Source organism: Pseudoalteromonas sp. SG43-3 (genome assembly GCF_014164385.1).
GTDB lineage: Bacteria > Pseudomonadota > Gammaproteobacteria > Enterobacterales > Alteromonadaceae > Pseudoalteromonas > Pseudoalteromonas distincta.
In genome coordinates, this window is record NZ_JACJFC010000027.1 from 1 (window position 1) to 49718 (window position 49718).

Below are 49718 nucleotides of genomic sequence, written 5' to 3' on the forward strand. Positions count from 1 at the left end.
CGTGGTTAATCACAGGGCACAAAAAAGCCGCTCACTTTAATTAAAGTGAGCGGCTTTTTTAATGCCTATTAAATAGTGTTAATAGGCATTTTACGAAAGCTTATAAACTTTCTATTTTAGTTTTTTGCTCAAGTAGCTTAGTTTTAGCATCGCTAAACTCAGCCAGTTTTGCATTTTCTTTAGCAAGTACCGCTTCAGGTGCGTTATTAACAAACTTTTCGTTAGCGAGTTTGTTTTGCACTTGTGCTAGGCCTTTTTCTGCTTTTTCGAGTTGCTTATTAATACGTGAAAGCTCGGCTTCTACATCAATTAAGCCCGCCATTGGGATCATGATCTCAAGGTTGCCAACATAAGACGTTGCACATGCAGGTGCGTCGTCTTTGTTTTCAAGCATTGTAAACTCTTCAATTTTTGCAAGTGATGCTAAAAATGATTTGTTTTCTTCAATACGGCGCACGTCGTCGCTTGATGCATTAGCAAGTAATATGCTAAGCGGTTTACTTGGGCTAATATCCATTTCACCACGAATATTACGAATAGCTAAAATGAATTGTTTAACCCACTCTAAGTCGTCCATCGCTTTAGCATCAACGCTTGCTTCATTATATACAGGGAACGGCTGAACCATAATGCTGGTGTTTGTTGTTTCAAGGCCTGCAAGAGGTGCAACACGTTGCCAAATAGTTTCAGTGATGTACGGCATCATTGGGTGCATTAAACGCAGTAAGCTTTCAAGTACGGTAATAAGTGTATTACGTGTACCACGTTGCTGTGCTTCATTACCTTTAAATAATACCGGCTTAGTTAGCTCTAAGTACCAATCACAGAACTGGTTCCAAGTGAATTCGTAAAGCGTGTTAGCAGCTAAGTCAAAACGATAGTTATCAAGGTGTTCAGTGTATGTTTTAACTGTTGACTCAAATTGACCTAAAATCCAGCGGTCAGCTAATGAAAGCTCTTTTTGTGCATCGTTTGCAAAACCACAGTCTTGCTCTTCTGTATTCATTAATACGTAACGGCTCGCGTTCCATAATTTATTACAGAAGTTACGGTAACCTTCAAGGCGGTTCATGTCCCAGTTAATATCACGACCGGTAGATGCCATTGCAGCAAGTGTAAAGCGAAGGGCGTCGGTGCCGTGTGCCTCAATACCGCCTGCAAATACTTTACGCGTATCTTTTTCAATTTTAGCGGCAAGTTTTGGCTGCATCATGTTACCAGTACGTTTTTGTACTAGGTCTTCAAGTTCAATGCCGTCAATCATGTCTAGTGGGTCAAGTACGTTACCTTTTGACTTAGACATTTTATCGCCATTGTCATCACGTATTAAGCCCGTTACATATACGGTTTTAAACGGAACTTGTGGTTTGCCATTTTCGTCTTTTATAAAGTGCAGCGTCATCATAATCATACGCGCAACCCAGAAGAAAATAATATCAAAACCAGTTACCAGCACATCAGACGGGTGGAAGGTTTTTAAATCATCGGTATTTTCTGGCCAACCTTGTGTAGAGAACGTCCAAAGTGCTGACGAGAACCACGTATCAAGTACGTCTTCGTCTTGGCTTAGTGTTACGTTATCTGCAATGTTGTTTTCGCGGCGAACTTCGGCTTCGTCGCGACCAACAAATACATTGCCTTCACTGTCGTACCAAGCTGGGATACGGTGACCCCACCAAAGCTGGCGTGAAATACACCAATCTTGTACGTCGTTCATCCACGAGAAGTACATGTTTTCGTATTGCTTAGGTACAAATTGAATGTCGCCGTTTTTAACAGCGTCTTTTGCAGGTTCAGCAAGTGGTGCAACACGTACATACCATTGGTCGGTAAGCAGTGGCTCGATTACCACGCCAGAGCGGTCACCGTAAGGTACCGTTAACGCATGGTCTTCGATTTTTTCAAGTAAACCAAGTTCTTCAAATTCTGCGATAATCGCTTTACGTGCAGCAAAGCGATCAAGCCCGTGCAAGCGCCCTGGAATTGGCGCGTCAAACTCAAGCTCTTTACCGTCAAAGGTGTATGTTTCACCTTGAGTAAGGATAGCGGCGTCTTTATCGAAAATGTTGATCATCGGCATTTGATGACGCTTGCCCACTTCGTTATCGTTAAAGTCGTGAGCTGGGGTGATTTTTACACAACCTGTGCCTTTGTCTTTATCAGCGTGTTCATCTGCAACAATGGTGATACGACGATTTACGATAGGTAATAAAATCTCTTTACCAATTAAATCTGTGTAGCGCTCATCATCAGGATTTACTGCAACACCTGAGTCACCCAACATGGTTTCAGGACGTGTTGTTGCTACTACTATGTAGTCTTTTCCGTCTTGTGTTGTAACGCCATCAGCTAATGGGTAACGTAAGTTCCACATGTGGCCTTGCTTGTCTTTGTTTTCAACTTCAAGATCAGAAATAGCCGTGTGTAATTTTGGATCCCAGTTTACTAGGCGCTTGCCTCGGTAAATTAGGTTTTCTTTATGGAGGCGTACAAACACTTCTTTAACAGCTTCAGATAAACCATCATCCATGGTAAAGCGTTCACGATCCCAATCAACCGATGCGCCAAGGCGACGAAGCTGCTTAGTGATAGTACCGCCAGATTCTTTTTTCCATTCCCAGATTTTATTAATAAAATCTTCGCGGCCTAAATCGTGGCGTGTTTTGCCTTCTTCGGCATGCAGTTTACGCTCAACCAACATTTGCGTTGCAATACCTGCGTGGTCAGTACCTACTTGCCATAATGTGTTGTTACCTTGCATACGTTTAAAACGCGTTAGGGTATCCATTATTGTATCTTGGAAGGCGTGGCCCATGTGTAAGCTACCAGTGACATTTGGCGGCGGAATCATAATTGAATATGGTACGCCTTTGCCAGATGGCTTAAAGTAGCCTTTTTGTTCCCAGTCTTGATATAGAGACTGTTCAATATCTTGCGGATTGTAGGTTTTATCCATTACACAGAACCTTAAATAAGTACTTAAATTAGTTGGTTAGTTTGCCTGATTGGCTAGCTATTAATATCTTGCGTGGTGAGATTGGCACCGAGTTGGCGTAGCTTTTTAAAACGCTCGCGGGCTGCCTGTTTAGCAGCTGCTTCTACGGGTACAAAATCAAAAACTTGGTTAAACCGACGAATGTAATCCGGTAACTGAGTAGCCAAGTTAATTAAAACTTTACGATTGCCAACAGGTGGCGTAATACCAATTTCTACAGGTGCGCCGCCTTTAGGGCCTTCACCTTGTAAATTATGTGGCACAAAACTATCTGGATCGAATGCCCAAATTATTTCATCAATGGCACAGGCTGCTTCATTATCGTTAACACAAATAAACACACGCTGCCCATTTCGATACTGATCGGCCGCAATTTGAGCAGCCAAAGCAAAATGATCGTCAGCCTTAGCTGTTAACTCATCTTGTTGCTTTAGAACGAAAAATTTAGCGTTCATGTTCATTGTATCGGGGTTTCCCATGACATTGAATGTATACCAAATTGATATACATAAATTAAGAGGCAGATTTTGCCATATAACGGGGTTTGCTTCAATTAATACACAAATAAATAAGGCGCCAAATGGCGCCTTATAAATAGCTAAATAGATTATTAATCGTGCGTAGCTTCGCTTACACCCGCTCGATTTAATAAATACTGAGTAAGCATAGGAACAGGACGGCCCGTTGCGCCTTTTTTAGCGCCACTGCGCCACGCTGTACCGGCAACATCTAAATGTGCCCAATTATACTTTTTAGTAAATTTAGATAAGAAACATGCCGCAGTAATAGTACCCGCAGAGCGTCCACCTAAGTTCGTAAAGTCAGCAAATGGGCTTTCTAGTTGATCTTGATAGTCATCCCATAACGGTAACTGCCATGCACGGTCGCCACTTTGCTCAGACGCTTTTAATAAATCGTGCGCAAGTGGGTTATGGTTTGATAGTAAACCAGTAGCATGCGCGCCAAGGGCTACAATACACGCGCCAGTTAGCGTTGCTACGTCAATAACCGTATCTGGATTAAAGCGTTCAACATATGTTAGTGCGTCACATAATACTAAGCGGCCTTCAGCGTCGGTGTTTAATACTTCAACTGTTTGCCCTGACATTGTTGTTAAAATATCACCTGGACGATACGCATTTGAGCCAGGCATGTTTTCACAACCCGCTAAAACACCAATAACGTTAATCGGCAATTGCATTTGTGCAAGTGCACGCATTGCGCCAATAACGCCTGCTGCTCCGCCCATGTCGTATTTCATTTCGTCCATGCCTTCGCCTGGTTTTAATGAAATACCGCCTGAATCAAACGTTAGACCTTTACCAACAAGTACAATAGGGGCTTGGTCATCAGCGGCGCCTTTGTAGTTAATAATCGACATAATCGATTCGTTATCACTACCTCGGCCAACAGCTAGGTAAGAATTCATACCAAGTTCTGCCATTTGCTTTTCGTCAATAAGATCAACAGTGATGTTGTCAAAATCAGTTGCCAGCTCTTGTGCTTGTTCACCTAAGTACACAGGATTACAAATATTTGGTGGCATATTAGCTACGTCTTTACATAGCTTACTACCTGCTGCAATGGCTAAACCATGCTCAATAGCGCTTTCGCCAATAGTTAGTTCGCGTCGTGTTGGTACGTTAAACACCATTTTACGCAGTGGACGGCGAGGGTCTACTTTTTTACTTTTCAGTTGGTTGAACGTATATAAGCAGTCTTGCGTTGTCTCAACTGCCTGACGTACTTTCCAGTAGGTGTCGCGACCTTTAACGTGTTGCTCTGTTAAAAAGCAGACTGCTTCCATAGAGCCCGTTTCGTTTAAGGTATTAATAGTTTTAGAAATGATTTGTTTATATTGCTTATCATCAAGCTCACGCTCTTTACCACAACCAACAAGCAATATGCGCTCGCTTAATACATTAGGTACATGATGCAATAATAAAACTTGGCCTGGCTTACCTTCTAAATCGCCACGGCGAAGTAAATTAGAGATATAACCATCACTAATTTTATCGAGTTGTTCACCAATGGGGGATAACCTACGTGGCTCGTAAACGCCAACCACAATACATGCGCTGCGCTGTTTTTCTGGGCTACCACTTTTTACGTTAAATTCCATTGTTACTCCTGGTTTTGAGTCGTTTAAGTTACTAAGTTGGGGCTAAAAAAGTATTTTCTAGTCTTATCTACGTAACTTATGTAAGGATAATTCTTATTTTAGCTGATTTTGTTAGACTCTTACTGTGTAATTGAACTTTATATGCTTAAGGGCTACTAATGCAACATTATATCGTGCACTTAGGTAGGATAATTAATTTTGATGGCTTATAATAATAGCCTATTTGCCGGTATTAATTGGGTAAAATAGCTATTTAACTATTCAATTCTCACTATCGTAGTGAAATTCCATGTTTAACAGGGGCGAGCATTGCTAATTTTCCGTTATTTGACCGCTGAGGTTTTAAAATCGCAGGTCGCCGTATTTTTAACTTTGATGACAATATTTTTGTCACAAAAGTTAGTTGGTATTTTAGGTGATGCCTCTGAGGGCAGCATTCCTGCTAAATTAGTGCTATCGATGATTGCACTAAAACTTCCACAACTAGCCTCGCTAATACTTCCGCTGAGTATATTTTTAGGCATTATTTTAGCCTACAGCCGTATTTACGCCGATAGCGAAATGACCGTACTTAAAGCCTGTGGCGTAAGTGAATGGTATGTTGTGCGCGTAACACTTATATCAAGTGTAGGGCTTGCTATATTAGCCGCAGCACTGACTATGTATATAGCGCCGTGGGCAAGCGAGCAAGAGTATCAATTAAAAGAACAAGCCAAAGCCGATGCGGGGCTATCCGCACTCAGAGCTGGGCGGTTCCAAGAAACCGGTAACGAAAAAGCCGTGGTGTTTATTCATAATATTGAAAAGGGTGGCAAAGAGCTCAATAAGGTATTTGTTGCACAGTTACCCGATAGCGAAAAAGGCAACCTAGCGCGCTTAGTATATGCAGAGCAAGGTGTTGTGGTTGAAGCAGTAAATGGTGAGCAACAGCTCGTGCTAACAGATGGTAAACGTTACGAAACAGATGGCACAACGCCTGCACTTAACTTAACAGAATTTGATGGTTACAGCGTACAAATACGAGAACAAGAAATAGAGCACCAACGCCGTAAATTAGAGGCTGTGCCTACTAATCAATTACTCGCCATTAATACTCCAGAATCTATTGCTCAATGGCAGTGGCGACTCGCTATTCCGTTATCAATTCCGTTACTTACCTTACTGGCAGTACCGCTAAGTGTGGTTAATCCTCGTCAAGGTAAATTTGCAAAACTAGTACCTGCTATAAGCTTGTACTTAGGCTATTTTATTTTATTAAATGCCGCTAAATTTGCAGTTGAAGATGGCAAAATTCCGCCTTCAATTGGCTTGTGGTGGATTCACCTAAGTGCCTTGTTTATAGGTGGATTATTAATTATAAAAGGGCGACCGTTGGGCGCTTGGCTTAAAGCCGTTGTAACTAAGCGGGAGTTAGGCTCATGATGAAAACGCTTGATTGGTATTTAGGCCGCAGTATTTTACAAACTACCGGCTTTGCATTGTTGGTACTTGTTGGTATTAGCACCTTAATTAAGTTTATCGACCAGCTAAAGTCGGTAGGGCGTGGCAGTTACGATTTAATGACCGCAATGCTTTACACGCTTTACACAATACCTGGCGATTTAGTGGTGTTTTTTCCGATGGCTGCGCTAATTGGTGGCTTAACGGGGTTGGGGGCACTTGCCTCAAACAGTGAGCTGGTAGTGATGCAAGCGGCTGGTATGTCGCGCTTACAAATAATTGGCTCTGTGATGAAAACGGCTATATTTATGGCTGTATGCATGATGGCACTTGGCGAATGGGGTGCACCTGAAGCGCAATTACACGCCAAAGAAATGCGTAACCAAGCAATACATGGCGGCGATGTATTTAACACACAAAAAGGTGTATGGGCTAAAGACGGCAGCAATTTTATTAATATTGAAGATGTTGACGAAAACGGCAGGCTCAACGGGGTACACATGTACCACTTTGACAAATCGTTAGAGCTTACCCAAATCACTAAAGCAAAAGATGCACTGAGCCGAAAAGAAGGCTGGCTACTTCGTGATGTAAATAAGGTTATTATTACGAGCGAAAAAACCACAACAGAGCAACTACCAGAAGAGTTTTACCCTTCACAATTGACCGCTGAAAAGTTAGGAGTTGTTTCGGTAAAACCAGAGTCACTTTCATTTACTGGGCTTTGGTCGTATTTAACTTACTTAGAGCAAAACGAACAAGACACTAGTACCTACGAGCTTGCACTGTGGCGTAAGCTTATGCAGCCTGTATCTGTAGCGGTAATGCTGCTGGTGGCGCTCTCGTTTATATTTGGCCCGCTGCGAACCGTTACTATGGGCGCACGTATTATTATGGGTGTTGTAACGGGGATCGTGTTTCATTTAACTAATGAAATATTTGGCCCTGTAGTTATGGTTTACCAAATACCTGCCATTATAGGTGCGGTATTGCCCAGTATTATATTTATAGGCTTTGCGACATATTTGATGAATAAACGGGTATAGAGTACCTATTCAAAGCATTAAAAAGGGTGACCAGTAGTCACCCTTTTTGCTTTTTAATTACCAGTTTTGGAAAGCTGGTATTAATCAAGCTCACTATAAATACGTCTGTTTTCTTCTTTAGTAAGTGCAATAACTTCTGTTTTAGAGATGTAATCTTGCAGTGCTTTTTTGTTTTTAAAATCGACTAACACCACCAAATTACCTAGACCGAGTAAAGCGCTAACGCTGCGGATAATTGATTGCGGCCAGCTAATTAAATTACCTTCAAGAGTTTGTACTTTTAAACGCCATGCACGCATGCCAATGGTTTGCCCGCTTTTAGTCCAAAAGTAGCCAAAAAATACTAAGCTAACAATAATTAAAAGAGCGGTACGAATACCCGAAAGAAGATTTGAATTTTGAATAAATGCAGATACATCCTCTGCGCCATTTAAACTAATTACATCGAGAGAAATAAGCCCCTGTACTGCAAATAAATACAGCACTACAGTTAACATCGCAAACGCAATAATGGCTAACGTATCGTAGACCAACGACGCAAAACGGCGCCAAAAACCAGCACGTGGAAACTCACCCGACATAAATACACTCTCACTATTAATATGCGAGCTAGTTTAACAAAAAAGCTTACAAATACTAAGACATGTTAATGTTTAGAGAGAATTGATTTTATTGCTGTAAATTACTACCTACGGAGGGGAATGAAAAAGACCCTACTATTTACAGTAAGGCCTTTTAATTTATAGCGAGTTTAACCTAGCTTTATGGCAAGGTATTTTATGTCGTCACCACTTATTTGCGGTAAAAAATAAATATCGCCGTATTTAAAATACTGCTGTGAGTTAATTATTACGGCCTGTGCTGTCTGAGGCAATGAATCGTAAGTTTGGCCCAAGCTATAGTCATTCACATTACCCACTTTTATTGCCTGATTAAGGCGAGTTGATGGCTCATCAACAACCGTATAACCATTATTATCTGCAATGTAGTACACATTTTGATAAGTGTAGTAAGTCGTATTATGGTGTTTAAAATGCCTGTAATTTCTTGGTAGCGTATTTATACGCAGGCCTCTAGGTGGTTTAACAACATGGTAGCCTCTTTTAGCTTTACGGTAATAAAGGCCGTCGTTAAACGTAAACGAAATACCATTAAATCTGATTGATGCGCTATTGCGTGGTAAATGGTTTATAAATCGATTTTGTCTGTAAGGGACTGAATTGTGATGGCTTGTTAAGTAGTTATATTTTCGCTGGTTGTAGCGGTGTAGTTCACGCTTTTCCTGTTTGTACTTAGCAAGTTTACGTTTTTCTTGCTTACGGTCTTCTCGTTTTTCTTTTTTATGCTCAATACGCTGCTTTTTTTCATGGCGGCGTTCATCGCGTTTATATTCAACACGTTTGTCGTGATCGCGTTTAAAGCTTTTATCATTCTCTCGCTCGTTTTGTGCTCCAAGCGCAGAGCCTGATACTGCGCCAATGGCGAGCAGGGCAGGTAGTAAAAAAGTAAGTTTCATAATATTGCCTCGTTTATGTTTTTACATAACTGGGTTCAATACTAGCGGCTCAAACTGAATGTTAACTGACATACAACAGCAAACGGAGTTATGCTTACAGCTTTTTACATTTTACTGACGGTTCTTGACATAATCTCTAGTTTTTGACGATTTTAGGAACGTTTTAATACACCAAAATGATTAGTGGTGTCATAAAAAATGGCTATTAAATTAGTAATTAAGCCTTCCTTGGCTTTGCTGGTTAATTACTTTTGATAAAAAGGATAATCGCTATAACCTACTTCAGTACCGCCATACATAGTGGCTGCATCAGCTTCGTTAAACGTCCAATTATTTGCTATACGCTCTGGTAAATCAGGGTTAGCTATAAATGGGCGACCAAATGCAAATAAGTCACCGTAACCTTCACCTAAAATACGCACTGCTTTTTCTACTGTGTATTTACCTGCATAAATAATGCGCCCTGAAAATTCAGCTCGGACTGCTTTATAAAATTCTTGTGGTAAATCGGGAGCGTTATCCCAATCAGCTTCCGCAATCGATAAGTAAGCAATACCTGCTTGCTCAAGCACTTTAACGGCCTGGATATAAGTGTGATGAGGGTTTGATTCAACAAGTCCTAAATACACTCGTGTTTCATCTGTGCTTTCAAATAAAGGAGCAAAGCGAACACCTAAACGATCAGAGCCTACAACGTCACTTACCGCTTCAACTATCTCTTTTAAAAAGCGCAGGCGATTACTAAGCGTTCCACCGTATTGATCGTCACGGTTATTAGTATGCTCAGAAATAAACTGATTAACTAAATAGCCGTTAGCACAATGAAGCTCCACACCATCAAAGCCAGCTTCTAGAGCATTGCGTGCAGCTTGAGCATACATGTTTACCAGTTCGCCAACTTCAGTTGTTGTTAGCGCACGAGGCTCACTTGGGTCAGCCAATGCGCCTTCACCAGGTGCGGTTTCAATAAATACTTTTACATTGTCAGCTGCAATGTCTGAAGGACCAACCGGTTTACCTGAATTTGGTTGTAGTGTGGCGTGCGATACGCGCCCTACATGCCAAAGCTGAGCAAAAATAACACCGCCTTTAGCGTGTACCGCGTGTGTTACTTTTTTCCAGCCTTCAATTTGTGCTTGCGAGTGAATACCTGGGGTCCAAGCGTAGCCTTGTCCACGAGGTTCTATTTGTGTGCCTTCGGTAACCATAAAACCAGCCGATGCCCGCTGCGCATAATACTCAGCCATTAATTCATTAGGAATATTGCCAGGCTGAGTGCTGCGAGAGCGAGTAAGAGGTGGCATCACAATACGGTTTTTAAGTGTAAAAGGGCCAAGCTCAATTGATGAGAATAAAGGGGCGGTATTAACTAATTCTGATTTCATTTTAAATTCTCTTATAAAGCAAACAAAGGCTTAAATAGTGGTTAAGCAACATTGGCAGCATAGAGATTTAAGGATACAATTTGAAACAACACTTTTTTGTGCAGCATACAATTATGAATGGTATCAGTCGGCTCGATATAAAACAGTTAAGAGTACTCAGTAGCTTATTAGAACTGCAAAATCTTTCACAAGTAGCCAAAAAAATGGGGTTAACGCAACAAGCTATTAGTGAGCAACTACGAAAACTACGAGACTTATTTGACGATCGCTTGTTTATACGCCAAGGCAATAACATGGTTGCTACTCCTAAAGCGCAAGGACTCAAGGCGCCTGTTAATCATATTTTAAAGCAATTAGAGTCGTTACTAGAGCCCGAGCAGTTTAGCCCGCAAACTTATAAAGGTGTGTTTACCATAAGCGCAACCGACTACGCCACGCAGGCCTTATTGCCACAATTATTTAATATTACCCGCCGCGAAGCGCCAGGTTTAAAGTTGATTGTGCGCGACTTTGCATCAGATAACGTTAATCAACTTATAACGGCAGGCGAGCTTGATTTGCTGATAAGCTTTCCAGAATTTATACCCGACAACCTTTCTTATATCACTTTGTTTGAAGAACAACATTTGTGTATTACCGGTATAGGTAACACGACTTACACTGAACCTTTGAGTTTGGCGCAATTTGCAAAGCATCCACAGCTAGTGGTGTCGCCATCTCGTGCAAATTTGCGCGGATCGCACGATCAGTGGTTTGAAAGCCAAGGGCTAAAACGTAATATTGTAATGTCGGTACCAAGTTTTTCTGCGGTGCCCGACATTTTACATACAACCGATATGCTCGCGTTTTACCCATCAAGATTATTACCAAACAGCAAAGTTAAACAGCTAAAAATAGAAGCTCTGCCCCCTACATTTAAAGTAATAGCCGCATGGCATCCGCGTACTAATAACAGCCCTATTCATAAATGGTTGATAGAGCAATTACAAAACTTATAACGATATAAAACATCTAAAGTGACTACTTTTTACTGTTAAATTAGCAACCCAATATTTAGATTAAATCATTTAACCCCTCCTTAACCCTCGACCTAATAAGCTATGTGTAATAGTACGAATTAGGCATAGTTAAATGGTTTATTTTAAAAAGCACTCAACCGGTTTTTTACTTGCACTTAGTTGTACGCTTGCTGCATGTAGTAGTCAGCCAAGCTATCAAGGTAATAGTACTGAGCAGTCGCTAAAACAACATACAAACTGGCAGTACACGCAAAGTAACGCACAGCACGTAAATTACATTACCGATTTGGTGAATATAGAAGGGCTTGATTCGCTTATTGAGCAAGCTGTTACTAATAATCCATCGTTTAATCAAGTGCATGTTGCATTAAAACTAGCTTATGCGCAGCGTGGTGTAACCGCTGCAAGTCAGTGGTTTAGTGTAGATGCGGGATTTGACGCGCAGCGCAGTGAAACCGAAGGCACGCAATATAGCTCATCAGTAGGTATAAGTTGGGAAGCTGATATATGGCAAAAAATTGCTGACAATGTAGCCGCGCAAGATATGACTATTGCCAGTAACCAAGCTACTTATCAAGGTGCTAAAGACACATTAGTAGCGAGTGTTATTCGTACTTATTTAAATATTATTTTGCAGCAAAATTTGCTCGATATAGAGCAGCAACGTTTAGTTGTTTTACAAAATAATGAGCAAAGTATTGTAGAGCGCTACCAATATGGGTTAGGTGATTTAGAAGCGCTTGATACCGCCCGTACTAGCACGGCATCTACCCGCGCGACCATTGCCGATTACAAAGAACAAATAGCAAAAGCAAAGCGTGCTTTAATGCTAATTGTAGGCACTGATAAACTTCAAAACCTGCCAAGTACATTAACTCTACCAAGCGTTATTGAGCCATTAAGTACCTTACCAGAGCAAGATTTAGCGCGCCGACCTGACTTACAAAGTGCCTATTACAACATTCAGGCAAAGCATTACTTGGTTGATGTATCGTACAAAGAGCTACTACCGAGTATTTCGCTTTCGGCATCACTGAGTGATTTAGCAAGCACGCCAAGCCAAGCATTATTAACTAGCCCAGTGTGGAGTTTATTAGGCAGTTTAAGTGCCCCTTTATTTGAAGGTGGAGCACTGCGTGCGCAAGTTGATATTGCAAAATTAAATGCCGAGCAAGCGTTTTGGCAGTACCAAGATACGCTGCTAAGTGCGGTAAACGAAGTTGAAAATGCACTCGGGCAGGAGCAATCATTAACCGACCAGCAACTGCAAATTAGCAATGCACTTGCTAGCGCTAAACGCAGCTTTAGTAACTATCAAAGTAAGTATCAACAAGGTTTGGTTGATATTTTAGATTTGCTAACAGTGCAACAAAAAGTATACGACCTGCAAGCCCAGCTTAGCCAAATAAACTACACCCTTTTAACTAACCGCATAGATTTAGGCCTCGCTTTGGGCCTTGGAGTATCGTCATGAAAATTTCGCCAACACCGGTTGTTGTAACGCTTGTTGCTATTGTTTGTATAGGGCTTGCTATTATGTATAACGGTCAAAAAATGGCTGAAAAAGCAAATAGTCCACAACCTGCCGCTATTAAAGCTATTGCCCCAAATGTATCGGTAATTAATGCAGCTCCGAGCACTTATCAGGCTTATGTTAGCAGCCACGGTGAAGCTAAAGCGCATTGGTCACTTAGCTTAAAAGCACAAGTTAAAGGCGAAGTAACCAGTATGAGCGAGCAATTTTCGACCGGTAACTTAATAACTAAAGGGCAGGTGTTTGCACAAATTGATGACACCGAATACTTACAAGCTCTAGCTAGCGCAAAAGCAACATTGGCTGATGCAAAACTAGCACTGCAAGAAGAACAAGATTTAGGTAATCAAGCAAAACGTGAATGGGATCGCTCAGGCGTTACGCAAGCGCCAAGCTCGCCGCTTGTATTTAGAACGCTACAACTAGAAGCCGCGCAAGCTACGCTCGATAACGCACGATATGCACTTAAAACCGCACAGCGTGATGTAAATAACACCCAGTTAAGTGCACCATTTGACGCTGTTATTTTATCGCGCGATATAGATTTAGGTACTTATGTGAGTATTGGCGATACGCTTGCCACGCTAAACAGCACTGACAAAGTAGAAATAACGGTGCCGCTTTCATTAAGTCAGTGGCAAAACCTAGCAAATAATAAATCAGGCGATGTTATTTTAAGTGATGTAACCACTAATACTAAATGGAACGGTTATATTGCACGTTTTGAGCAACACCTTGATGACAGCTCGCGCCAACGCAGCGTAATTGTTGCCTTAGATAAACCGTTTGAGCAAACAACGCCGTTACTGCCTGGTACATTTTTAGCGGTAGAAATTGCCGGTAAGCAGTTAAGTAACGTAATAAAACTGCCTGCTTCGGCGGTATCTCAAGATGGCTTAATTTGGTACGTAAATGATCAAAATAGCTTAGTAAGCACACACGCTAATAAAGTATTTGAGCGTGGGGATTACGTATATATTACGCCAGTAGATGGTGCTAAAAATCTAAAAGTGGTGGCGCGCCCACTTGTTAGTTACTTAAACGACATGAAAGTAAATCCAATAGTTGAGGAGATACAATAATGAGCCCTCATCAACCACCTCAAATACCCAGTAATAATAACCCGCTGCACGGTATTATTAATTGGTTTGCAAATAACTCTGTTGCCGCTAACTTATTGTTAGTTAGTGTGATTGTAATGGGTATTATGTCGCTTACGACTTTACGTAAAGAGGCTTTTCCGAGTTTAGAACCAGATACTATTTCGGTATCGGTGGTTTACGACAGTGGCGATGCATTGCAAGCCGAAGAAGGAATAGCGTTAAAAATAGAAGAAGCGCTCGAAACCGTATCGGGTATTAAACGTATTACCTCTACATCCGATGCTAGCGGTAGCCATGTAAGCATTGAAAAAAGTACTGATTACTCACTCGATGAGTTACTTGTTGACGTTAAAAACCAAGTTGACGCTATTAATAACTTTCCGGCAGATGCTGAGCAACCTGTTATTGATAAAGCCCGTAGGCAAGATCATGCATTAACGCTGCAACTTTTTGGGGATGCAGATCGCCATACATTACAAAACCTGGGTGAAAAACTTAAAGCCGATTTATTAGCGCAATCAGGCATTAGCGACGTAGAGCAATCAGGTGTGCTCGACCCGATGATGTCCATAGAAATCGACGAAGGTAAATTACAAGCATATGGCTTAACTATTAGTGATGTAAGTGAGGTCATTAATAATGAGTCATCAAGCCCGCTTTCGACTAGTTTGCGCGATAGCAGTAAAATTATACGCTTAAAAGCCGCCGACCAAGCTTACTGGCAGCGCGACTTTGCCAATATTGTATTGTTAACAACCGCATCAGGCACACAAATTAAGTTAGGAGATGTAGCCACAGTTACCGACTCATTTGCCGAAGATAGCAACTCATTAAGCCGTTATAACCAACAAAATGCCGTAGGCGTTGAAATTTTAATGGGCGATAACAGCGATATAACTACCATTGTTAAGCAAGCTAATAGCGTAATAGATAAATGGCACGAAAGCGGTTTATTACCTCAAAACGTAGAGCTTGAAAGCTGGCACGACAAAAGCACCATGATCACCGAGCGTTTATCGCTACTTACTAAAAATGCCGTGACCGGTATTATTATGGTGTTTGTAATACTTGCCATATTTTTAAACGTACGCGTAGCGCTGTGGGTTGCTGGTGGCTTGCCGTTTGTATTTTTTGGTACGCTTTATTTTATGACCGATGGCTACACCGCACTAACCATAAACGAAATGACCACCTTTGGTTTTATTATGGCGCTGGGCATAGTGGTAGACGATGCCGTTGTTGTAGGCGAGAGTATTTACACCACACGTAAAAAGCATGGCGATACATTAAATAATACAGTTTTAGGTACCATGAAGGTTGCTGTGCCAACAATATTTGGGGTGTTAACCACGGTGGCTGCGTTTGTAGCGCTTTCGAATGTGTCGGGCAACTTAGGTAAAATTTATTCTCAATTTGCCACTGTAGTGACCATTTGTTTACTGCTTTCAGTTGTTGAATCAAAACTTATTTTACCCTCGCATTTAGCCCACATTAGTACTAAACGCCAAGTTAAAAAAGGCTTAGCAGGTCTGTGGTCAAAAATACAACATGGTGCTGATAGCGGCTTAAGCTGGTTTAGTAAAAACATTTACTGCAAGGTTATTGAATTTTCACTGCGCTTTAGATACGCCGTAGTGGCTGCGTTTATCGCCTTTTTTATATTAGTTATTGGCATGCCGATGACAGGCACAGTTAAAGTTGGTTTTTTCCCAAGTATTGCAGGCGATACCGTAACAGCCGATTTGGTTATGCAAAACGACGCCGCTTATGGGCAAACAAACACAAACTTACTAACGCTTGAGCAAAGTGCATTACAAGCTGAGCAAAACTTAATGACTAAGTTGAACTCTGACAAAAGCGAAATAACCAGCCTACAAGTCATTAGTAGCAGCGACACCAGCGGTGACGTAAGCGTTGAGCTATTAAACGAAGGCGCTTTTACAGCAAGCGAATTTGCTCAAGAGTGGCAGCGCGTAGCAGGTAGCCTTGAGGGCAGTAAAAAATTACAAATATTAGCCACGCGTAAAATGGTTGATAACTTTAAAGTTGAGCTTAAAGCGTGGGACGACGAAACCGTAATGGCGGCGGGCGCACTATTTAAGGAGCGCTTACAAAATACCGCAGGCGTTAACGGAATAGACGACAACTTAAACCCAGGTCAGCCACAACTTAAATTTACCCTAAATGCACAAGGGCGCGCGCTTGGCATGGATACAGCTAGTTTATCAAAGCAAGTACTGCAAGCCTTTGGTGGTGCAGTTGTACAGCGCTACCAACGTAATAAAGACGAAGTTAAAGTACGTGTACGCTACCCAGAAGATGCTCGTAAAACACCTGCCGATATAATGCAGTCGCGTATTCGCCTGCCTGATGGCACCGTTGTCCCTTTAGTTAACGTAGCCACAGTAAGCAGTGAATATCAGCAAGATGAAATAACCCGCATTGATGGACTTCGTGCAATTTATTTAAGCGCCCAAGTAGATAAAAACGTGATTGCTCCAAACGAGTTAGTTGCTAACTTAAAGCGCGACTTAATTCCAGAGTTAACACAGCAATTTCCTAACTTAAGTGTGTATTTTGCAGGAGAGGCAGAGCAACAAAGCGAAACCACCAGCTCAATGAGCACTATGTTTGTAGCAGCTTTATTAGTTATTTACGTGTTGCTGGCTATTCCGCTTAAATCGTACATTCAACCTATGTTGATTATGGTAGCAATTCCGTTTGGCATTGTGGGCGCTATTTTAGGACATTGGTGGAACGACTTAACCATTAGTATATTGTCGTTAAATGGTATTTTGGCGCTCAGTGGGGTAGTTGTAAACGACAGCTTATTACTTGTTTCACGCTTTAACGAACTAGTAAAAGAAGAGAGCATGAGCACGCACGATGCCATAGTTGAGTCGTGTACGAGCCGATTACGTGCGGTATTACTTACCTCAATTACGACGTACGCAGGCTTAGTGCCGCTACTTAGCGAAACCTCAATGCAGGCACAGTTTTTAATTCCTGCTGCCGCATCACTTGGCTATGGTATTTTGTTTGCCACGGTTATTACCTTAATACTTATACCGGCATTATTGATGATTCAAACCGATGCTAAACGCGGTATTGATGCTGTGCTAATATCGCTAGGTGCTAAAAATAAAACGCAGGAAGTAGCCTCTTAATGATAAACGTACTACTGGTTGAAGACGACATAGATTTGGCAACCACCATTGTTGATTATCTCGAAATTGAGTCAATAGAGTGTGACCATGCAAGCAATGGCGTAATGGGTTTAAATTTAATAGAACTTAATCAATATCAAATGATTATATTAGATGTAAACATGCCCAAAATGGACGGTTTAACCATGTGTAAATCATTGCGTGAGCAAGGCATTGATATACCTGTATTAATGCTGACAGCGCGCGATAGCCTCGACAATAAGCTTGAGGGGTTTGCAGCCGGTAGTGACGACTATTTAGTAAAACCATTTGCCATGAAAGAGCTAGTAGCGCGGGTTCAAGTATTAGCAAAGCGTAAAAGTGGAGAGGTTAAGCGACTTACCTTTACTAATTTAACACTTAATTTAACCGCGCATACAGCAACAGTGGCTGCGCACAGTTTAAAGTTATCACCCATTACTTTTAAGTTATTAGAAGTGCTTGTGCGAGAGCAGCAAAAACCGGTAACCCGACAGGTAATTATGCAAGCAATATGGGGAGACGATCAGCCAGACAGCAATAGCTTAAAAGTGCATATTCATCATTTGCGTAAACAGCTAGAGCAAGCGCATTGCCAAGCCGTACTAGAAACAATACCCAGTGTAGGGTTTGCGCTAAAATTAAAAAATGGGACACAAGCATGAAAATTAGACCCAGCCTGAGGTTGTATTTTTTTGCCACCATGGTGCTTTTAAGTTCATTAATGGCAATTGGTTTTTCGTTTTTAAGTGTTAATTATTTTATTGATGGCTTAGACCGAGGGTTAAATGGCGTAATGCATGCGCTTTCGCAATCTACTGAGGTTAAAAACGGTGAACCTGCAGAAATGATTGGCTTTAAAATAGCGAGTCGCTGGGAAGACATGCCAAGCGAAATTCAGCAACGCTTTACAAAGCCTACAGAGATTGGCGTATTGCAAAAAAGCAAAGTAAAACCATCGTTTTTTTCAATGCCGGAAGACCTCTATTTTGTAGCGTATTTTCAAAACCCTGCAGGGGAGCCCCGTTACGTATCACGTATTATGCTTGAAAAAGAGCGCCTTAAAAAACAAAGCTCACCCGATAAACCTATAAAAAAGTTGGCATGGATAGCGTTAACAGGGGTTACGGCAATTGCTTTATTTACCTTCTTTTTGTTTATGGTAATGAAAAAAATAGCTAAGCCAGTAGAGTCACTACGCGGTTGGGCTAAGTCGTTAAATCAAAAGAATTTACAAAACACGCCGCCCGACTTTACCTATAACGAACTAAATACCTTGGCAACGTTAATACGCAGTAGCTTGCTTTCTGCTCACGACAGCCTTGAGCGAGAACAGCGCTTTTTAAGTTATGCGAGCCACGAGTTACGTACACCAATTTCGGTTATTCGTAGCAACGTTGAATTACTTAACCGCTTAAGCGAAAAAGCACCTTTAAGCGATAAACAACACCTTACACTGCAGCGAATAGAGCGCGCCGGTTTAACCATGAGCGATTTAACCGAGACGTTATTGTGGCTTAGCAGAAATGACGACCAGCAAAGTGCACCAGAACCCGTAAACCTAGCCGAAAAAATAACGACCTTGAGTAACGAACTCGATTATTTACTCAATTCAAAACAAGTTGATGTACTTATAAATACCGATAACCAAAATACGACTATTAATACCGAAGCTACCGCATGTCACATTGTACTTACTAACTTAATACGTAATGCGTATCAGCATACACAACAAGGGCAAGTGCGAATTACTCAGCAGGATAGCCGTGTAATTATAGTAAATAGCAGCGCACAAACAGATACGCCACACAGTGCTAATAACACAAACAAGCCCGCTAATATTGGCTACGGTTTAGGATTAGAGTTAAGCGAAAAAATAATAAAACGACACGGTTGGGTATACGAAGTAAAAGACATGCCTGGGCGTTATGAAGTGGTGGTTGATTTTAGTTAATACGCTTTTTTAATACTTAACCTGAACTCTGGTTAAGAGATTTACTAACATATTGAATCATAGTGATATTTAAATTTATTTTCTCTAGCTAGAGATTTTCAGTGAAAACAAGGCGAATTTACGCGTCAATAGCTGGTCTATTGCAAGTAGATTCAACGCGGTTAGCGCTGAAAATAGCTGCTTGAGATAGATTTATTATCCAGAGTTTAGGTTACTTGGATTTGAAATATAAAAACCGCGCTAAGGCACTTTTAAAAAAGCTTTAGCGCGGTTTTTTTATATTCAAAAATATTAAATTTAACGCTGAGAATATAAAAAACTTAGTGATAGTAATGTGTTAAGTAATTTGCTAAAACTGCAGGTAAAGATGGGGAGAGCGTGACGCGAGAATACGTAATTGGCTAAACTCATTTCTTGCTATTATAACTAGTCATTTCTAGCCGCTTTTAGCAAGGTGCTATGTTCTTAAGGAAATATATGAAAATCGTTAGTGCTTTATTGATTGTGCTGATATTAATGCCAATCTTTCTATACATATATCAGTTTGGCTTTGGTTTTTGGGCTGATCATGCCAAATGGGCTGAAATGGGCTGAAATGGGAAGTTTCTTTGGTGGTATTTTAGGCCCTGCAATAACTGTTATTTCGGTTGGATTTTTGTATGTTCAACTTAAAGCACATCAAAAGCAGCAGCAGTACACATTGGATGCACTCAAACTTCAAAAAATTGAGTCTGATATTGTATTCTTTATAGCGACAGTGAAAACAGAATTAGCCCGTGAAATACCAACTATGAATAATAAAGTTTTAAATGAAATCCTTGGTCATCATGCTGCTGAGTTTTGTTCAGTACACACGAACTATCAAGGAGAAAAAAATCCTGATTTTATTATCGATGGCTATCGTAGGCGTTCATTCGATTTCTTAATATGCTACGAAGGCTTATTTAGCTCTTGGATTGCCCTTAATGCCCATTTACATAAATTAAATGATTTGGATATTACATTGAAAATGGACAGTTATAAATCACAAAAAGCAAGAATATTTACAAGCTTAGATAGTTATATTTGCTCTCATTTAGACACTATATCAATGCTCCTTGATACTAAGTACGTACCACATTTTAGACCGTCATTTAAAGTTGCACGAGACAAAGCCCAAGCACAATTTAACTAACGAGCTCAACTAAAAGCTAAACAATGACAATGTTTCTACTTCTGTTTAGTGGATACCTCCTTATCACATTGATGAGGCTAAAATATCTAAGTATATCAAACGTTAGCGCTGCCAATATCACTCAACTCTATATTAATAAAAAGCGCAATTTACTTCTTTTACCTAAACGAGTTTACTTAGCAAAGCGTTTTTTATCGAGCCTTACAATGCCAATGATCATCGTGTTTAGTGCAGGCTTGTTTTGTGGGCTTGGCTTTTACGATCACAATGTTGGGAGAGTTGTGCTCAGTTACTAAAGCAGGCGTAACTACTTTAACGACTTTTTTATGTGGTTTATGCGCACTGGGACCATGTTGATATACTGTGCAGCCGCTCATAATAAGCGCGGTCGTCATTACTAAAACTACTTTTAAAGATAAGTTCATGTTTATTAGTCATATGTAGCTTAACACAAAGCCTAGGATAAACTTTTTTTTGTATAGTGCTGTAAGCAAACGTAAGGATATTGTAAAGGTGACTTATATGGCTTTTGACGTCTATTTAACTAATTAATAAGTACATTGGTACTGCGTTAAATACGCCAATACCAATGCTTACAATATTGAGTTTAGAGCTCAGAGCTTAGTCCACTGAGTTCAAACTTATAAATCGCTGCGCCAACCCATACCAGACTCTTCCATTAAACGCTCGTACACGCCTTCTATGTTAAGTGGTAACCATGCATCAAACTGTTTAAAGTCACTAAATTGGTCTAATTTTACATTTTGTTTAATTTCGTCAAGCGTATTACCGGCTAAAACGCCTGCGGTTACTTGGCTATACAAAAGCTCTAAATAGCTTAAGTAACGCGCTACATCTGCTTTACTGCCAATATCGGCATGTCCGCCTACAAAAGTATTAAAGTCATATTTGAGTACCGCTTGAGTTGAGTTAATCATGCCTTGAATATCGTAACTCCACAGTTTTTGCCACGGCATTCTGCCAATAACAATCCAATCAACCACAAACAAGGTTTTTTGCTTTTCGAATAATATACTAACCGAACCACGACCATCGTTTGGACCATGGTAGTTAAGCTTTACTGTTGAATCACCAAGGGTAAGTAGTAGCTCGTTATCAAAAGTAAGGCTGGGCATTACCGTTTTCATTTGTGTGTTTTTAATATCTTGCGCGGCGAGTTTATGCGCCACAAAAGTGGTGTGCGGGCTTTTAAATACCTCTGCGCCGTAAATATGGTCGCTGTGATTATGGCTATATACAACATATTTTACCGGTACGTTATAGCGAGTTTTAATTTGCTCGTTTAACCAGGTGGCGGCTTTTTTGTTAAGCGGGTCGGTAACAATTGCACCCTCAGGAGTGATTAAAAATACTGAGCGGTGTCTGTCGTCTATAAAGCGGTGTAAGCCGTCCCCTAAGTCTTCTATTTCATAGGCTTGTGTGGCAAAGCCTATAAATAATAGGGCTGTAGTTAATAGTTTTTGTAGCAAGCGGGGCATACACCATTCCTTTTTAAATTGATTAAATTAATAACGCTATTAAAAGAAGAAAGCATTAAGCCATAAAAAATTTCAGCTATTGGTTAAATTAAAGCTTAAGCTTAAGTAAAAGGATCAAATATAAGGATGAAATAAAAAGCCATTATAATAATGGCTTTAGATAGCTTGGTTGGGTTTATCTTTGCGTTAGTTGTTGGTTTATTTCTTCAAAGATACTGGCATCATCTATGGTTGAAGGTATTTGTAGCTCTTCGCCATCGACTAGTTGGCGCAAATTTTTACGCAGTATTTTACCCGAGCGAGTTTTAGGTAACCTATCTACGCTAACTATATTTTTAAGGCACGCAATAGCGCCAATCTGATTACGAACACTTAAAACAAGCGCTTGTTCTACGTCGGTACTTGAGCCCATAAAATCATTTTTAAGCACGATCATTCCCATAGGAAGTTGCCCCTTTAGAGGATCGTTCACACCAAAAACAGCGCATTCAGCAACAGCAGGGTGCGCGGCTACTATCTCTTCCATTTCGCCGGTAGAAAGCCTATGTCCTGCTACATTTATAACGTCGTCGGTTCTGCCCATAATAAATAGGTAGCCGTCTTCATCAATATAACCACCATCGCCAGATAAATAATAACCTTCGTATTCATTTAGGTAGCTTGCTTTAAAGCGCGGAGTATCTTGCCAAATTGTTGGTAGGCAACCCGGTGGAAGTGGCAGTTTAATTACCACGGCGCCTTGCTCGTTAGCTGCGCATTCATTGCCATCCATATCTAATATTCGCACGTCAAAACCTGGAGTAGGCACGGTAGAGCTGCCAGGTTTTGTTGGTAAGTACTCAAGCCCTACAGGGTTACAAGCAATAGCCCAGCCGGTTTCTGTTTGCCACCAATGATCGAGCACTGGCAGTTTGGTTTTTTCTTTAAGCCACTCATAAGTGGGAGGGTCTAACCGCTCGCCAGCTAAAAATAAACGTTTTAAGCTTGAGGTATCGTATTGATTAAAACCATCGGCATTGGGGTCTTCTTTTTTGATTGCTCTAAAGGCGGTGGGGGCACTAAATAATGCATTTACTTTATATTCTTCAACCACGCGCCAAAATGCGCTGGCGTCGGGGGTTTTAACCGGTTTACCTTCATATAATACGGTCGCACAGCGATACATTAGCGGCGCGTAAACTATATAAGAGTGCCCAACTACCCAGCCAATGTCAGACGCTGCCCAAAATACGTCGCCGGGCTTCATACCATAAACGGTTGCCATGCTGTATTGCATTGCCACTGCGTGACCGCCATTTTCGCGTACTACGCCTTTGGGTGTGCCTGTCGTGCCTGAGGTATATAAAATATAAAGCGGATCGTCACCATTTACAGGCACCGGATCTGCGCTTGCAGCCGTTTGCATTGCCTGAGTCCAATCTATGTCTCGTTTAGGCTTAAGAGTGGCGGTTACTTGTGGACGCTGATAAATAACGCAGTGTTCTACTTTGTGAGTAGCTAAGTCTATTGCGTTATCAATAAGTGGTTTGTATTCAATAACGCTGTTTACTTCAACACCGCATGAGGCGCTAAGTATAAGTTTGGGCTTGGCATCATCAATGCGTACAGCTAATTCGTGTGCAGCAAACCCACCAAATACCACCGAATGAATAGCACCAAGACGAGCGCACGCCAACATACCAATAACAGCTTGTGGGATCATTGGCATATAAATAACAACGCGGTCGCCTTTTGTAACACCTAACGATTGTATTACGCCTGCAAATCTAGCAACTTCTTGTTGTAGTTGTGAGTAGCTATAAGTTTGCTTTGTATTAGTGACTGGGGAGTCGTAAATCAGTGCAGTTTGCTCGCCAAATCCGGCAATAACGTGTTGGTCTAGTGCTAAAAAACTGGTGTTTAATTGCCCGTCACTAAACCAATGGTAAAGCCCGTCGTCGTCTTGTGTGTATGCTTTTGTGGGGGGGGTATACCACGGAATATTTTTACTTTGTTCGAGCCAAAATTGGGCTGGGTTTTGTTTAAAACCATTATATTGCTGTTTATATTTGCCTGACATGTAAGGCTCCTAAAACTAAATTTGTGTGTGAGAGACCTTACAAAATGTAGGCTTTTTTTAGCAAGCAAGCTATTCGACCTTGGTCGGCTAAAAGTTAATCAATACACTGGTTTTTAAAATACAAAATTGACAACACAAAGCGTGTGGTTCAGCATGGCGGGCAGTAAATATAAGAGAAAATACGATATGAGTAACGTAGTAAGAGTAGGGGTTGCGGTTATCATAAAGCATCAAAACACAATTTTACTAGGTGAGCGCATTGGCGCGCATGGTGCTAATACATGGGCAACACCTGGTGGACATTTAGAGTTTGGTGAAAGTGTTGAACAATGTGCAATACGAGAAGTGTTTGAAGAAACAGGTTTAAAGGTAAGTAAAGTTACTAAGCTTGATTTTACCAATGATATTTTTACAGCAGAGAACAAACACTATATTACGTTGTATGTAAAAGCTGATTTTGAAGGCGGAGAGCCTGAGCTTAAAGAGCCTAATAAATGTTTAAAGTGGCGCTGGTGCGATATTAATAATCTACCAACGCCACTGTTTACATCACTAAAAAATTACTTATCAGAGGCTGTACTAGCCTAGTTATTTTGTTGGCGGTGTCGCTGGGCTTAACTCTAGTTTACTAAAGCTTACTTGAGCGTAATCGCCATTTTGTTTATCTGTAGTCCAATCGCCAGTGCCTAAACAACCTGGGTACCAAATACCTTTAGCGCTCTTAGTGCTACATTGGTTATAAGCGCCGGCTTTAAAGTAATGCCAATCTGCAGCGTAACCATGTGGATGGTCTTTTTCGTCCACTTTGCCATAAGCATCTACGTTATTACCTAAGTTAATAGAGTAGTTAACGTCTTCTTTGCCTTGTGCGCTAAATGTAAGGTGCATAACATTTTTATACACATTGACTGTGTAGCTAAATTCTTCACCTAGTGCAATACCGGCACTGCCAGGCTCGTTAGGGTTTTCCCATGTATTACCCCAAACTGGGTAAGTAATGTCTTTACGGTCAGGATTGGTTTTAGGTAAATTACGTTCGTAGTTCCAAAAAACTGAGCCTGTTTTATGCCCTGGCCATTTTTTGTAATATATTTTAAGTGGCTCATTGCCCCAGCCATAACCAAGCTTGGTATCAATAAGTGCCTGATCTTTACCTGCGTGAATTTGCCCTACAACAACCGAGTAAGCCGCTTTTTTATCAGGATCAGTAGCACGTAGCGCAACGTGATCTACTTTTAACGTTGCTTCCATTTTTCCACCAACAGAGCCAAATCGGTCAGATAGCGGGTGAACAGCTAAAGCAAAGTTGTTTTTAGAGTGTTTAGTTTTAATTTTAGTATTTGATCCACGGATCATTTGTCTAAGTTCACTACGGGTATTAGTAGAGTTAGCACTTGTAAGCGCTTTATTAGGCGAGGTAAATACCATGTAGCCTTTATCATCAAGATAGAAAAAATCAGGGTGTGCGTAAGTCTGAATTTCTTCTACATCTATTTCATCAATTTTACCGTCGTTGTTTAAATCAACTGGTACATTTATTTTCCAGTGTGATAAATCAAACTTTGTTGCAGGTACCGGCGCATCGCTTTGCTGATTAGTGCTTTGGGTACTTGAACAAGCCGTAAAAAGTAGAGGTGTGATAACGGCTAAAGCCGTAAGTTTAAATGTGGATGTATTTTTTATCATTATTGTCTCTGTGTGATGAAGTAAAAATTGCGCGGTACAGGCGTCGCTTAACTTCAATCTAACATACCAATTTAAAAATTAAAACTTACCAATTTGTAGTTTTTTATAATTAATTGTTATTTTAATGACGGTATTTTGGTTAACCAATAGGGTTGGTTAACGTTATTATGTTATTTAAAATTGTTAAACAGAGGTGTTTTTCATCATATTTGGTAGCGCTTGATGTTTGCTAATATACTTATTTAAATAGGTTTAATTTATAGAAGGAGGAAGAGGGAGTTGCCACTTTTTTAAAATGGCTTGGTATTCGCCACTTACTTTTATAGTTTTTAATGCCTGCGAGATTAAGTTTGCTGTTTTATCGTCAAGCTGATTATTAGCAGCAAAATAGAGTATTGAAGGAAAATCAGCTAAATGAAGTCGTTTAGTTATTAAGTCTGGGTCGAGCCCTGACATTTTTAGTTCATTATCTAAGGTGAGTGTATTCATAAGGACAAAGTCAGTTCTACCCTTATAAAGCATTTGCCATGCCTGCTGATAATAACTAGCTAGTATTAAATTTTTATCTTCTTCAAACCCCATTCTTATTAAATATTTGGCACTCAAATATCCACGAATAGTGCCTACTTTATAAAATTTTGCATGATTTAAATGAGTTACTTCGTCTTTGTGGCTTTTTAAACTAACTAGGTAGGCATCAGTAAAATATACCGCTCCTAACCATTTAAACTGACTTTGCCTAGCGGGAGTTTTTAATAAAGAGAGCATAATTGTGTTTGGATTAGCTGCTAGTTGATGAAAGGCTCGTGCCATTGGCATTATTTCAAATTTAGCTTGTAGTTTTGCTTCTTTTAAAACAGCCTTAGCAATATCAACGGAAGCTCCGTCAGCTTCACCGCTTTTGTTTTTAAAATGGTAAGGATGTAAATCTTCGGCAATAAAAGTAAGAGAGCTTACTGCCCCTACATTACTGCAAAAAATAAAAACGAAAATGAAAACTACAACACGCAGATACATAAGAGAATCTTTCTAACTACAATACTTTGAGTTTAAAGGGTCTTGTCTGAAATATATACTCAAATGTATAAAATAAGTAAATGAATAGGTATGTAGAGAGTCTATTGCATAATTAAAGAAGTGAAAATTGAACGTGTATTGAGTAAAGTTTTATATACCCACAAGTGCTGTAAAAATAATTAAGCGCTTGTGGGTATATGCAATGATTAAAAGTAGTATTGAATTGCAAATTTAGCCGATGTACTACTTGTATACCAATGTTGGTTTTTAAGCTCAGTACGTATAGATAAATTACGTGATAAGGAGTAATTCCACTTTATTGCAAAGTCACTGTGTTTATCTGCTTGGCCATCTATTAACCATGTTATGTTTGCTGTAAGAGCGAGTTTATGACTGTTATTTATTTGCCATATTGCACCAGCTTCACTACCAATGCCTGTTGTTAGGTTGTCTGTTATGTCACCATTATTAAATTCAACTTGGCCAAGTAAATAGCCGTGTAACGTGTTTGGGTTACCGATTGATTTTCCGTATCCACCTTTAGCAAACCAACGACCTTGTTGAATATTATTATTAGGCTGACGATCAAAGCCCATTTTAAAGTTCCAAGACCAGCTATCAAACACGCGGTTATCGGGTGCAAGTGACATAGCATCTAATAAATAAAAATGCTCAAGTCGCGTGTTACCCTTGTCGCTTATGGCACCTTCAATATCAAAAAAGCTAATTTGAGCACCAGGAATAAATCCAGCTGAGCTATCTAATAAATCATGGTATGCAAGGCGATACGCAAAGCTTGTTAAGTCACTTTGATGGGCATACTCAGTTCTTCCAAGCGTTACTTTAGAAGAGCCATGACCTTGCTCTGGAGAAGCAATAGGACGACTTGGCTTAGTAAATGGCGAAGCTACTTTATATTTGCTGCGCATTAGTAGTAGCTTAGTTAGTCGCGGTGCAATTTCTTCACGCTTTAATGCTTTATCGTAAAATTCAAAATTTAACCATTCATACGCCATTTCTAATATTGCGACTAATTGCGACTGTGAGTAATTACGAGTATTGAGGGAGCCACCTTGCATTAACTTTCTTGCATCATCAAGTTGCTCGTTAGTCATTTGAGTAGAGTAATGGTAAAGCTTAGTACCAAAAGCAGGGCGGTAATTAGGAGTTTGTAGTAAGTTGTTATTTCTTAGTACTGCAACGGTATCAGAGGGAATAGCTTGCATATTAAATGACGATGTTAAATCAAGATCCTCTTGTGCGAGTTGTAATAATGCAAGTAATTGATAAGAGCAGTTTTCATCAATAAAAAAGTAATCAAATGTAGCTGATTGTAGCTCCCATAAGTGCAATAAAATAAGCTCTACTTGTAGCTCAGATAAATTAAGTTTGTATTCCCAAATATCACGAGATTCTAAATCATTATATTCGCGTACTTTTTTATAGTACGGCATAAGCGAAAATTTACCAGGATAGCTGCCAATCAGGCCTTTTAGTGCGTACATAGCTGCATTGTCTGAGCCGTTTGGTTCTGCTGCAAAATTAACTGCGAATGCGAGCAACTCTTTATGGCGGGTCTGATCTTTTGCATCAATACGAAGTAAGGTATGACCAAACATTGATGATGGGCTATTCATAAATGCAGTAGGAAAAACTAACGTAACCCCTTTTGGGTTTATTATTTTTTGCCACGCCTGAAGCTCTGGGCAATTAAGCGCGGGCCAGTTATTTTTAATTTTTGTTTTTAGCCATTTATAGCGTGCTGGAAACCGACAGCGAGATTGTGTTGTTTTTGGGTCAGTATTTTTACCACTAAATGCGGCTATAGTGGCTTCAAGTTCGTCCAGTGGACTTGTTTTACCTATAGGAGATAAAAAAAACTCAGCACTATCTACTTCACTTTTCCAACCACCTAATGTGGCCCCACGGTAATGACCTAATTTGAGCCAGTAAGGGTCGGTTGCTAAGGTGTCATTTTTAAAACTTTGAGCGTTTACGTAAGTACTAAACAGCGCAATTGATAAAACAAAGAATATTTTTTTCATAATCACTAAACAATAAAAGCCGCTAGAGAAATACTCCAGCGGCTTTATTTATACGTATAAAACCGGCTAATTTAGCTGATTAAGAAAGAGTATAAGAAGCAAGTTGTGCGTTACTTGCAAGAACAGTGTTTAGGTTTTCTAAAACTGTTTGCGAAGTTACGTTTTCAGAAGTAAATACTGAAGAAAACTGTGCTTGAGCAAGCGCGTTGAATGCTGCTTTATCTTGATCTGCAACACCCCAAGCTTCAGCTAGAGTAGCTAAAGTTTCGCCTTCACCTTTTGACATATCACGAGCAAGTTGCTCCATGTTACCGTCGATGAATAAAGCAATTTTTTCTGAAGACGTTACTGTACCAGTACCATCACAACCTAAAGTACCAAAAGTGATACCAAAAGTTTGGTTACCAGAAGTACCGTTTGTTGTAGCGCCTAAAATTTTAACGCCTTTACCTTGCTGACCTGCAAATAACATAGAACCAAGACCACAACCAATATCTTGGTCAGCCATTGCATTTGAGAAAGGTAGTAAAGATAGTGCAGCTACTGCGATTAGTTTTTTCATTTTCATAAATCCATATATGATTGTCTTTATTTAGGGTAAATAAAGTTCGCGAAAGATTCTAACAGACTTGCAGAGAAAAAGAACAGCTTAAAACATGAATATTTTACACTCTAATTTCTCTACTATATTAAAGCGAATGCAGGGAGAAACTAGACCAGTTCAATAATTTTTTATTGAACTGGTGGTGGTTTTTTACTTCTTGGGGCACCTAACAAAATACAGGTATGGCAAATACATACAGATAAAAATGCACTAATACCTAGTGCACCACCGTAGCCGTCAAGTTTTGGTACAAGAAATTCAAATAATATTGAAAATAAAACAGATGAGCTTGCTACCGTATAAATACCAAAACGATGCGGGGCGCTCATGCCAATAAATGTACCGCCAAAAAATATAATCGCGTATAAATCGGGGTTTAAATTCAATGCGCTAAAAATTAAGTAAGCAATAATAGAAAGTGAAGAGGATGCTCTTATACCATCAAAGCGACTATGTTTAGCTAGGTAAAACGTTAAAAAAGCACCAAGCAGTACAAGTAATGGGTATTCAATACTCATAGTACTATTCCTTTAGCTAATACAAAAAGTGCCACGCTTGCAAAAGCGACACTACCAAGTTTGCCACCAAAGCCTGTAAACATATTCATAGTAAGCACATACAAACTTGAGCCAATAAGCGAAATAATAGCAATTTCCCAGTAACTGGTAATTAAATGGGTTGAACACATACCGGCAAAACTACCAGCATAAATTGCAGCATAAGGATGGTTTTTATAACGCGCAGGAAAAGGAATAAAAGAGCCAATAAGCCCCGTTAGCGCGGCAGAAATTACTAAAGGCAGTGCAAAAGTAGTGTGCATAGCAAAGCAAGCTACAAAGCCTAAAAAGAAAGTAATGAATTTTAAAAGTAAGAATTTAATCATAGCGGCGCATTTTAAACTAATCCTTTTGCGCTTTCTAATACTCTCTAACAAATAAATGTTATAAGTAATTACACATTTAAAAAGCGTGTTTTTTAAACGACTCTTAGGTATTAAATATGCTTAATAGCGTTGCTGTTAATGTTCTATAAATCACAAATTATGTATAATGGCGATAATTTAATGTATTAAAGTGTTAACCAAGGGTTATTTATGTCTAACTGTTTGCATCTGGCTATTCCGGCTGGCGATTTAAAAGTGGCTAAAGCGTTTTATTGTGACGTACTAGGCTGTAAAACGGGTAATAGTGAAGAAGGTCGCTGGGTAGATATAGATTTTTGGGGCAATGAACTTACCTTGCACCAAAGTGTTGAGCGCTTACCAACAGTTCGCCATGATGTTGATATGGGAGCCGTAGCAGTACCTCACTTTGGTATTCACTTATCTGAAGATGAGTTTAACGGGTTAAAAAAGCGTATTGAAGATGCGGGTATTGAATACCTAGATAAACCATACCGCCGTTTTATTGGTGATGAGTTTGAGCAAGAAACGTTTTTTATTGAAGATCCAAATGGCAATGTGCTTGAAATGAAAACCATGGTAAACCCAGAGGTTTTATTTAAAAAAGTATAGTTTTTCACTCGTGCTATTTAAAGCCACTTTTATAGTGGCTCTTTTGTGGGCTAGCTATGTAGCTGAGTTAATACTTCGCTAGGTGTTTTATTAAAGTGGCGTTTAAATTCGCGGCTAAATTGCGATGGGCTGGTATAGCCAACCTTTAATGCAGCTTCGTTGGCTTTACTTCCGCTAGTAGCTATAAGTTCTTTAGCCTTAGCTAAGCGTACTTTTTTTAAATACTGTAGAGGGGATTCAAACGTTACTTGCCTAAAAGCACGATGAAACGACGATACGCTCATGTTTACATCTTCAGCTAACCCTTCAACCGTAATTTGATTGGCATAACTACTGTGCATAGTTGAGAGCGTGCGGGCGATACGTGCATAATGCCCATCATGCATAGCAAGCCCTATTAAAGTATGTCCTTGTGGACCACAAAGTACGCGATATACCAATTCTTTTACTATATCCTCGCCAAAAATGTCAGCCTCAATGGGGTTATTTAAAACAGTTAATAACCTATGAGTAACGAGCTCCATTGCTGTATCTAAAGTTGCCGACTGTACTGCGCCAATTTGTGCAGAAGACGATGATGCTGAAAGAGGCTTATGCTGCATTATTTGATTAACGAGTTTGTGTAGCATTGCAGGGTTTATATCTATGGCAATGCCCATAACGGGTAAGTCGTTATCAGTAAATGCTTCACACTCTAATGGCACCGGTACGCCAAGGACTAAGTAGTCGCCTGCGCCGTATTTTATTTGATGTTCAGGAAAGTGAATTATTTTATGACCTTGCCCAACAATAATAATACCTGAGTTATATATAAGCGGCTGGCGCGGCGAGCTTTTAGTTGCTCGATGAAAATACACGCCTGGAATGATAGTTTCCATGGTGCCTTCAAAGCTGAGTAATTGATTATGCTCGGCGTATTGTTGCAACATATTGGCTATGGTGGGCATAAAAGGCATCTTTAATTGAGTGTATTTTACGTAAAATAACAATGTTGATAGTTTTAGGCAAGCTTTTGCGAGTTATTGGGCTTTTTTTATGTTTGTTTTGCTACTAATATGCACTCATTGGAATTTAGCTTAGCTAGTGTCTAAGCATTCTATTTAGTATTTAACCGTCACCTAGGAGCAAAATAATGAAATTTAGCTACGTAAATCCAACTCTTATCCAATTCGGTCAGCAACAAATTGCGGCACTATCTGATTTGATCGCAAAAGATCAAAAAGTACTTGTAGTGTACGGCGGCGGTTCAATTAAAAAGAACGGCGTGTACGACCAAGTTGCAGCAGCACTTGAAGGCTTTGACTGGGTTGAGTTTTCGGGCGTTGGCGCTAACCCAACAATTGAAGTGCTAGACCAAGCAGTAAAAATTTGTAAAGAACAAGATATTGACTTCGTATTAGGCGTAGGCGGCGGTTCAGTGATCGACGGCGTTAAATACATTGCCGCATCAGCCGTTTATGATGGCGAAGGTTGGGATATTCCTACTGGTAAGCATACTATTACTAGTGCATTACCAATCGGTGCAATATTAACATTGCCTGCAACGGGTTCTGAATCTAACCAAAACTCAGTTGTGAGCAAAGAAGCAACGAAGCAAAAACTACCGTTTGCATCACCAGAAGTACTTCCTAAATTTGCGATTATGGACCCTGATGTAATGAAAACATTACCGCAGCGCCAACTTGTGAATGGCTTAGTAGATGCATGGGTTCACACCTGTGAGCAGTACCTAACATTCCCTGAAACAGCATTAGTTCAAGAAGGTTACGCTGAAGCACTTTTAAGAACGCTTAAAACTTTAGGTGATAACTTTGAAAACCAAGATGACGCATGGCGTGCAAACCTTATGTGGGCTGCTAACCAAGCACTTAATGGTTTAATTGGTTCTGGTGTATCGCAAGATTGGGCAACACATATGATTGGCCACGAGCTTACAGCGGCTTACGGTGTTGATCATGCACGTTCACTTGCTATTGTTCAGCCTTCTTTATTACGTAACCAATTTGCAGTTAAAAAAGCAAAGCTTGAGCAAATGGGTAAAAACGTATTTGGACTTGAGCAATCTGAAGACTTAGCAGAGAAAACAATTGCAGCAATTGAAGCGTTTTACCACAGCCTTGACGTAGCGACCCAGCTTACTGAACATGGCGATGATAAAGCCGCTGCTATTGACAATATTATTGGTAAACTTGAAGCTCACGGCATGGTTGCTCTTGGCGAAAACCAAGCTATTACGCTAAAAGAAAGCCGCGAAATTTTAGAGCAAGCGGTTGCTTAATTTTCAAAGCTAAGCGCTTACTTAAATATACTAGGGCGTGTTGATCTTTGGTGGGTGAATTTGCAGCAGTATGTTTGGTTTTTAGGCAAGGCGGAGCCTATGTAGTGTGGTTATTCCCCATGAATAGGCGATAACGCAGCATAAATACCAAACATGCGCTGCCCTTTGGGTTCTTTCTAGGGACGATTAACTCTTTGTTGCTCGGTTTTTACTTAGCCCACTAGGTTACAAACCTCGCGCCGCGATTTAATCGCCCCTAGATTGAACAAATTTCAATCCACAAAGATCAACACGCCCTAAGTAATACGTTAATAAAAAACCGTCAACCTTTGGGTTGGCGGTTTTTTTATGGATTATTATAAATACTGCGTTGCTAATTAACCAATAAATTTCGTATTAATGTTTTTTAATGATGATAGTAAACTGTGCTCAACGGTTAGGAAAAACCTAACGATTAAATAAATTTAAACAGGACTAAAACTCATGAAATTACTAAACACATTACTTAGCTCAAAAGCAGGCGTAGCAGCATTAATTTTACGAGTACCAGTTGGCCTTATTTTAGCGGCGCATGGTGCACAAAAGCTATTTGCTTGGTTTGGCGGTTACGGGCTTGAAGGTACAGGCCAATGGTTGGCGAGTATTGGTTTAGAGCCTGGCTATTGGTTAGCAATGATGGCAGGTAGCGCTGAGTTTTTTGGTGGCATTGCATTAGCAATTGGTTTGTTAACTCGCCCAGCCGCTGTAGTTGCCGGCTTTACTATGCTGATTGCTATTTTTAGCGTACATATTAGTAATGGCTTATTTATGGCAAACAATGGCTATGAATACGCATTAACTTTACTAGTAGTAACTGTAGTTTTAGCAATTCAAGGAGCGGGAAGCTTTTCTCTTGATAACGTATTAGCTAAAAAGCTCGCTAATAAATAGAGTGTGTTAATTAAAAAAATAGCGGCCAATTTGGCCGCTATTTTTGTTTAAATTATTCAGCAGATAATGTTAAAGAATAACTGTACTGCTTTTGCTCAAGTAAATATTCTTTATGGGTACTTGGGCTCCATGAATCATCGCCACCAACCCCCATATGTTGATGATCAATGTGTACATGTACGCAATCATCAGCAATGAGTTCGTTAGTGTGTTTCGCTTGCGTTAACATACTTTGCGAATACTCACTGGCGGCAAATAAAAACGCACCGGTTACGGTTAAATTATTAATACTCAGTAATTGGCAATCACTACGCACGCCGTTATCGGTTGGGAAAATATACGGGGTATGTAGCTCATTTAAACTCAAGCTGTAATAACCTAAACGTGCTGCGGCTTTGCGATCTGGGTAGTTTTCAAAAGGCCCTAAACCACGCCAGTTTACTTTTGTATCGCTTTGCTTGTTAAGCGTTGTACTTAGCCCTATACGCGGCATTGGCGGAAGTGTATCGTTTAAGTGCACATCAACATTTAAGCTAATATTGCCGGTATTATTTAGTGTATATAGCCATTGTGTTTTTGCTTGTAGCACGCCATTAAACTCGTAATTAAATACACAAGTAATACGTATATCAACGCTTGATTGAACTGCGTGAATTGAGCTACATGTGCGCTGCCATTGCCCTATACCTGCACGTAACCAACGTGCCTCCCATGCATTAGGGTCTAGGTTATCTACTTCGCTTACGCCTATGTCGTTATCAAGCGGGGCGCGATAAAAGTTATCAACCAGTGGGCTACTAATAACCTGAGTATCGTTTTGTAACCACTGCTCTATAAGCCCTGATTGCTTGCTAAAAACAAGTTTAAACTTATCGTTTTCAATACTTAGTTGAGAGTCGGTTTCGTTAACACTTGTAGCGCTTTGCTCTGTAGTTGGTGCAAATGATTCACTGTTTAAATTATTACTATTTATAAGCTTAAACTGCTCGGTGTTTAATACATGCTCGGCACTTGCAAAGCTACAATCGTTAATTAGTGCTACATCTAAATTAAGGTGGTATTGCGCACCTTGCTCAAACGTTGTTTTAGTTTTAATTGTTAACGTGTGTGTACTTTGCGGAGCAATATTAAGTACATGCTCGCCTTGTTCAACACAGATGCCATTTTGCATTAACTGCCAAACGAGCTTTTCGTTATCTGTGTGTCTAAATACGTAATCGCTAAATATATCAATGGTGTATTGATTTTTAGTTTGCTCGCGCAGCGTAAATTGTAAATGCTGCTGGCTGTATTTTGCTTCAAACAGGCTAGGGTGCGGCGTGCGGTCAGGGAATAATAAGCCGTTAATACAAAATTGGCGGTCATTTAGTTCATCACCAAAATCGCCGCCGTAAGCCCAATAATGCTCACCGTTTTCATCAGTTTTAGATAAACCTTGGTCTACCCAATCCCAAATAAAGCCACCTTGTAGGCGTGGGTATTCTCTAAATGCTTGCCAGTAATCGTCAAAACTACCTAGGCTGTTACCCATTGCATGGGCGTACTCACATAAAATAAGCGGGCGAGTTTCACCCGGTAGGCTTAGCCATTTTTTTATTGAATATTTTGGTACGGCGTCATCGGCAACATGTGTATCTACACGGGCATACATAGGGCAAATAATGTCGGTTGCTGTGGTATTTGCGCCGCCACCTTCGTATTGCACTGGGCGAGAAGGGTCAAAGCTTTTTGACCATCCGTACATAGCATCGTGGTTGGCGCCGTGTCCGCATTCGTTACCCAGTGACCAAATAATAATAGAGGCGTGGTTTTTATCGCGCTCAACCATTTGAGTATAGCGCGACATAAATGCACCAGCCCACTGCGGATCGTTGGCAAGCCTACCCATTGGGAACATGCCATGGGTTTCTATGTTTGCTTCGTCCACTACGTATAAACCTAGCTCGTCGCACAGCTCGTAAAAACGCGGGTGGTTAGGATAGTGAGCAGTACGTACAGCATTAAAGTTATTTTGCTTCATCAGCTTAATATCTTCAATCATGTCGGCGGTGCTTACTGTGTGGCCGTTTTCTGGGTGGTGTTCGTGGCGGTTAACACCGCGAATAAGTAGCGGTTTGCCGTTTAAGCAAAGCTGTCCGTTAAGCATTTCCACTTTTCTAAAACCAATGTTATAGGCTTCAACATCTACTGTGTTGCCTTGCTCATCTAGCAGGCTTACAACGCAGCGGTATAAGTATGGGGTTTCGGCGGTCCACTTTTTAGGGCTTTGTATATCAATTGTTTGAAATACAACATCGCTCCAGCCGCCTTTTTCATCAACGCGTTTATTGTTAGTGCTTTGTATGTGTGGCTCGCAGAGTGCTTGCTCATTATCAAAAACCTGTACTGCTACTTGGTAGTTATTTGGCGCATTTATCGCCGTTTTTATATGTAGCGTTGCATCGCGATAGCAAGCGTCTAAATCGGGGGTTATAAACACATCACGTATTTGGTTTTGTGGTTTTGTAAGTAAGTTAACATCGCGAAAAATACCGCTTAGCCACCACATGTCCTGATCTTCTAAATAACTGCCATCGCTCCAGCGAATAACCATAACCGCAATACGGTTGGTGCCTACTACTAACAGTTCGCTTAAATCAAATTCGCTTGGTAAGCGGCTATCTTGCGAATAACCCACCCATTGACCGTTACACCAAAGGTGAAATGCCGAGTTTACGCCTTCAAAAATAATATGGTTACGCTGCGCTAATTGATCCGCCGTAATAGAAAACTCAGTGCGGTAGCAACCTGTTGGGTTATCGCTTGGTACAAATGGCGGGTTAACTGCAAATGGGTATTTAACATTACAGTAAATTGGTTTATCAAAGCCGTGTAACTGCCAGTTAGAAGGCACTGGAATACTTTGCCAATCTTTGCTTAGTGTTTCACTTAGTAATGACTCATCAACCGCTTCGGGTTTATCGAATAATTTAAAATCCCATTGGCCGTTTAAACTTTGTTTTTGTGATTGTGTGTTAGTACGGGCATGGTCAACGCTTTTAAATCCATTGAGTGGGCTGTGCGCTTTTACTTGATTAACTTGTACTGAAATTGGGTTTTCCCAATCACGGCGATTAATTATGTGTTGTAGTGAGTTCATTAGTGTCCTATTGCATGTATGGCAATTATAGTGGCTTAAATATAGCTAAAATAATGCGTTGGGGTTATGCTTAAAGCTCTCTTTTATTTGTCCAAAACTATCATTTTAAATTATGCGCAACACTATTGTAGATGTACTCGATATTGGCCCAGAGTGTACAGAGCGGTTTATTGATTTAACGACGCTTTCGCAAATGCCAAACCTTGAAATAGAGCTGGCAGGTTGCTCTAATTTATTGGGTGACTATTGTGTTGCACGTACTAACCCGCTCGAACACACTCTTTTTTATACTTTGACTGGTCAGGGCACACTTAAAACAGTTAATAACCAATACTCATTAACTGAAAATAGCTTAGCTATATTGCCTGCAAGGCAAAGTTTTGAGGTTAAAATAGCAAGCGAAAAGTGGGATGTTATTTGGCTAAACCTTGCAAACACTAAACGCTGGCAACACTTGAATTTAGCACAGGCTAAGGTATTAACTAATCAGCAATTAGCGCCATTACATTTAGCTATGGAGCTTTTATATAGCGAAAGTAACGCTACTTTGCGCGAAGGTGTTATGCCTATTTTAAGCCACTATTTAAACACTACGCTTCAAAGCGAGCCGCAAATAGGTGGGCAAAACAGATTAACCAGCTTGTTTTTAGAGGTAGAAGAGCGCTTACAGTTTGATTGGACAATAGAAGTTATGTGCGAGCACGTGCATTACTCAGCACCGCATTTACATAGGTTATGCCAAGCGCAATTTGGTAAAAGCCCTATGCAGCAGCTTATTTATTTACGCATTAAACGAGCTAAAAGCTTACTACTAAATACCCGCTGGCCTGTTGCCCATATTGCTGCTTACGTGGGGTATCCTAATATATTTAATTTTTCTAAACGGTTTAAAAAATCAGCGGGTATATCACCAAGTGAATTTAGAAAATAACGTAAGCGGCTCTCTACATTTGAATAAATTTAAGGTATTGTGCGATTTCTTAAATTGCATTTTAGAGTTTTTAGGTAGGTAATGCGCTCAAACTACTTTTTAGTCGTGATACTTTTAGTGCTTGTGCACAGCTTTATTAGCTGTGATGCGGCGGCGTATCATCTGCAAGAAGAAGTTGATCATGCTACGCATGTTCATTCTCAAGCAAATGTAAACGATGAAGATGCGCAATCACCTACTGAAATACATGCCCATCAGCATTGCCACTGTGGTTACTACAGTACGCTAAATCACTCTATAAGCCCTGAGCAAAGCCAAGCTACACTGCCTGCGTGCTATAGCGGTTTAAACTATCCACCAGATGTTCCGCCACCAAATTTTTATAGCTAGTTTTTAATTTTAAACACTTTGTAAATAACTGCCTGCGCCTGTGCGCTATAAGGCTAGTTATGTACATATTTAGGTTGCTTAATTGCGCTTGTTTTTAAAATAGGCGTAGTGATTAAGTCAACTCTGTTTGTTAAAAAACGGACATGCTATATGAATAAAAAACCACTTATGCTGGTGGCGCTACTGTGCGCATTACCTGCAATGAGCGTTTTGGCAAAAAATGAGCCTCAAAACGTATTAACGCTAAAGCAAGCGCTTAAAAATACCGAGCAGCAAAATGCTGAACTTAAACGCTACCCGTATCATCAAAAAATATTAACGGCGCTTAAAACCCAAGCTGCGCTTTCACCTAATCCTGAGCTGAGTTTTGAAGCTGAAAACTTTTTAGGAACTCACGGCTCTCATGCGTTTTCGGGGGCGCAGTACACGCTGGCTTTAAGTCAATTAATAGAGCTGGGCGATAAACGGCAAAACCGTATTAATTACGCCACTGCCAATATAAAAGCGCAAACAATTGAGTATAAAAATACTCGGTTAGCACTTTTAGCAACCACCGCTGAGCGCTATTACCAAATACTTAAATTTCAGGCGTTAATTGCTTTAAATAGTGAGCGTAAAAACACCGTTAAGCAGGCACTTAACGCAATTGAAAAACGCGCTAAAGCGGGTGCAGCCTCAAGTGCTGATGTAACCCGCATGCGTTATGCATTAAGCCAAGTAGATTTAAATACGCTGATGCTAAATAGCGAATTTGAGCGTGCGCGCTTAGCTCTAACCGAGCTTTGGCAAGAGCCGCAAGTGAGTGATTACTATGCTGGCGATTTATCACAAATAGCTGCTGTTAAAAGTGAAGCAGTGCTACTTGATGCGGTAAATACAGCACCTGAATTTGCACTGCTGCAGCAGCAATATATGCAGCAAACGGCTAATTTGTCGCTGCAACGCTCAAGCGGGCAAAGCGATTTAACCCTGGGTGGTGGCGTGCGATATAACCAGCAAACTGATGCCAGCTCGTTGGTGTTTTCTTTTTCAATGCCACTGCAATTAAGCAATTCTAATAGCGGTAATATTGAGGCTGCAAAGCATCAACTTACGCTACTTAATGAGCAACAAGGGCAATTACGTGTTCAGCTACGCCAGCAAATACGCACTTTGTATGCGTATTACCAAGGTAAAACTGCGCAGGCACAGCTATTAACACAGCAAGTTATTCCACAAGCACAAACGCTTATAAAACAAAGTTTAAAAAGCTATCAACAAGGGCAAATATCGGTGTTGCAATTACTCGACGCACAGCAAGCTTTATTTGATTCTAAACGCGCACTTATCAACATCCATAGCGAGCTATATCAAGTGCTGCTTACCCTTGAGCGTTTAACTGGCCAACCTTTAATTGAGACTCATCAATCATGAATAACACTCTTATCGCATTATTTATAACGCAATTATTTACATTCCCATTTTTAAGTAGCACGGCTATGGCATCTGATAGCCATCATGAAAAAGGTCACGAAGAAGGCCACAAAGACGAACACACACAAAAAGGCCCACACGGCGGATTTTTACTAACCAATAACGCCCTTGATTTAGAGCTTAAGTTAACCCAGTTTGCAGGTAATACCGAGCTGCGAATATATGGCTTTAATAACGATAAAGCTGTGGATATAAATCAGTTAGACGTAACCATAAACGTGCAGCGTTTAAGTGAAGAGCCACAGCTTATTCGCTTCAAAGCCGAAGATGACTATTTAGTAAGTACCGTGAGCGTAAACGAGCCGCATTCTTTTAAGCTTGATGTAATGGCACGCTATAAAGGCGTTGAAATAAATTATCATTATGAGCAAGAAGAAGGGCGTACAACGCTAAGCTCCCAAGCAATTGAACGCGCAGGAATTAAAACCGACATTGCAAAAGCAGGTAGCGTTGAACTAACAGATACTTTATTTGGTGTTATAGCACCCACCGCGCACGGCACCGTTGAAGTAATGGCGCCTTATACCGGCTTAGTTAACGATATCTTTGTAAGCATTGGCCAAAACGTTAAAAAAGGCGATAAACTTGCCAGTATTACCAACCGCGAAACCCTACAAAATTACACCATAAAAAGCCCAATTACAGGCGTTATTACCGAGCAATATTTAAAGCGCGGTGAGCTTGCCAACAGCGCATTAATGCAAATAGTAAACCTTGAAACCGTATGGGTCGAGCTCTCGGCTTTTCCTGAAAATATTGAAAAGCTCGCCATAGGACAAAGCGCAAAAGTGTACGATTTACATCATCATTTAAATGCGCAAGGTGAGGTGTTTTACATAGCCCCGATGATGAGCGGCGGGCATATTGCGCGTGCGCGAATCGAGCTTAAAAACCCTAATGGTCATTGGCGTCCTGGTATGCATGTTAATAGCGACATTAGTACTGCAAAAGTAGATGCTGCAGTGCGAGTAAAGGCTACAGCTGTGCAGGAATTTAACGGCAAACCTAGTGTGTTTATTAAAAGCGGCAATGTATTTGAAGTACGCCCTGTAAAGCTTGGTGCTAAAAACAGCGAGTGGGTAGAGGTACTTGAGGGGCTTTCGCCAAATAGTGAGTACGTAACGCAAAACAGTTATGTAATTAAAGCCGATATTTTAAAAAGCGGCGCAAGCCACTCACACTAGGAGGCAGCATGATTGATTGGATAGTTTCTTTTGCGGTTAAACGCCGCATGATGGTGCTTGCGCTCACGCTTTTATTTGCTGGGTTTGGTGTATACAACACACAAAATTTAGCCGTTGATGCCGTACCCGATATAACTAATGTGCAAGTACAAATAAATACAAAAGCGCCTGGGTTTACCCCGCTTGAAGCAGAGCAGCGCATTACCTATTTAATTGAAACCGCTATGGCGGGCATACCAAAGCTTGATTACACTCGTTCGATTTCGCGTTATGGACTTTCGCAAGTTACCGTTATTTTTAACGAAGGCACCGATATTTACTGGGCGCGCCAGCAAATATCAGAGCGCATTCAAAGTATTCGCTCAGACTTGCCAGCCAATATTGAGCCAAACTTAGGGCCAATTGCCAGCGGGCTAGGGGAGATTTTTACTTACTCTGTGCATGCAAATAAAGGCGCGATAAAAGACGATGGCACGCCATTTAACGCAGAGGATTTACGTACTCTGCAAGATTGGGTTATTCGCCCGCAGCTATTAAAAGTAAAAGGCGTTACCGAAATTAATAGCCAAGGTGGCTTTGAGCGCCAGTACCAAGTAGCCCCCGTGCCTGAAAAACTACTCGCTTATAAGCTCACGCTAAGCGATGTAATTACTGCACTTAAATTAAATAACAGCAACCAAGGCGCAGGGTTTATAGAACGCTTTGATGGGCAATATTTAGTGCGCTCACCAGGGCAATTAAAAACCATAGATGATATAGCTAACACGGTTGTTGCTAAGCGCGATGATGCACCAGTACGGATTAAAGATGTAGCAAATGTGCGTTTAGGTAAAGAGCTTAGAACCGGCGCTGCTACTTATAACGGTAAAGAAACCGTGCTCGGCACCGCCATGATGCTAATTGGCGAAAACAGTCGCGTAGTGGCAAAAGCCATGGCTGATAAACTCAAAGACGTACAGCTAAGCTTGCCTGAAGGTGTTGTGGTAGAAGCAGTTTATGACCGCACAACCCTTGTTGATAAAACCATAGCAACCGTAAAAACCAACCTGTTCGAAGGCGCGGTGCTAGTGATTGTTATTTTGCTGCTGTTATTAGGTAATGTAACTGGTGCGCTTATTACGGCAATGGTTATTCCGCTTAGTATGTTATTTGCCGTTACCGGCATGGTAGGTAATCGCGTATCGGGTAATCTAATGAGTTTAGGCGCAATCGACTTTGGTTTAATAGTTGATGGCGCTGTAATTGTGGTTGAAAACTGTTTAAGGCAACTTGGCCTTGCGCAGCATAAACATGGCCGGCTACTTACATTAAATGAGCGTTTAAGTGTTGTAACCGCCGCTACTAAAGAAGTATTTAGCCCAGCGGTGTTTGGCATTTTAATTATTATGCTGGTGTATTTGCCGCTGTTTGCGCTTAGTGGTGTAGAGGGCAAAATGTTTCAGCCAATGGCATTTACGGTTGTAGCCGCACTAGTTGGCGCACTTATTTTTGCTGTTACCTTTGTACCTGCCGCTATTGCGGTATGTGTACGTGGCAAGGTGAGCGAGAGCGAAAATGCGGTTATGCGCGGTATAAAAAGAGGCTACAAACCACTACTTGGTTTATCGCTTAAGTTGCCATGGGTAATGTTAAGCATTGCTGCTGTGCTTGTAATTGTACTTGGTTTTAAAGTTAAAAATATGGGCGCTGAATTTTTACCGCAGCTTGATGAAGGCGATATAGCGATGCACGCACTGCGCATTACCGGCACCGGTATTGAACAATCGGTAAAAATGCAAAAAGAGCTAGAGCAAGCCATTTTAGACATACCTGAAGTTGAAAAAGTATTTTCAAAAATTGGCACCCCAGATGTAGCAAACGATCCTATGCCACCTAACGTTGCCGATACCTTTTTAATGTTAAAGCCGCGTGAACAATGGCCTGATCCCGCTTTAAGTAAAGAAGAGCTGGTTAAGCAAATTCGCCATTTAGTAAATGAAGTACCAGGTAATAATTATGAGTTTACGCAACCTATAGAAATGCGTTTTAACGAGTTAATAGCAGGCGTGCGCGCCGACGTTGCGGTGCGTATTTATGGCGATGATTTATCAACATTAAAACAGTATGGCGAAAAAGCCACAGCCTTGGTGCAAAACATTACAGGCGCAACTGATGTACGCCTTGAGCAAATGGAAGGTTTGCCTACACTTTCGGTAACGCCGCTTCGCGATCATATGGCGCTGTTAGGTTTAACAGTAACCGATATACAGCAAAGTGTAAGTGCTTCGGTAGGCGGTGTACAAACCGGACTTATTTATGAAGGCGATAAACGCTTTTCGTTATTAGTGCGTTTAGATGAGCGCTGGTCAAACGATGTATCACAGCTTGCGCGTTTGCCAGTGGGCGTGCCCAAAAGTGCCAACCCAGACCTTGCATTTGTACCGCTAGGGGAAGTTGCAAATATTAGTATTGATAAAGGGCCTAATCAAATAAACCGTGAAAGCGGTAAGCGTAATGTTGTTGTTACTGCAAATGTAGAAGGGCGTGATTTAGCAAGCTTTGTAAGTGATGCACAAGCCGCTTTAAATTCAGATCTTAATTTACCAAGTGGTTATTGGATTGAATACGGCGGTACATTTGAGCAATTAGAATCGGCAAGTAAGCGGTTATCGCTGGTGGTGCCAGTTACTTTATTGCTTATATTTGGCCTGCTTTACAGTGCGTTTAATTCACTGCGTGATTCGTTAATTATATTTAGCGGCGTACCACTTGCACTGACAGGTGGCGTGCTTGCGTTACTATTACGCGATATGCCGTTATCAATATCGGCAGGCGTGGGGTTTATAGCGCTAAGTGGTGTAGCGGTATTAAATGGTGTGGTTATGCTGTCGTTTATTAAACAATTAAGAGCCGATGGGCTCAGTTTAATAGATGCGATACAAACAGGTGCACTTTCGCGCCTGCGCCCAGTACTTATGACCGCTTTAGTGGCAAGTTTAGGGTTTATTCCTATGGCGCTAAATACAGGCACCGGCGCTGAGCTACAACGGCCGCTGGCGACGGTTGTTGTAGGAGGGATTATTTCATCAACCTTACTTACGCTATTAATATTGCCTGCACTTTATAAGCTAGTACATGCAAAGTTTACTAGGCATCAAGCTGCTTAGCTAATTGCACCTGTTAGATAACGTAAAAGCAGCTGAAGTTTCAGCTGCTTTTTTGTTGTTAAGTAAACTTTGCAGGTTAATTATATTGAAAAAGGTTATCCCAGCGCTCATCCAAAATAGTTTTTGCGTTTTCCAAATTTATTGCGCTATACACATCATTAGTACACGTCACTAAGCGCATACGCTCCAACTTTTCAAGCGCATCGCTAATTTCAAAGTCGAGTTCGCACTGATATTTACTTTTAAACCAATGCTCTATTTGTTCATCAAGCGTTTGGGCGGTTAAGCCGTTTTCTGATTTTAGTAAAAACGTATACGCAAGCAGCGCTTCTTTTATGTCTTCCTCTTCGGCGGCGTCTATAAGGGTGTGAAAAACACCGGCGTTGTTATCAAGGTTTTTAAAGTAGAGGTTATCGCTAAGTGCTTTCATAAATTTAATTTTACGGTTTTTAAACTTACTCCATTCTTTAAAAATAAAGCTGCCAAATACCCCCATACCAATAGCAAAGGTAATAAAGTGTTGTTGCGTCATTTCGACAGCTTCACTTCTAAAGCCACCCCAAAAAGCAAACAGAGCAAGCAATAATAAAATTGATGCACCAAGCTTAGTTATAAGTACCACCGCACCGCCAATTAAAGCCGATGAGCCAATAATTGCTTTATCAATAGGGCGCATGCGTACTTCACTGTTAGGAAATAGCATTTCGAGATCGGCTTTTGGAACATTTTGAAACAGTTTCACTATGGTAGAGCTTGGCTCGAACCCTAAAGGTATTTTATTTTTAGCTTCAAAGTGGGCTTTATCTTTAAAACGAATAAACACCGCAACACGGTCGTAATTAGTAAAGTGCAGCGGCTTTTTACGAAGGCCCCAAAAGCTAGTTATGGTTTCGGTCAGTTGCGACTCGCCACGGCGATAAAAAACCACTTCTTCAAAGTCGTCAAATTCAACTTCAAGGCGCACCTTAAATAGTGACTCTTCGTTCAATGCATCTTGTAAGTCTTCATTGGTGATCACTTCAAAGTTAGCTGCATTAAGTACCTTAGCAAAATCTTTAGCAAAATCTCGTTGGCACTGCGCTTTTTGATCCTCCGATACTGGCGCTAATGATCGCGTGTCACTATTGGGATCAAAGGGTGCGTAGTTGTTTTTAAGTGATTCAAGTGTTGCGTGGTAATCGTAATGAATAAGGCTTGCTAGTAAATCACAAAATTGTTTAAACGATGTTTTTTGTGTACTGCTTTTAAGCTCTTCGCTACACATATCGACAATATCTTGCTTTCTAAAGGGAATAAAACGCGCACTTTGCATATTTTTTTGACTGCTTTCATACATATTAAATTTAAAGATCGTTATTATTATACTTTGTTAACTAATTGAGCTCGATCTATTTTATTTAAATGTTAGTAGTACAAGTAAAAAATTATAAAGTATGTTTTATTTTGAATTAAAGTAAGCTTTTAGTTTTGTTTTTTTTGTTAGTGATAAAGAATTGCTTATTCTTGTTTGTTAATTATGTAATACTGGTTATATATAAATATATAGCAATAACGATGTTAAATTAATGTAATTTAAAATTGTTTTTTTGTAATGCTTTATCATGTATTATAAGACAAATAAATTGTCGTTTAATTTAACCTAATTTTGTAAATTGCCTAGGATCTATTTTGGAAAATATAAATCAAGCTGTTGTAATTGTTGAACTACTAAATAATATTTGGATCGTTATGGAAAATGGTGACTGGGTTAAAGTTGACTCAGTTCCAGAAGAATTACGAGATCTACCAATATTAAATAGTAGCGCTATTGAACTTGAAGGTAACGAACTTATATTTCCTGAGAGCGATCAAAATTTTATCGTTCCAAAAGATATTATTGCACAGCTTGTTACAGATTTAGGGCAAAATGCTTCGTTTGAACAACTCAGTGTTGACAATAATGCTACTCAAACTAGCCGAGTTGATGGAAGCCAAGCAGCAATGATGCTTCAATTAATTTCGCGTCAAGCGCAGGAATTAGTACCTGATTCTGGTTATGAAACCACACCAGATGCAACGGCTAAAGAAGAAGATCCAAATTTTATTGAGTTTACGCGAGATCCTGTATTTAACGTGGGCCGTTTAGGCGGTGACGGTATATATATAAATAAATATGATGCTGTTGCTTTAGAGTTTTCAGGCACTGTTGAAAATGTTGCCGATGGTACGTTGATTCAAATTATATTGAGCGACCAAGACGGTAATGAAATAACAATAACAACCGAAGTTCAAAATGGTTTCTGGTCTGTAGAAAATATTGATATTACAGGACTCAATGACGGTGAAGTAACCGCAAGGGTTTCTTTAGTCGGCGGCAGTGAAGATGACTCAGCTAGCGAAACAAAAATTAAAGACACGCAAGCAAGTATATTTATTGATTTTGAAGATGGTTTAAATACAAATACTCCATTAGAAATTGCTGGTGAAGTTATAGATGTTCAAGATGGACAGTTAGTAACCGTTGATATAATCGATTCTGAAGGGAATGTAGTTGCAACCTATGAAGCAACAGTAGTTAATGGTCAATGGAGTATTGGTCCTGAGCCATTTATAGATTTAGCAGATGGTAGCTTTACTTTACTAGTCAGCACTATAGATGAAGCTGGAAATGATACTCAAATTCAAAAAACTTTCTTAAAAGATACCACCGCGATTATTACTATTGAAGTAAACGAAACTGAAGATGGCGTAATAAGTGGTTCAGAAAATTTAGTTAATATAACTGGTACTGTCGTAGGTATTGAAGACGGTCAAACAGTATCAGTTATTCTAAAAGATTCAGAGGGTAATGAAGTTATTGTTGAAGCTGTCGTAATCGATGGTCAATATCAATTAGATGTTGATATTTCGACTTTAAATGATGGTGAAATTAGCGCAACGGCCGAAGCTCAAGATTTACTTGGTAATGCCGCAACAACTACGCAAGTGATTACTCAAGATGCAACGGCTGCGATTACGGTTGAAATAGATAAAACCGAAGATGGTGTAATAAATAGCGAAGAAGATACAAACGTTACTATTAAAGGTACCGTCAGTGGTATTGAAGATGGCCAAACAGTCACTGTTGTTTTAAGTGATGGTGTAAATCCTCCAATCACAGTAACAGCGATTGTTGTTAATGGTGCTTATGAACTAACGGGTGTTGATATTTCATCATTAAATGATGGAACAATATCAGCCACTGCAACAGCACAAGATTCTGCTGGAAACCCAGCAAATGCCTCCGATGAAACTCAATACGACAGCTCGGTTGCTGCTAACTTAATAGCGCAAGATATAGACGGTATTATTAATAGTGCGGAACAAAATAATGTAACTCTAAGCGGCTCTGTTTCAGGTATTGAACCAGGACAGTTAGTTACTGTTACATTTACAGATAGTAACAATGGACAAATAGTTGTTACTACACAAGTTGATGAAAATGGTAACTGGCAAATTAGCGGCGATATTGAGTCACTTCTTGATGGTGAAATTTCAGCTGAAATTAGTATTTTTGATGCAGCAGGAAACGAAGCAACGCAAAGTGTTAATTTTTCAAAAGATACACAAAGTACTCTTACCCTAGAAATTGATAAAACTGAAGATGGCATTATTAATGGTAGTTCTGAAAATACTGAATTATCACTAAGCGGTATTGTAAATGGTGTTGAAGATGGTCAAGAAGTTACTATTATCTTTACAGATTCAGCAGGCAATAAAGTAGAAGTTACAACTATCGTTGAAAATGGTAGTTATGAATTATCTGATGTTGATATATTAGCATTGGTAGACGGTGATATATCAGCGACTGCAAGTGTTGTTGATTCAGCCGGAAATATTTCGCAAGCTACAGATTCTTTTGAGCAAGATAATACAGCAATTATTACTGCCAGCATTGATAAAACCGACGACGGTGTTATTAACGGTAACGGCGAAAGTGCCGCAATTGTTGTTCGCGGTACCGTTACCGACGTTGAAGACGGTCAAACAGTTACCGTTACAATTAGTGATGGTGTTAACCCGCCAGTTGAAGTACAAGCAACCGTTCAAAACGGTGAATATGTAACAGATCCTATTGATGCAAGCAGCCTAAACGACGGCACATTAACAGCCACAGTTAACGTCTCAGATGCTGCAGGCAACCCTGTAACAGCGCAAGATTCAGTTGAATTAGATAACACCGCAGCCATTACCACCAGTATTGATAAAACCGACGACGGTGTTATTAACGGCAATGGCGAAAGCGCCGCAATTATAGTGCGCGGTACGGTTAGCGACGTTGAAAACGGTCAAACGGTTACCGTCACAATCAGCGATGGCGTTAACCCGCCAGTTGAAGTACAAGCAATTGTTACTAACGGTGAATATGTAACAGATCCTATTGATGCAAGCGCATTGAACGACGGCACATTAACCGCCACTGCAACGGCGTCTGATTTAGCAGGTAACCCTGTTAGCGCTGAGGATTCAGTGGAGCTAGATAATACCACTGCAATAACCGCCAGTATTGATAAAACAGCCGATTCAGTAATTAACGGTAACGGTGAAAGCGACGCTATCATTGTGCGCGGTACGGTTACTGACGTTGAAGACGGTCAAACGGTTACAGTAAGCATTAGCGATGGTGTTAACCCAGCAGTAACCACAACGGTAATAGTGACCAACGGCGAATACGTAACCGATCCGATTGATGCAAGCAACCTTAACGATGGCACATTAACCGCGACCGCAACAGCGTCTGATTTAGCTGGCAACCCGGTAACAGCGCAAGATTCAGTAGAGCTTGATAACACCGCTGCAATAACCACAAACATTGATAAAACAGCCGACGGTGTTATTAACGGCAATGGTGAAAGCGACGCTATCGTTGTGCGCGGTACAGTTACGGATATTGAAGATGGTCAAACGGTTACCGTTACAATCAGTGATGGTGTTAACCCGCCAGTTGAAATACAAGCAACCGTTCAAAACGGTGAATATGTAACAGATCCAATTGATGCTAGTGCATTGAACGACGGCACATTAACCGCGACCGCAACAGCGTCTGATTTAGCTGGTAACTCTGTAACAGCGCAAGATTCAGTTGAATTAGATAACACCGCTGCCATCACCACCAGTATTGATAAAACAGCCGACTCAGTTATTAACGGTAACGGCGAAAGTGAAGCTATTGTTGTGCGCGGTACAGTTACCGATATTGAAGATGGTCAAACGGTTACGGTAAGCATTAGCGATGGCGTTAACCCACCAGTTGAAGTACAAGCAACCGTTCAAAACGGTGAATACGTGACCGATCCGATTGATGCAAGCAACCTTAATGATGGCACATTAAC

36 protein-coding genes and 1 pseudogene are annotated in these 49718 nt (G+C 40.4%); 19 read left to right on the forward strand and 18 right to left on the reverse strand.

All coding sequences use genetic code 11. The features are described 5' to 3' along the window. Positions 1-100: 100 nt before the first annotated feature. The 3 genes from H5157_RS18455 to pepA all read right to left on the reverse strand — a co-directional run bounded on the left by H5157_RS18455 (position 101) and on the right by pepA (position 5117). On the reverse strand, positions 101-2956 hold the full coding sequence (locus H5157_RS18455) for a valine--tRNA ligase (protein ID WP_182725244.1): 2856 nt from the start codon (positions 2954-2956) through the stop codon (positions 101-103). 53 nt (positions 2957-3009) lie between these two features. Then, a complete protein-coding gene (locus tag H5157_RS18460) occupies positions 3010-3456 on the reverse strand; it encodes a DNA polymerase III subunit chi (RefSeq protein ID WP_024600719.1) in 447 nt (148 codons plus the stop codon). A gap of 149 nt (positions 3457-3605) precedes the next feature. Continuing rightward, the gene (gene pepA, locus H5157_RS18465; protein WP_024595639.1) at positions 3606-5117 is read right to left on the reverse strand and encodes a leucyl aminopeptidase; all 1512 of its coding nucleotides are present in this window, start codon (positions 5115-5117) and stop codon (positions 3606-3608) included. A 309-nt stretch (positions 5118-5426) separates the two neighbouring features. Here pepA and lptF point away from each other — a divergent pair, with 309 nt between their 5' ends. Next, positions 5427-6539, forward strand: coding sequence for an LPS export ABC transporter permease LptF (gene lptF / locus H5157_RS18470; RefSeq protein ID WP_002962016.1), 1113 nt, complete (start codon positions 5427-5429; stop codon positions 6537-6539). Then, positions 6536-7603, forward strand: a complete 1068-nt coding sequence (lptG, locus tag H5157_RS18475; protein WP_024603537.1) for an LPS export ABC transporter permease LptG — start codon at positions 6536-6538, stop codon at positions 7601-7603. Before lptF ends, lptG begins: the two co-directional genes overlap by 4 nt. An 80-nt stretch (positions 7604-7683) precedes the next feature. On the opposite strand, the gene H5157_RS18480 is transcribed toward lptG, so the two are convergent. The 3 genes from H5157_RS18480 to H5157_RS18490 form a co-directional block, all read right to left on the reverse strand. After that, the gene (locus H5157_RS18480) at positions 7684-8184 is read right to left on the reverse strand and encodes an RDD family protein (RefSeq protein ID WP_002962012.1); all 501 of its coding nucleotides are present in this window, start codon (positions 8182-8184) and stop codon (positions 7684-7686) included. 170 nt (positions 8185-8354) lie between these two features. Next, positions 8355-9119 carry a DUF6515 family protein gene (locus H5157_RS18485; RefSeq protein ID WP_182725245.1) on the reverse strand — a complete coding sequence of 255 codons (765 nt, stop codon included), beginning with the start codon at positions 9117-9119 and terminating at the stop codon, positions 8355-8357. A 245-nt stretch (positions 9120-9364) separates the two neighbouring features. After that, positions 9365-10504 (reverse strand): alkene reductase, encoded by a 1140-nt coding sequence (locus H5157_RS18490; RefSeq protein WP_182725246.1) that lies wholly within the window; start codon positions 10502-10504, stop codon positions 9365-9367. An 80-nt stretch (positions 10505-10584) separates the two neighbouring features. Between H5157_RS18490 and H5157_RS18495 the strand changes: the two genes are divergently transcribed. From H5157_RS18495 to H5157_RS18525, 7 genes are all read left to right on the forward strand, one after another. Continuing rightward, positions 10585-11502: a LysR family transcriptional regulator gene (locus H5157_RS18495; RefSeq protein WP_220488585.1), complete on the forward strand. Its 918-nt coding sequence runs from the start codon at positions 10585-10587 to the stop codon at positions 11500-11502. 133 nt (positions 11503-11635) lie between these two features. Next, positions 11636-12997, forward strand: a complete 1362-nt coding sequence (locus H5157_RS18500; protein ID WP_182725247.1) for a TolC family protein — start codon at positions 11636-11638, stop codon at positions 12995-12997. Continuing rightward, positions 12994-14139 (forward strand): efflux RND transporter periplasmic adaptor subunit, encoded by a 1146-nt coding sequence (locus tag H5157_RS18505; protein ID WP_182725248.1) that lies wholly within the window; start codon positions 12994-12996, stop codon positions 14137-14139. Before H5157_RS18500 ends, H5157_RS18505 begins: the two co-directional genes overlap by 4 nt. Beyond that, complete coding sequence (locus tag H5157_RS18510) at positions 14139-17327, forward strand: efflux RND transporter permease subunit (RefSeq protein WP_182725249.1); 3189 nt, start codon at positions 14139-14141, stop codon at positions 17325-17327. Before H5157_RS18505 ends, H5157_RS18510 begins: the two co-directional genes overlap by 1 nt. Then, positions 17327-18010, forward strand: coding sequence for a response regulator transcription factor (locus tag H5157_RS18515; RefSeq protein WP_182725250.1), 684 nt, complete (start codon positions 17327-17329; stop codon positions 18008-18010). Before H5157_RS18510 ends, H5157_RS18515 begins: the two co-directional genes overlap by 1 nt. Beyond that, a complete protein-coding gene (locus tag H5157_RS18520) occupies positions 18007-19299 on the forward strand; it encodes a HAMP domain-containing sensor histidine kinase (protein WP_182725251.1) in 1293 nt (430 codons plus the stop codon). Before H5157_RS18515 ends, H5157_RS18520 begins: the two co-directional genes overlap by 4 nt. A 568-nt stretch (positions 19300-19867) precedes the next feature. Further along, complete coding sequence (locus H5157_RS18525; protein ID WP_182725252.1) at positions 19868-20473, forward strand: hypothetical protein; 606 nt, start codon at positions 19868-19870, stop codon at positions 20471-20473. A 191-nt stretch (positions 20474-20664) separates the two neighbouring features. On the opposite strand, the gene H5157_RS18530 is transcribed toward H5157_RS18525, so the two are convergent. The 3 genes from H5157_RS18530 to H5157_RS18540 form a co-directional block, all read right to left on the reverse strand. After that, positions 20665-20898 (reverse strand): hypothetical protein, encoded by a 234-nt coding sequence (locus tag H5157_RS18530; RefSeq protein WP_182696147.1) that lies wholly within the window; start codon positions 20896-20898, stop codon positions 20665-20667. Positions 20899-21114: 216 nt separating this feature from the next. Next, positions 21115-21972: an MBL fold metallo-hydrolase gene (locus tag H5157_RS18535; RefSeq protein WP_182725253.1), complete on the reverse strand. Its 858-nt coding sequence runs from the start codon at positions 21970-21972 to the stop codon at positions 21115-21117. Between the two features lie 175 nt (positions 21973-22147). Next, positions 22148-24031, reverse strand: coding sequence for a propionyl-CoA synthetase (locus H5157_RS18540; RefSeq protein ID WP_182725254.1), 1884 nt, complete (start codon positions 24029-24031; stop codon positions 22148-22150). A gap of 186 nt (positions 24032-24217) precedes the next feature. On the opposite strand from H5157_RS18540, the gene H5157_RS18545 reads away from it, so the two are divergent. Then, entirely contained in the window at positions 24218-24619 is a 402-nt protein-coding gene (locus tag H5157_RS18545; RefSeq protein ID WP_024596686.1) for an NUDIX hydrolase, read from the forward strand. On the opposite strand, the gene H5157_RS18550 is transcribed toward H5157_RS18545, so the two are convergent. The 6 genes from H5157_RS18550 to H5157_RS18575 form a co-directional block, all read right to left on the reverse strand. After that, positions 24620-25717: a polysaccharide lyase family 7 protein gene (locus H5157_RS18550; RefSeq protein ID WP_182696150.1), complete on the reverse strand. Its 1098-nt coding sequence runs from the start codon at positions 25715-25717 to the stop codon at positions 24620-24622. Positions 25718-25969: 252 nt separating this feature from the next. Continuing rightward, entirely contained in the window at positions 25970-26734 is a 765-nt protein-coding gene (locus H5157_RS18555) for an ABC transporter substrate-binding protein (protein ID WP_182725255.1), read from the reverse strand. A 206-nt stretch (positions 26735-26940) separates the two neighbouring features. Further along, positions 26941-28779, reverse strand: coding sequence for a DUF4105 domain-containing protein (locus tag H5157_RS18560; protein ID WP_182725256.1), 1839 nt, complete (start codon positions 28777-28779; stop codon positions 26941-26943). A gap of 79 nt (positions 28780-28858) precedes the next feature. Next, entirely contained in the window at positions 28859-29341 is a 483-nt protein-coding gene (locus H5157_RS18565; RefSeq protein WP_002962856.1) for a DUF3015 domain-containing protein, read from the reverse strand. Between the two features lie 170 nt (positions 29342-29511). Then, positions 29512-29901, reverse strand: coding sequence for a hypothetical protein (locus H5157_RS18570; protein ID WP_002962855.1), 390 nt, complete (start codon positions 29899-29901; stop codon positions 29512-29514). Next, on the reverse strand, positions 29898-30203 hold the full coding sequence (locus tag H5157_RS18575; RefSeq protein ID WP_002962854.1) for a hypothetical protein: 306 nt from the start codon (positions 30201-30203) through the stop codon (positions 29898-29900). The genes H5157_RS18570 and H5157_RS18575 overlap by 4 nt, the downstream gene beginning before the upstream one ends. A gap of 273 nt (positions 30204-30476) precedes the next feature. On the opposite strand from H5157_RS18575, the gene H5157_RS18580 reads away from it, so the two are divergent. Further along, complete coding sequence (locus H5157_RS18580) at positions 30477-30896, forward strand: VOC family protein (protein ID WP_002962853.1); 420 nt, start codon at positions 30477-30479, stop codon at positions 30894-30896. Between the two features lie 50 nt (positions 30897-30946). Here the strand turns inward: H5157_RS18580 and H5157_RS18585 are convergent, their stop codons facing one another. Further along, positions 30947-31843, reverse strand: coding sequence for an AraC family transcriptional regulator (locus tag H5157_RS18585; protein WP_182725257.1), 897 nt, complete (start codon positions 31841-31843; stop codon positions 30947-30949). Between the two features lie 185 nt (positions 31844-32028). On the opposite strand from H5157_RS18585, the gene H5157_RS18590 reads away from it, so the two are divergent. Continuing rightward, positions 32029-33174 (forward strand): iron-containing alcohol dehydrogenase, encoded by a 1146-nt coding sequence (locus tag H5157_RS18590; RefSeq protein WP_002962851.1) that lies wholly within the window; start codon positions 32029-32031, stop codon positions 33172-33174. 483 nt (positions 33175-33657) lie between these two features. Beyond that, a complete protein-coding gene (locus H5157_RS18595; protein WP_182715585.1) occupies positions 33658-34104 on the forward strand; it encodes a DoxX family protein in 447 nt (148 codons plus the stop codon). A 52-nt stretch (positions 34105-34156) separates the two neighbouring features. On the opposite strand, the gene H5157_RS18600 is transcribed toward H5157_RS18595, so the two are convergent. Continuing rightward, positions 34157-37243 (reverse strand): beta-galactosidase, encoded by a 3087-nt coding sequence (locus tag H5157_RS18600; RefSeq protein ID WP_182725258.1) that lies wholly within the window; start codon positions 37241-37243, stop codon positions 34157-34159. A 112-nt stretch (positions 37244-37355) separates the two neighbouring features. Here H5157_RS18600 and H5157_RS18605 point away from each other — a divergent pair, with 112 nt between their 5' ends. From H5157_RS18605 to H5157_RS18625, 5 genes are all read left to right on the forward strand, one after another. After that, positions 37356-38174: an AraC family transcriptional regulator gene (locus H5157_RS18605; RefSeq protein ID WP_182725259.1), complete on the forward strand. Its 819-nt coding sequence runs from the start codon at positions 37356-37358 to the stop codon at positions 38172-38174. Positions 38175-38255: 81 nt separating this feature from the next. After that, on the forward strand, positions 38256-38564 hold the full coding sequence (locus H5157_RS18610) for a hypothetical protein (RefSeq protein WP_182693098.1): 309 nt from the start codon (positions 38256-38258) through the stop codon (positions 38562-38564). Between the two features lie 150 nt (positions 38565-38714). Continuing rightward, positions 38715-39977, forward strand: a complete 1263-nt coding sequence (locus tag H5157_RS18615) for a TolC family protein (RefSeq protein ID WP_182720520.1) — start codon at positions 38715-38717, stop codon at positions 39975-39977. Then, complete coding sequence (locus H5157_RS18620; protein ID WP_182725260.1) at positions 39974-41221, forward strand: efflux RND transporter periplasmic adaptor subunit; 1248 nt, start codon at positions 39974-39976, stop codon at positions 41219-41221. Before H5157_RS18615 ends, H5157_RS18620 begins: the two co-directional genes overlap by 4 nt. 8 nt (positions 41222-41229) lie before the next feature. After that, entirely contained in the window at positions 41230-44367 is a 3138-nt protein-coding gene (locus H5157_RS18625; protein ID WP_182725261.1) for an efflux RND transporter permease subunit, read from the forward strand. A gap of 76 nt (positions 44368-44443) precedes the next feature. Here H5157_RS18625 and H5157_RS18630 read toward each other — a convergent pair whose 3' ends face one another. Next, complete coding sequence (locus H5157_RS18630; RefSeq protein WP_182725262.1) at positions 44444-45679, reverse strand: TMEM143 family protein; 1236 nt, start codon at positions 45677-45679, stop codon at positions 44444-44446. Between the two features lie 356 nt (positions 45680-46035). Between H5157_RS18630 and H5157_RS18635 the strand changes: the two are divergent. Continuing rightward, a pseudogene (locus tag H5157_RS18635) lies at positions 46036-49718 on the forward strand (Ig-like domain-containing protein); the annotation flags it as partial.

What these genes read in the sequence shown, in the direction of transcription:
- H5157_RS18455 (WP_182725244.1), bottom strand. Translation starts at nt 2,956, where the DNA reads ATGGATAAAACCTACAATCCGCAAGATATTGAACAGTCTCTATATCAA.
- H5157_RS18460 (WP_024600719.1), bottom strand. Translation starts at nt 3,456, where the DNA reads ATGAACATGAACGCTAAATTTTTCGTTCTAAAGCAACAAGATGAGTTA.
- pepA (WP_024595639.1), bottom strand. Translation starts at nt 5,117, where the DNA reads ATGGAATTTAACGTAAAAAGTGGTAGCCCAGAAAAACAGCGCAGCGCA.
- lptG (WP_024603537.1), top strand. Translation starts at nt 6,536, where the DNA reads ATGATGAAAACGCTTGATTGGTATTTAGGCCGCAGTATTTTACAAACT.
- H5157_RS18480 (WP_002962012.1), bottom strand. Translation starts at nt 8,184, where the DNA reads ATGTCGGGTGAGTTTCCACGTGCTGGTTTTTGGCGCCGTTTTGCGTCG.
- H5157_RS18485 (WP_182725245.1), bottom strand. Translation starts at nt 9,119, where the DNA reads ATGAAACTTACTTTTTTACTACCTGCCCTGCTCGCCATTGGCGCAGTA.
- H5157_RS18490 (WP_182725246.1), bottom strand. Translation starts at nt 10,504, where the DNA reads ATGAAATCAGAATTAGTTAATACCGCCCCTTTATTCTCATCAATTGAG.
- H5157_RS18500 (WP_182725247.1), top strand. Translation starts at nt 11,636, where the DNA reads ATGGTTTATTTTAAAAAGCACTCAACCGGTTTTTTACTTGCACTTAGT.
- H5157_RS18505 (WP_182725248.1), top strand. Translation starts at nt 12,994, where the DNA reads ATGAAAATTTCGCCAACACCGGTTGTTGTAACGCTTGTTGCTATTGTT.
- H5157_RS18510 (WP_182725249.1), top strand. Translation starts at nt 14,139, where the DNA reads ATGAGCCCTCATCAACCACCTCAAATACCCAGTAATAATAACCCGCTG.
- H5157_RS18515 (WP_182725250.1), top strand. Translation starts at nt 17,327, where the DNA reads ATGATAAACGTACTACTGGTTGAAGACGACATAGATTTGGCAACCACC.
- H5157_RS18520 (WP_182725251.1), top strand. Translation starts at nt 18,007, where the DNA reads ATGAAAATTAGACCCAGCCTGAGGTTGTATTTTTTTGCCACCATGGTG.
- H5157_RS18525 (WP_182725252.1), top strand. Translation starts at nt 19,868, where the DNA reads ATGCCAAATGGGCTGAAATGGGCTGAAATGGGAAGTTTCTTTGGTGGT.
- H5157_RS18530 (WP_182696147.1), bottom strand. Translation starts at nt 20,898, where the DNA reads ATGAACTTATCTTTAAAAGTAGTTTTAGTAATGACGACCGCGCTTATT.
- H5157_RS18535 (WP_182725253.1), bottom strand. Translation starts at nt 21,972, where the DNA reads ATGCCCCGCTTGCTACAAAAACTATTAACTACAGCCCTATTATTTATA.
- H5157_RS18540 (WP_182725254.1), bottom strand. Translation starts at nt 24,031, where the DNA reads ATGTCAGGCAAATATAAACAGCAATATAATGGTTTTAAACAAAACCCA.
- H5157_RS18545 (WP_024596686.1), top strand. Translation starts at nt 24,218, where the DNA reads ATGAGTAACGTAGTAAGAGTAGGGGTTGCGGTTATCATAAAGCATCAA.
- H5157_RS18550 (WP_182696150.1), bottom strand. Translation starts at nt 25,717, where the DNA reads ATGATAAAAAATACATCCACATTTAAACTTACGGCTTTAGCCGTTATC.
- H5157_RS18555 (WP_182725255.1), bottom strand. Translation starts at nt 26,734, where the DNA reads ATGTATCTGCGTGTTGTAGTTTTCATTTTCGTTTTTATTTTTTGCAGT.
- H5157_RS18560 (WP_182725256.1), bottom strand. Translation starts at nt 28,779, where the DNA reads ATGAAAAAAATATTCTTTGTTTTATCAATTGCGCTGTTTAGTACTTAC.
- H5157_RS18565 (WP_002962856.1), bottom strand. Translation starts at nt 29,341, where the DNA reads ATGAAAAAACTAATCGCAGTAGCTGCACTATCTTTACTACCTTTCTCA.
- H5157_RS18570 (WP_002962855.1), bottom strand. Translation starts at nt 29,901, where the DNA reads ATGAGTATTGAATACCCATTACTTGTACTGCTTGGTGCTTTTTTAACG.
- H5157_RS18575 (WP_002962854.1), bottom strand. Translation starts at nt 30,203, where the DNA reads ATGCACACTACTTTTGCACTGCCTTTAGTAATTTCTGCCGCGCTAACG.
- H5157_RS18580 (WP_002962853.1), top strand. Translation starts at nt 30,477, where the DNA reads ATGTCTAACTGTTTGCATCTGGCTATTCCGGCTGGCGATTTAAAAGTG.
- H5157_RS18585 (WP_182725257.1), bottom strand. Translation starts at nt 31,843, where the DNA reads ATGCCCACCATAGCCAATATGTTGCAACAATACGCCGAGCATAATCAA.
- H5157_RS18590 (WP_002962851.1), top strand. Translation starts at nt 32,029, where the DNA reads ATGAAATTTAGCTACGTAAATCCAACTCTTATCCAATTCGGTCAGCAA.
- H5157_RS18595 (WP_182715585.1), top strand. Translation starts at nt 33,658, where the DNA reads ATGAAATTACTAAACACATTACTTAGCTCAAAAGCAGGCGTAGCAGCA.
- H5157_RS18600 (WP_182725258.1), bottom strand. Translation starts at nt 37,243, where the DNA reads ATGAACTCACTACAACACATAATTAATCGCCGTGATTGGGAAAACCCA.
- H5157_RS18605 (WP_182725259.1), top strand. Translation starts at nt 37,356, where the DNA reads ATGCGCAACACTATTGTAGATGTACTCGATATTGGCCCAGAGTGTACA.
- H5157_RS18610 (WP_182693098.1), top strand. Translation starts at nt 38,256, where the DNA reads ATGCGCTCAAACTACTTTTTAGTCGTGATACTTTTAGTGCTTGTGCAC.
- H5157_RS18615 (WP_182720520.1), top strand. Translation starts at nt 38,715, where the DNA reads ATGAATAAAAAACCACTTATGCTGGTGGCGCTACTGTGCGCATTACCT.
- H5157_RS18620 (WP_182725260.1), top strand. Translation starts at nt 39,974, where the DNA reads ATGAATAACACTCTTATCGCATTATTTATAACGCAATTATTTACATTC.
- H5157_RS18625 (WP_182725261.1), top strand. Translation starts at nt 41,230, where the DNA reads ATGATTGATTGGATAGTTTCTTTTGCGGTTAAACGCCGCATGATGGTG.
- H5157_RS18630 (WP_182725262.1), bottom strand. Translation starts at nt 45,679, where the DNA reads ATGCAAAGTGCGCGTTTTATTCCCTTTAGAAAGCAAGATATTGTCGAT.